At 71.6% G+C, this 56,759-nt stretch carries 51 protein-coding genes, 1 pseudogene and 1 riboswitch (2 of these 53 only partly in view); of the genes and pseudogenes, 37 read left to right on the top strand and 15 right to left on the bottom strand.

Features of this window, described 5'->3' with window-relative positions; all coding sequences use genetic code 11:
* Positions 1 to 355: the 5' end (the start) of a DNA-3-methyladenine glycosylase 2 family protein gene (locus tag QRX60_RS19200; RefSeq protein WP_286002142.1), read on the bottom strand. It extends 1,049 nt beyond the left edge of the window; only the first 355 of its 1,404 coding nucleotides appear in the window; it begins with the start codon at positions 353 to 355; the stop codon falls past the left edge of the window.
* 102 nt (positions 356 to 457) lie between these two features.
* On the opposite strand from QRX60_RS19200, the pseudogene ychF reads away from it, so the two are divergent.
* From ychF to QRX60_RS19215, 3 genes and pseudogenes are all read left to right on the top strand, one after another.
* Positions 458 to 1,539: pseudogene (ychF, locus tag QRX60_RS19205) on the top strand (redox-regulated ATPase YchF).
* Positions 1,536 to 1,868 (top strand): hypothetical protein, encoded by a 333-nt coding sequence (locus tag QRX60_RS19210; protein ID WP_286002143.1) that lies wholly within the window; start codon positions 1,536 to 1,538, stop codon positions 1,866 to 1,868. The pseudogene ychF and the gene QRX60_RS19210 overlap by 4 nt, the downstream one beginning before the upstream one ends.
* A gap of 46 nt (positions 1,869 to 1,914) precedes the next feature.
* The gene (locus tag QRX60_RS19215) at positions 1,915 to 2,316 is read left to right on the top strand and encodes a DUF1330 domain-containing protein (RefSeq protein ID WP_286002144.1); all 402 of its coding nucleotides are present in this window, start codon (positions 1,915 to 1,917) and stop codon (positions 2,314 to 2,316) included.
* 263 nt (positions 2,317 to 2,579) lie between these two features.
* On the opposite strand, the gene QRX60_RS19220 is transcribed toward QRX60_RS19215, so the two are convergent.
* A complete protein-coding gene (locus QRX60_RS19220; protein WP_286002145.1) occupies positions 2,580 to 2,864 on the bottom strand; it encodes a 4a-hydroxytetrahydrobiopterin dehydratase in 285 nt (94 codons plus the stop codon).
* A 32-nt stretch (positions 2,865 to 2,896) separates the two neighbouring features.
* A riboswitch (TPP riboswitch) is annotated at positions 2,897 to 3,005 on the top strand.
* Between the two features lie 23 nt (positions 3,006 to 3,028).
* On the opposite strand from QRX60_RS19220, the gene QRX60_RS19225 reads away from it, so the two are divergent.
* The 3 genes from QRX60_RS19225 (at position 3,029) to QRX60_RS19235 (ending at position 6,749) form a co-directional block, all read left to right on the top strand.
* On the top strand, positions 3,029 to 4,078 hold the full coding sequence (locus QRX60_RS19225) for a thiamine ABC transporter substrate-binding protein (protein ID WP_286002146.1): 1,050 nt from the start codon (positions 3,029 to 3,031) through the stop codon (positions 4,076 to 4,078).
* Between the two features lie 95 nt (positions 4,079 to 4,173).
* Positions 4,174 to 5,730, top strand: a complete 1,557-nt coding sequence (locus tag QRX60_RS19230; protein WP_286003640.1) for an ABC transporter permease — start codon at positions 4,174 to 4,176, stop codon at positions 5,728 to 5,730.
* A complete protein-coding gene (locus tag QRX60_RS19235; RefSeq protein WP_286002147.1) occupies positions 5,730 to 6,749 on the top strand; it encodes an ABC transporter ATP-binding protein in 1,020 nt (339 codons plus the stop codon). The genes QRX60_RS19230 and QRX60_RS19235 overlap by 1 nt, the downstream gene beginning before the upstream one ends.
* A gap of 53 nt (positions 6,750 to 6,802) precedes the next feature.
* On the opposite strand, the gene QRX60_RS19240 is transcribed toward QRX60_RS19235, so the two are convergent.
* The 3 genes from QRX60_RS19240 to QRX60_RS19250 are packed head-to-tail and all read right to left on the bottom strand — an operon-like array spanning position 6,803 to position 9,749.
* Positions 6,803 to 7,681, bottom strand: a complete 879-nt coding sequence (locus tag QRX60_RS19240; protein WP_286002148.1) for an ABC transporter permease — start codon at positions 7,679 to 7,681, stop codon at positions 6,803 to 6,805.
* Complete coding sequence (locus QRX60_RS19245) at positions 7,678 to 8,664, bottom strand: ABC transporter ATP-binding protein (RefSeq protein WP_286002149.1); 987 nt, start codon at positions 8,662 to 8,664, stop codon at positions 7,678 to 7,680. Before QRX60_RS19245 ends, QRX60_RS19240 begins: the two co-directional genes overlap by 4 nt.
* Entirely contained in the window at positions 8,661 to 9,749 is a 1,089-nt protein-coding gene (locus QRX60_RS19250; RefSeq protein ID WP_286002150.1) for a LolA family protein, read from the bottom strand. Before QRX60_RS19250 ends, QRX60_RS19245 begins: the two co-directional genes overlap by 4 nt.
* 148 nt (positions 9,750 to 9,897) lie before the next feature.
* Between QRX60_RS19250 and QRX60_RS19255 the strand changes: the two genes are divergently transcribed.
* The 3 genes from QRX60_RS19255 (at position 9,898) to QRX60_RS19265 (ending at position 12,493) form a co-directional block, all read left to right on the top strand.
* Positions 9,898 to 10,614 carry a response regulator transcription factor gene (locus QRX60_RS19255; RefSeq protein ID WP_286002151.1) on the top strand — a complete coding sequence of 239 codons (717 nt, stop codon included), beginning with the start codon at positions 9,898 to 9,900 and terminating at the stop codon, positions 10,612 to 10,614.
* The gene (locus tag QRX60_RS19260; protein ID WP_286002152.1) at positions 10,611 to 11,930 is read left to right on the top strand and encodes a sensor histidine kinase; all 1,320 of its coding nucleotides are present in this window, start codon (positions 10,611 to 10,613) and stop codon (positions 11,928 to 11,930) included. The genes QRX60_RS19255 and QRX60_RS19260 overlap by 4 nt, the downstream gene beginning before the upstream one ends.
* A gap of 164 nt (positions 11,931 to 12,094) precedes the next feature.
* Positions 12,095 to 12,493: a (deoxy)nucleoside triphosphate pyrophosphohydrolase gene (locus QRX60_RS19265; RefSeq protein WP_286002153.1), complete on the top strand. Its 399-nt coding sequence runs from the start codon at positions 12,095 to 12,097 to the stop codon at positions 12,491 to 12,493.
* A gap of 49 nt (positions 12,494 to 12,542) precedes the next feature.
* On the opposite strand, the gene trpS is transcribed toward QRX60_RS19265, so the two are convergent.
* On the bottom strand, positions 12,543 to 13,508 hold the full coding sequence (gene trpS, locus QRX60_RS19270; RefSeq protein ID WP_286002154.1) for a tryptophan--tRNA ligase: 966 nt from the start codon (positions 13,506 to 13,508) through the stop codon (positions 12,543 to 12,545).
* A gap of 254 nt (positions 13,509 to 13,762) precedes the next feature.
* Here trpS and QRX60_RS19275 point away from each other — a divergent pair, with 254 nt between their 5' ends.
* Entirely contained in the window at positions 13,763 to 14,062 is a 300-nt protein-coding gene (locus QRX60_RS19275; protein ID WP_286002155.1) for a YciI family protein, read from the top strand.
* 3 nt (positions 14,063 to 14,065) lie between these two features.
* On the opposite strand, the gene QRX60_RS19280 is transcribed toward QRX60_RS19275, so the two are convergent.
* Positions 14,066 to 14,215: a hypothetical protein gene (locus QRX60_RS19280; protein ID WP_286002156.1), complete on the bottom strand. Its 150-nt coding sequence runs from the start codon at positions 14,213 to 14,215 to the stop codon at positions 14,066 to 14,068.
* 192 nt (positions 14,216 to 14,407) lie between these two features.
* On the opposite strand from QRX60_RS19280, the gene typA reads away from it, so the two are divergent.
* From typA to QRX60_RS19310, 6 genes are all read left to right on the top strand, one after another.
* Entirely contained in the window at positions 14,408 to 16,333 is a 1,926-nt protein-coding gene (typA, locus tag QRX60_RS19285; protein ID WP_286002157.1) for a translational GTPase TypA, read from the top strand.
* A gap of 384 nt (positions 16,334 to 16,717) precedes the next feature.
* Positions 16,718 to 18,454 carry an ABC transporter family substrate-binding protein gene (locus tag QRX60_RS19290; RefSeq protein ID WP_286002158.1) on the top strand — a complete coding sequence of 579 codons (1,737 nt, stop codon included), beginning with the start codon at positions 16,718 to 16,720 and terminating at the stop codon, positions 18,452 to 18,454.
* A 285-nt stretch (positions 18,455 to 18,739) separates the two neighbouring features.
* Positions 18,740 to 20,548, top strand: coding sequence for an ABC transporter family substrate-binding protein (locus tag QRX60_RS19295; RefSeq protein WP_286002159.1), 1,809 nt, complete (start codon positions 18,740 to 18,742; stop codon positions 20,546 to 20,548).
* 191 nt (positions 20,549 to 20,739) lie between these two features.
* Entirely contained in the window at positions 20,740 to 21,756 is a 1,017-nt protein-coding gene (locus QRX60_RS19300; protein ID WP_286002160.1) for an ABC transporter permease, read from the top strand.
* Positions 21,749 to 22,678 carry an ABC transporter permease gene (locus QRX60_RS19305; RefSeq protein WP_408630240.1) on the top strand — a complete coding sequence of 310 codons (930 nt, stop codon included), beginning with the start codon at positions 21,749 to 21,751 and terminating at the stop codon, positions 22,676 to 22,678. The genes QRX60_RS19300 and QRX60_RS19305 overlap by 8 nt, the downstream gene beginning before the upstream one ends.
* A gap of 80 nt (positions 22,679 to 22,758) precedes the next feature.
* Complete coding sequence (locus QRX60_RS19310; RefSeq protein ID WP_286002161.1) at positions 22,759 to 23,775, top strand: ABC transporter permease; 1,017 nt, start codon at positions 22,759 to 22,761, stop codon at positions 23,773 to 23,775.
* Between the two features lie 219 nt (positions 23,776 to 23,994).
* On the opposite strand, the gene QRX60_RS19315 is transcribed toward QRX60_RS19310, so the two are convergent.
* Positions 23,995 to 25,776, bottom strand: a complete 1,782-nt coding sequence (locus QRX60_RS19315; RefSeq protein ID WP_286002162.1) for an ABC transporter ATP-binding protein — start codon at positions 25,774 to 25,776, stop codon at positions 23,995 to 23,997.
* A 113-nt stretch (positions 25,777 to 25,889) separates the two neighbouring features.
* Between QRX60_RS19315 and mshB the strand changes: the two genes are divergently transcribed.
* The 3 genes from mshB to QRX60_RS19330 are packed head-to-tail and all read left to right on the top strand — an operon-like array spanning position 25,890 to position 27,893.
* Positions 25,890 to 26,732 (top strand): N-acetyl-1-D-myo-inositol-2-amino-2-deoxy-alpha-D-glucopyranoside deacetylase, encoded by an 843-nt coding sequence (gene mshB, locus QRX60_RS19320; RefSeq protein WP_286002163.1) that lies wholly within the window; start codon positions 25,890 to 25,892, stop codon positions 26,730 to 26,732.
* Positions 26,729 to 27,121: a hypothetical protein gene (locus QRX60_RS19325; RefSeq protein ID WP_286002164.1), complete on the top strand. Its 393-nt coding sequence runs from the start codon at positions 26,729 to 26,731 to the stop codon at positions 27,119 to 27,121. Before mshB ends, QRX60_RS19325 begins: the two co-directional genes overlap by 4 nt.
* A complete protein-coding gene (locus QRX60_RS19330) occupies positions 27,114 to 27,893 on the top strand; it encodes a hypothetical protein (RefSeq protein ID WP_286002165.1) in 780 nt (259 codons plus the stop codon). Before QRX60_RS19325 ends, QRX60_RS19330 begins: the two co-directional genes overlap by 8 nt.
* Positions 27,894 to 27,990: 97 nt before the next feature.
* Here the strand turns inward: QRX60_RS19330 and QRX60_RS19335 are convergent, their stop codons facing one another.
* Entirely contained in the window at positions 27,991 to 28,752 is a 762-nt protein-coding gene (locus QRX60_RS19335) for a site-2 protease family protein (protein WP_286003642.1), read from the bottom strand.
* A 261-nt stretch (positions 28,753 to 29,013) separates the two neighbouring features.
* Here QRX60_RS19335 and QRX60_RS19340 point away from each other — a divergent pair, with 261 nt between their 5' ends.
* Both QRX60_RS19340 and QRX60_RS19345 read left to right on the top strand, forming a co-directional pair.
* Complete coding sequence (locus tag QRX60_RS19340) at positions 29,014 to 29,301, top strand: WhiB family transcriptional regulator (RefSeq protein ID WP_230862597.1); 288 nt, start codon at positions 29,014 to 29,016, stop codon at positions 29,299 to 29,301.
* 133 nt (positions 29,302 to 29,434) lie between these two features.
* Positions 29,435 to 32,707, top strand: coding sequence for a glycosyltransferase family 2 protein (locus QRX60_RS19345; RefSeq protein WP_286002166.1), 3,273 nt, complete (start codon positions 29,435 to 29,437; stop codon positions 32,705 to 32,707).
* A gap of 107 nt (positions 32,708 to 32,814) precedes the next feature.
* Here the strand turns inward: QRX60_RS19345 and QRX60_RS19350 are convergent, their stop codons facing one another.
* The gene (locus tag QRX60_RS19350) at positions 32,815 to 33,279 is read right to left on the bottom strand and encodes a metallopeptidase family protein (RefSeq protein WP_167379605.1); all 465 of its coding nucleotides are present in this window, start codon (positions 33,277 to 33,279) and stop codon (positions 32,815 to 32,817) included.
* Positions 33,280 to 33,358: 79 nt separating this feature from the next.
* On the opposite strand from QRX60_RS19350, the gene QRX60_RS19355 reads away from it, so the two are divergent.
* The 6 genes from QRX60_RS19355 to QRX60_RS19380 all read left to right on the top strand — a co-directional run bounded on the left by QRX60_RS19355 (position 33,359) and on the right by QRX60_RS19380 (position 38,472).
* A complete protein-coding gene (locus tag QRX60_RS19355; RefSeq protein ID WP_026468546.1) occupies positions 33,359 to 33,712 on the top strand; it encodes a DUF3499 domain-containing protein in 354 nt (117 codons plus the stop codon).
* An 80-nt stretch (positions 33,713 to 33,792) separates the two neighbouring features.
* The gene (locus QRX60_RS19360; RefSeq protein ID WP_286002167.1) at positions 33,793 to 35,148 is read left to right on the top strand and encodes a phosphomannomutase/phosphoglucomutase; all 1,356 of its coding nucleotides are present in this window, start codon (positions 33,793 to 33,795) and stop codon (positions 35,146 to 35,148) included.
* An 89-nt stretch (positions 35,149 to 35,237) separates the two neighbouring features.
* Entirely contained in the window at positions 35,238 to 35,459 is a 222-nt protein-coding gene (locus QRX60_RS19365; RefSeq protein ID WP_284747611.1) for a Trm112 family protein, read from the top strand.
* Positions 35,443 to 36,537 carry a hypothetical protein gene (locus QRX60_RS19370; RefSeq protein WP_286002168.1) on the top strand — a complete coding sequence of 365 codons (1,095 nt, stop codon included), beginning with the start codon at positions 35,443 to 35,445 and terminating at the stop codon, positions 36,535 to 36,537. Before QRX60_RS19365 ends, QRX60_RS19370 begins: the two co-directional genes overlap by 17 nt.
* A 54-nt stretch (positions 36,538 to 36,591) precedes the next feature.
* Positions 36,592 to 37,821, top strand: a complete 1,230-nt coding sequence (gene manA, locus QRX60_RS19375; RefSeq protein WP_286003643.1) for a mannose-6-phosphate isomerase, class I — start codon at positions 36,592 to 36,594, stop codon at positions 37,819 to 37,821.
* 99 nt (positions 37,822 to 37,920) lie between these two features.
* Complete coding sequence (locus QRX60_RS19380) at positions 37,921 to 38,472, top strand: hypothetical protein (protein WP_286002169.1); 552 nt, start codon at positions 37,921 to 37,923, stop codon at positions 38,470 to 38,472.
* Between the two features lie 390 nt (positions 38,473 to 38,862).
* On the opposite strand, the gene QRX60_RS19385 is transcribed toward QRX60_RS19380, so the two are convergent.
* Positions 38,863 to 41,784 (bottom strand): AfsR/SARP family transcriptional regulator, encoded by a 2,922-nt coding sequence (locus QRX60_RS19385; protein WP_286003644.1) that lies wholly within the window; start codon positions 41,782 to 41,784, stop codon positions 38,863 to 38,865.
* 170 nt (positions 41,785 to 41,954) lie between these two features.
* Here QRX60_RS19385 and QRX60_RS19390 point away from each other — a divergent pair, with 170 nt between their 5' ends.
* From QRX60_RS19390 to QRX60_RS19400, 3 genes are all read left to right on the top strand, one after another.
* Entirely contained in the window at positions 41,955 to 42,872 is a 918-nt protein-coding gene (locus QRX60_RS19390) for a cation diffusion facilitator family transporter (RefSeq protein ID WP_286002170.1), read from the top strand.
* 87 nt (positions 42,873 to 42,959) lie between these two features.
* Positions 42,960 to 44,486 (top strand): amino acid permease, encoded by a 1,527-nt coding sequence (locus QRX60_RS19395; protein ID WP_286002171.1) that lies wholly within the window; start codon positions 42,960 to 42,962, stop codon positions 44,484 to 44,486.
* A 260-nt stretch (positions 44,487 to 44,746) separates the two neighbouring features.
* On the top strand, positions 44,747 to 45,436 hold the full coding sequence (locus QRX60_RS19400; protein ID WP_286002172.1) for an LPXTG cell wall anchor domain-containing protein: 690 nt from the start codon (positions 44,747 to 44,749) through the stop codon (positions 45,434 to 45,436).
* A 60-nt stretch (positions 45,437 to 45,496) separates the two neighbouring features.
* On the opposite strand, the gene QRX60_RS19405 is transcribed toward QRX60_RS19400, so the two are convergent.
* A complete protein-coding gene (locus tag QRX60_RS19405) occupies positions 45,497 to 47,752 on the bottom strand; it encodes a hypothetical protein (RefSeq protein WP_286003645.1) in 2,256 nt (751 codons plus the stop codon).
* 93 nt (positions 47,753 to 47,845) lie between these two features.
* Here QRX60_RS19405 and ahcY point away from each other — a divergent pair, with 93 nt between their 5' ends.
* The 4 genes from ahcY (at position 47,846) to QRX60_RS19425 (ending at position 50,501) form a co-directional block, all read left to right on the top strand.
* Positions 47,846 to 49,318: an adenosylhomocysteinase gene (gene ahcY / locus QRX60_RS19410; protein ID WP_286002173.1), complete on the top strand. Its 1,473-nt coding sequence runs from the start codon at positions 47,846 to 47,848 to the stop codon at positions 49,316 to 49,318.
* 89 nt (positions 49,319 to 49,407) lie between these two features.
* Positions 49,408 to 49,587, top strand: coding sequence for a hypothetical protein (locus QRX60_RS19415; protein ID WP_286002174.1), 180 nt, complete (start codon positions 49,408 to 49,410; stop codon positions 49,585 to 49,587).
* Positions 49,588 to 49,632: 45 nt separating this feature from the next.
* Complete coding sequence (locus QRX60_RS19420) at positions 49,633 to 49,974, top strand: VOC family protein (protein ID WP_286002175.1); 342 nt, start codon at positions 49,633 to 49,635, stop codon at positions 49,972 to 49,974.
* A gap of 128 nt (positions 49,975 to 50,102) precedes the next feature.
* Entirely contained in the window at positions 50,103 to 50,501 is a 399-nt protein-coding gene (locus tag QRX60_RS19425) for a YjdF family protein (protein ID WP_286002176.1), read from the top strand.
* A 255-nt stretch (positions 50,502 to 50,756) separates the two neighbouring features.
* On the opposite strand, the gene QRX60_RS19430 is transcribed toward QRX60_RS19425, so the two are convergent.
* Positions 50,757 to 51,755, bottom strand: coding sequence for a hypothetical protein (locus tag QRX60_RS19430; RefSeq protein ID WP_003085563.1), 999 nt, complete (start codon positions 51,753 to 51,755; stop codon positions 50,757 to 50,759).
* Positions 51,756 to 52,002: 247 nt separating this feature from the next.
* Here QRX60_RS19430 and QRX60_RS19435 point away from each other — a divergent pair, with 247 nt between their 5' ends.
* From QRX60_RS19435 to QRX60_RS19445, 3 genes are all read left to right on the top strand, one after another.
* Entirely contained in the window at positions 52,003 to 52,578 is a 576-nt protein-coding gene (locus QRX60_RS19435) for a papain-like cysteine protease family protein (protein WP_286002177.1), read from the top strand.
* Complete coding sequence (locus tag QRX60_RS19440; RefSeq protein WP_286002178.1) at positions 52,575 to 53,333, top strand: hypothetical protein; 759 nt, start codon at positions 52,575 to 52,577, stop codon at positions 53,331 to 53,333. The genes QRX60_RS19435 and QRX60_RS19440 overlap by 4 nt, the downstream gene beginning before the upstream one ends.
* Positions 53,334 to 53,397: 64 nt before the next feature.
* Positions 53,398 to 54,051, top strand: coding sequence for a dTMP kinase (locus QRX60_RS19445; protein WP_286002179.1), 654 nt, complete (start codon positions 53,398 to 53,400; stop codon positions 54,049 to 54,051).
* Here QRX60_RS19445 and solA read toward each other — a convergent pair.
* Positions 54,040 to 55,170: an N-methyl-L-tryptophan oxidase gene (gene solA / locus QRX60_RS19450; RefSeq protein WP_286002180.1), complete on the bottom strand. Its 1,131-nt coding sequence runs from the start codon at positions 55,168 to 55,170 to the stop codon at positions 54,040 to 54,042. The two genes, QRX60_RS19445 and solA, sit on opposite strands and share 12 nt — an antisense overlap.
* On the bottom strand, positions 55,167 to 56,759 hold the 3' portion of the coding sequence (locus QRX60_RS19455) for an FAD-dependent oxidoreductase (RefSeq protein WP_286002181.1). It continues 468 nt past the right edge of the window; 1,593 of the gene's 2,061 nt are visible here — the last part of the coding sequence; its start codon lies off the right edge, out of view; the stop codon is at positions 55,167 to 55,169. Before QRX60_RS19455 ends, solA begins: the two co-directional genes overlap by 4 nt.

A 56,759-nucleotide genomic window follows, 5' to 3' on the forward strand; every position in this document is an offset into this window, starting at 1 on the left:
AGCCGAGCCGCCGCGCGAGACCCGGGACGCCTTCGCGCTCCACGGTCCCGTCGGAGATCAGGCGCATCGCCCGCGCGGCGAGGTCGGCGCGCACGTTCCAGTCCGGCGAGCCCGGCACGGCGTCGGGCAGGCAGCGGCGGCAGGCGCGGAAGCCGTTGGCCTGCGCGGCCGCCGACGTCGGGAAGAAGCGGACGTTCTTCACCTTCGGCGTCGACGCCGGGCACGACGGACGGCAGTAGATGCCGGTGGTGCGCACGGCCATGATGAACTGGCCGTCGAAGCGCGAGTCGCGGGCGGTGACCACGCGGTAGCAGCGCTCGGCGTCCCGCCAGAGTGCGAGCGTTTCGGTGACCATGGATCCGAGCATGCCAGCAGGTCAGCGCCGTCGCTGGCGGAAATCCGACGCGGCGTTGGGCGCGTGGGCCGCGGTCGGGCGAGACACGTAGACTGCGGGGTCGTGAGCCTCACCCTCGGTATCGTCGGCCTGCCCAACGTCGGCAAGTCCACCCTGTTCAACGCGCTGACCCGCAACGACGTGCTCGCCGCGAACTACCCGTTCGCGACGATCGAGCCGAACGTCGGCGTCGTGCCGCTGCCGGACCCGCGGCTGGAGAAGCTGGCCGAGCTGCACAAGTCGGAGAAGATCGTGCCGGCTGTGGTGTCCTTTGTGGACATCGCGGGCATCGTGAAGGGCGCGTCCGAGGGTGCCGGGCTGGGCAACAAGTTCCTCGCGAACATCCGTGAGGCCAACGCGATCTGCCAGGTCATCCGCGTGTTCGACGACCCTGACGTGGTGCACGTCGACGGCCGGATCGACCCGTCGAGCGACATCGAGACGATCAACACCGAGCTGATCCTCGCCGACCTGCAGACGCTGGACAAGGCGCTGCCGCGGCTGGAGAAGGAAGCGCGGACGAAGAAGGAGAACAAGCCCGCGCTGGACAACGCGCAGAAGGCGAAGGAGATCCTCGACGCCGGGCGCACGCTCTTCCAGGCGCAGAAGGAGGTCGACTTCGACGCCCTCCGCGAACTGAGCCTGCTCACCACGAAGCCGTTCCTCTACGTCTTCAACGCCGACGAGTCGGTGCTCACCGACGAAGCCCGCCGCGAGGAGCTGACCAAGCTGGTCGCCCCGGCGGACGCGGTGTTCCTCGACGCGAAGGTCGAGGCGGAGCTGCTGGAGCTGGACGACGAGGAGTCGGTGCGCGAGCTGCTCGAGTCGGTCGGCCAGCCGGAGCCGGGCCTGTACTCCCTGGCTCGCGCGGGTTTTCACACGCTCGGCCTGCAGACGTACCTGACGGCGGGCCCGAAGGAGTCCCGCGCGTGGACGATCCCCAGGGCGCGACGGCCCCGCAGGCGGCGGGCGTGATCCACACGGACTTCGAGCGCGGCTTCATCAAGGCGGAGATCGTCTCGTTCGACGACCTGATGGCGGCCGGCTCGATGGCGGCGGCCCGGGCGGCGGGCAAGGTCCGCATGGAGGGCAAGGACTACATCATGGCCGACGGCGACGTGGTCGAGTTCCGCTTCAACGTGTGAGCCGTCCGCTGACGCCGGCCGAGCGGGAGGCGCTGACCTTCCTGCTCGACGGCGACTTCCCGGGCGCGGTCGAGCTTCGCGCCCAAGCGGGCACGGCGCGGGTCACCGGCCGGTGCGGCTGCGGGTGTCCGACGATCGACCTCGCCGTCGACGACGACCTGCCGGCGGCCCGGCTCGCCGGGCGAGTGGTCGTGGAGGCCGGTGCGCCGGACGGCGGGCTCATCGTGTTCGCCGATGACGGACGCTTGTCCGGGCTCGAATACTGGACCGTGAGCGACGAGGTGCCGGCCGGGTTCCCGCCGCCGGACCGGATCGAGCGGGCCGGGTAGCGAGAGCACCAGGCTCCGCACGAGCTGCTCTGTCACGCTCGAAGCCGTGACTGCCTATGTGATCTCCGAGGTCGAAATCCTCGACGAAGCCCAGGCTCAGCGCTACCGCGAACTCGCTCAAGCCTCGATCGAAGCCCACGGAGGCCGCTACCTCGCGAGAGGCGCGACACCGACCGTGCTCGAAGGAAGCTCCGAGCGGAAAGTGATCATCGTCGAGTTCCCGGACCGGGAGACCGCCGAACGCTGGTACCGCTCCGACGACTACGCCGCCGCGCTGAAGATCAGGGCGACGGCGCTCGAGCGGCGGCTACTGCTGGTCGATGGGGTCGGCTCAGCCGAGGAGACCCAGCAACGCGATCGCGATCAGCACCACCGCGGGGGCGAGGGTGTTGATCCAGGCGCGCTGGGCGGGGGTGAGGGTGGTGGTGCTGTTCATGGCGTTTCCTAGGGCCGAAACCGATGCTTCCGCCCTGCTCAGCGCGCTGATCATGGTCTTCGTTAGCGGCTGTGATCGAACTCACCGGCGGGGCTCAGCCGTCCGGGTGACGGCGCGAGCGGACCGTGAACCAGAGCACGCCCCCGGCCGCCGCCACCATCGTCGCGAATGCCGCCGTGCCCACCACGATCGCCTGGGTCATCTCGTCTCTCCTCCGTGAGTCGTTTACCGAGAGACGCCCAAACCGTGATTTCGTGCACTGTGAGTAGCCGGGGTCACAGTCCCGCGAGCACCGAGTCGATCTGCCCGGCCAGGTCGAAGTCCTTCGCCGTCAAACCGCCCGCCGAGTGCGTCGAAAGCCGGAACGTCAGCGTGCGCCAGCGGATGTCGATGTCCGGGTGGTGGTCGGCGGCCTCGGCCAGCACCGCGACGCGGTCCACCACCTCGATCGCCTGCGGGAAGCTCGCCAGCTCCACCTCGCGGGAGATCACCGCTCCGGAACGCGTCCAGCCCGTGCCCAGTCGTGCGTCGGCCTCGGAGTCGCTCAAGATTTCCGTCATGCCTCCATCGTCCTGCGTCCTGGACTACGCTGCACGGTTGCCACGGGAGTCCGGTCGAGCCGGGCTGAGAGGCGGGGTCACCCGCGACCGTTCGCACCTGACCGGATCATGCCGGCGAAGGGAGGGCTTCACCCTCCTCGTCCGGCGAAGTGCAGGAGGGGTAGATGAAAAGCAGGGCTGTGCGCGCCGCGACGGCCATCGCCGTCGTCAGCGCCGTCGCCGCGGGGTGCTCGCTGTCGAACGGTGACGGTGGCCCGCAGCAGACGCCCACCGTCACCCTCGTGACGCACGACTCCTTCCTGGCGCCGCAGGAGGTGCTCGACGCCTTCCAGAAGCAGTCGGGCATCAAGGTCTCCGTGCTCAAGCAGGGCGACGCCGGTTCGCTGACCAACAAGCTGGTGCTGACGAAGGCCAACCCGATCGGCGACGTCGCGTACGGCGTCGACTCGACCTTCGCCTCCCGCGCGCTCGCCGAGGGCGTCTTCGAGCCCTACACCAGCCCCGAGGCCGACCGCGGGCCGCAGCGCTACGCCGTCGACCCCGAGCACCGGCTCTCCGCGGTCGACGTCGGTGACGTCTGCGTCAACGTCGACACGAACTACTTCACGGCGAAGGGCATCCCGGCGCCGTCGTCGTACGAGGACCTCGCCGACCCGAAGTACAAGGACCTGCTGGTCGCCGAGGACCCGGCGACGGCGTCGCCCGGCCTGGCGTTCCTCCTCGGCACCATCGCGAAGTACGGCGAGGCCGGCTGGAAGGACTACTGGGCGAAGCTGAAGGCCAACGGGCTCAAGGTGGTCAGTGGCTGGGAAGAGGCCTACACCAAGGACTTCTCCGGCTCGTCCGGCAAGGGGCCGCGGCCGATCGTCGTCTCGTACGCGTCTTCGCCGGCCGCCGAGGTGGGCGACGACGGCAAGCCGCGCACCAAGGCGCTGCTCGACACCTGCTACCGGCAGGTCGAGTACGCCGGCGTGCTGGCGAACGGCAAGCAGGCCGAGAGTGCGCGCAAGGTCGTCGACTTCCTGCTCTCGCAGCAGTTCCAGGCGACGGTGGCGGCCAACATGTACGTCTACCCGGCGCGCCAGGGCGTCGACCTGCCCGCCGGCTGGGCCCAGGTCGCGCCGCTGCCGCAGAAGCCGCAGACGCTGCCCGCGGACCAGGTCCAGGCCGGACGCGAGAAGTGGATCGGCGAATGGCGCACGCTCGTGCAGTGACGTCCGGGACCCCGCCCCGGGCCGGGAGCCCTCGAAAAGCGCCGGTCCTGACCCCGCCGCGGACCGCTCGCGGGCTCGGCCTGGCGCTGCTCGGGCTGGCCCCGATCGGGTTCCTGGTGGTGTTCTTCGCCTGGCCGGTGCTGGCGATCGTCGGCCGCGGGTTCGCCGCGGGCGGGCTCGACACGGTCCTCGGCGACGCGCGGACCTGGCAGCTGGCCGGGTTCACGGTGGCGAGCGCGGCCGCGTCGACGCTGGTGGCGGTGGTCGCCGGGGTGCCGGTGGCGTTCCTGCTGGCCCGGGTGAAGCTGCCCGGCGTCGGCCTCGCGCGGACGCTGGTGCTCGTGCCGTTCGTGCTGCCGACCGTCGTCGTCGGGCTGGCGTTCCGGGCGCTCTGGCCGGACGGCGGCGTGCTGCCGATCGTGCTGGCCAACGCGTTCTTCAACGTCGCCGTCGTCGCGCGGACCGTCGCCGGGCTGTGGGCGCGGCTGGATTCGCGCACGACCGACGCCGCCCGCGCGCTGGGCGCGTCGCCGTGGCGGGCGTTCCGCTCGGTGACGCTGCCGGCGCTGGCGCCCGCGATCGCTTCCGCCGCGGCCGTCGTGTTCCTGTTCTGCGCCACCAGTTTCGGGGTCGTGCTGATCCTCGGCGGGGCCCGGTACCGGACCCTGGAGACCGAGATCTACCTGCGGACCGTCGACCTGCTCGACCTCTCCGGTGCGGCGGCACTCTCGCTGATCCAGTTCGCGGCCGTGGTCGCCGCGCTGGTGCTCGGCGGGCTGGCGCGGCGGCGCAAGGACGGCGCGCGGATCGGGTCCGGCAGTGCGCGGCGTCCCCGCGGCGGCGAGTGGTGGGTTGCCGGTGCGGCAGGTGTCGTGCTGGCCTTGCTGCTGACGCCGATCGTCGCGCTGCTCGCCGAATCGGTGTCCGCTCCGGATGGCTGGAGCTTCGCTGGTTATCGAGCGTTGACGGGCACCGGTGAGAGGGGCGCGCTGCAGGTCTCGGGCTGGGACGCCGCGCTCAACTCGCTGAAGGTCGCCGTCGACGCGACGCTGCTCGCGATGGTCGTCGGCGTGCTCGCGTCCGTGGTGCTGGTGGCGCTGCGGCGCTCGCCCGCGAAGTCCGCGCGCGGGCTCGGCGAGACGATGGACGCCGTGCTGATGCTGCCGCTCGGGGTGTCCGCGGTGACCGTCGGGTTCGGCTACCTGGTGACGCTCGACGCGCTGCCCGGCGACCTCCGGACGTCGCCGTACCTGGTGCCGCTGGCCCAGGCGCTGGTGATCATCCCGCTCATCGTCCGGATGGTGCTGCCGGTGCTGCGCTCGGTCGACGTCCGGCTGCGGCAGGCCGCGTCGACGCTCGGCGCGAGCCCGCTGCGGGTGTGGCGGGAGATCGACCTGCCGCTGACGCTGCGGCCGCTGGTGGCGGCCGCCGGGTTCGGGTTCGTCGTGGCGCTCGGCGAGTTCGGCGCGACGAGCTTCCTCGCCCGGCCGACGGCGCCCACGCTGCCGGTGGCGGTCGCGACGCTGATGGGGCGCCCGGGGGAGCTGAACAACCAGATGGCGTACGCCGCGTGCGCGCTGCTGATGCTCGTGACGGTGCTGGCGGTCGCGCTGATCGACCGGCTCGGACGCGGCCGGGTGGGGGAGTTCTGATGGCGTTGTCGGTGCGGGACCTGACCGTCCACTACGGATCGTTCGCGGCGGTGCGCGACGTCCGCCTGGACATCGCCGACGGCGAGGTGCTGGCGCTGCTCGGCCCGTCGGGGTCGGGGAAGTCGACGCTGCTGCGCGCGATCACCGGCCTCGAGCCGTCGGCGCGCGGGTCGGTGAGCTGGGACGGCGACGACCTCGGTGCGGTGCCGGTGCACCGGCGCGGGTTCGGGCTGGTGTTCCAGGACGGCCAGCTGTTCGGCCACCGCGACGTCGCCGCGAACATCGCGTTCGGCCTGCGCATGCACGGCGTGCCGCGGTCTTCTTGGGCACCCCGGGTCGCCGAGCTGCTGGCGCTGGTGGGTCTCACCGGCTTCGAAAAGCGCCGGGTGACGGAGTTGTCGGGCGGCCAGGCCCAGCGGGTGGCGCTGGCCCGTGCGCTGGCGCCGAAGCCGCGGCTGCTGCTGCTCGACGAGCCACTGTCCGGTTTGGACGCCGGGTTGCGCGAGCAGCTGGCGATCGACCTGGCGGACCTGTTGCGGCGCAGCAAGATCACGGCACTGCTGGTGACGCACGACCAGGAGGAGGCGTTCACGCTGGCCGACCGGGTCGCGGTGCTCGACGCTGGCGAGGTCCGCCAGGAGGGTGCGGTCCGGCGCGTGTGGCGCAACCCGGCGGACGACGACGTGGCCCGCTTCCTCGGCGTGACGACGTTCGTGGACGGCGTCGTGGCGGGCGGAGTGGTGCACACGGCGCTGGGTGACGTCGCGCTCCCGGACGCCGACGACGGCCCGGTGCGGCTCGGCCTGCGCCCGCACGCGCTGCGGGTGGCGGACTCCGGAGCGAGTGGGGAAGTGGTGGCGGCGGTCCACCGCCGCGAGCACGTCCGGCTCGTGGTCAAGCTGGCGGAGTCCACTGTGGACGCGGTCGCCCCGGCGGCCTCGGACCTGCGGGCGGGCGACTCCGTGCGACTGGAACTGGACCCGGACGGCGTCGCGCTGGTCGGCCCCGCAAGTCCGTGAATGTCGCATTGAGGGACTTCAAGTCCCTCAATGCGACATTCACGGACTTGGTCTCAGCCGTCGCGGGTGGACAGCCGGGCGTAGGCCAGCGAGAGGCCGATCACGATGTAGCACGCCGCCCGCAGGGCGCCTTCGCCCAGCATCTGGCCGCCCATCGGGTCCTGCAGCACCTCAGCCGGGGCTACCGACCAGTTCTGCGTCAGCAGGAACGGGTGCAGCCAGTCCAGCGAGGTCAGGAACCCGAGGATCGTGAACACGATGTCGGCCGCCAGGACCGACGCCACCACCAGCATCGGGTGCTCGGTCCAGCTGGAGATCGCCAGCGCCACCGCGCCGACCGCCCACAGCTGGAGCACCACCCAGCCCGCCATCAGCAGGATCCGGGCCAGCGCGCCGCCCAGCGACAGCGTCGTGCCCGAGAGCGTGAACAGCGAGTCCGTGCCGTTGATGATCAGCCCGGTCACCACGCCGGTCACGCACATCGCCAGCACCGAGACCACCGACACCGTCGCGACGCCGAACGCCTTGACCGCCAGCAGGCGGCCCCGCCCGACCGGCGCGATCAGCCAGCCGCGCAGCGTGCCGTGTGCCGTCTCGCCCGCGATCGCGTCCGCGCCGGCCATGGCCGAGGCCAGCGGCAGGAGCAGCGCCAGCGACATCACGACCGCCGCGATCGGCAGGACGAACGCGTTGTTCACCGCGGACGCCAGCAGCGCACCGCCGCCGTTGTCCGGGCCGCCGCCACCCGCCGGGCTTTCGGACACCAGCGTCAGGCCGATGCCGATGACGATCGGGATCAGCGCCAGGAGCCCGAGCACGGCCAGGGTGCGCGGCCGGCGGAAGATCCAGCGCAGCTCCGCGGCCAGCAGCCGGGTCAGCGGCACCGTGTCGTGGCCCGTGCGGGCCGCCGGTGCTTCGAGGACGGCGGTCATCCCGATCCCTCCACAGTGGACTCCGTCAGCCGGGCGAACAGGTCTTCCAGCCCGGTGCGGGCCCGCGTCGCCTCGTGGACCGCGACCCCCGCGCCCACCAGGACCTGCAGCACCCGCGGCGCTTCCGTCGCCGTGAGGTCGGCGCGGACGCCGTCCGGCGTGAGCCGGGCGCCGATCCGGTTCTCCCGCAGCACCTCCACCGCCCGTTCCGCGTCCGGCGTGCGGACCAGCAGGGCCGCGTTCCCGGACTCCAGCAGCTCGGCCAGCTCGCCCTGCGCGACGACGTTCCCGGCCTGCAGCACGGCGACGTGCGTGCACGTCGCCTCCACCTCGGCCAGCAGGTGCGACGACACGAGCACGGTGACCCCGGCGGCGTGCAGCTCGGCCACGATCCTGCGGATCTCCCTGGTACCCGCAGGATCGAGGCCGTTGGTCGGCTCGTCGAGCACCACCATCTTCCGCGGCACGAGCAACGCTGAAGCGAGCCCGAGCCGCTGCTTCATGCCGAGCGAATAACCCTTGTACCGCCGGCGCGCGGCGACGGTCAGCCCGACGCGCTCGAGCGCCGAGTCGACGGCTCCCGGGATCCCGGCCGACGTCAGCTGCGGTTCAGCCGCGGCGAAGCGCAGCAGGTTGTCGCGGCCGGACAGGAACGGGTGGAAGCCCGGTCCCTCGACCAGCGCGCCGACGTCCGGCAGCGCGTGCGCGGCGGCGTCCGGCATCGGGCGGCCGAGCAGCTCGACCTCACCCTCGGTCGGCCGGACCAGGCCGAGCAGCATCCGGATGGTGGTCGTCTTGCCCGAGCCGTTCGGCCCGAGCATCCCCACGACCGCGCCCTCCGGGATGTCGAGGTCGACGTGGTCCACCGCGACGGTGCTGCCGTAGACCTTGCGCAGCCCCCGGGTGCGCGCGGCCAGGGGAACCGCCGGAGCGGACGCCTCCGAAGAGACGTCCGCTCCGGACTCGACTGCAGTGCTGGTCACTTCTGGCCCAGCGCTTCGTAGAGGACCTGCTCCGGCACCGCACCGGCGGCGAACCGCCCGTCGTCGGTCAGCACCGCGGTGCCCACCTTCGTGGTGACGAGGTAGCCGCTGCCCCAGGCGCCGCTGACCTTCTTGGCGAACCGCTCGAGCAGCGCCTTCGGGTCGGCGTTGGCCTTGCGGTCACCGGAGGCCTTGGGCGCCGCGTTCAGCGCATCCGCCGGCACCTTGCCGGTGACGACGGTGTCCCAGCCGTCGCCGACGATCTTGGTGTCCTGCTTCGCCTGCTCGGCGAGCGCCTTGTCCTTCTGGTCGACCGCCGGCGTCTTCTCCTGCACCTTGGCGCCCTTCGGCGGGGTGAAGGTGAAGAGGTCGGCCGGCTGCTGGGTGAACTCGATCTCGCTGAACGCGACCTCGAGCGCCGGCGTCGACGTGCCGTTGCTGAGCACCGACACCCGCAGCGGCATCCGCGTCTGCGAGTCGACCGCGACGCGGATCTCGCGCAGCAGAGTCCGCTCGCTCGGCTTCGGCGTCAGGACCAGCTCGTAGGCCGGGCGGTCGGCGACGGTCGCGGTGCCGTCGACCGACACCGTGCTGCTCTCGCGGACCTTCGCCAGCAGCTCGGTGCTCGCGGCGACCGGGTCGGGCGTCTTCTCACTGCCCGCGCCCTTCTGCTTGGCCACGTCGGCCGGGATGGTCACCTTCGTCGCGGTGTTCGTCTTGGAGCTGTAGTCCCAGACGGTCGTGCCGTCGTGGACGACGGTCTCCTGGCTGGCGCCCTGCGTGGCGGCCAGGCGGCTCTTGCCGGCGCCGTCGCTGAAGATGTGCGCCGAGTCGATGTTCAGCGCCGACGCCCCCGGCAGCGCGTTGCCCACCGAGGGCAGCCCCAGGTCGTTGCTGATCTTGACCGTGCCGTCGAACGCGCCCGGCTTCGCCTTCAGCACCGACTGCACCAGGTCCTCGGCGCTCACCTGCGGCAGCGCCGGCTTGTCGTCGGCGCTGGCCGGCATCGCGATGAACGCGAGCCCGCCCGCACCGAGCGCGGTGCCGACGACCGCGGCGGTGATGCCCTTCGTCTTCGGTTTCATGCAGCTCTCCCTGTGGTGTTCCCGGACTCGAGTGTGCCCGGCTCCCTGACACCGACGCTTCCCTCTCGAGGCTGAGATACCCCTGAAGGTTCTCCCTCTCCGGCTGAGATCGCGCTGAGAGCTGACGCGCGACCTGCGCAAACCGGCCATGATGAACCTCGTGAAACCTCGGGTGCTGGTGGTCGACGACGAACCGGGCGTGCGGAAGGCGCTGCAACGCGGGCTGCGCGCGGAGGGGATGGACGTGGTCACCGCCGCGGACGGCCCCACCGGGCTGCAGCTGGCGAGCACCGGCTCGTTCGACGTCGTGCTGCTCGACATCATGCTGCCGGGCCTGTCCGGCTACCGCGTGCTGGAGCGGCTGCGCAAGGACGGCGTCGCGACGCCGGTGCTGCTCGTCTCGGCCAAGGACGGCGAGATCGACCAGGCCGACGGCCTCGACCTCGGGGCCGACGGCTACCTCGTCAAGCCGTTCTCCTTCGTCGTGCTGGTCGCGCAGGTCCGCGCGACCCTGCGCCGCGCCGGGCCGGAGGCCGGCCGGGGGACGCTGCGCCTCGGCGCGCTGGAGGTCGACCGCGGGCTGCGGCAGGTGCACTGGAACGGCGAGGAGGTCGCGCTGAGCCCGCGCGAGTTCGCGCTGCTCGAGGTGCTCGTCGGCCGGGCCGGCACGGTCGTCACGAAGGACGAGCTGCTGCGCGCGGTCTGGGGCGAGGAGCAGGCCGTGACGCGCAACCTCGTCGAGGTGTACGTCGGGTACGTGCGGCGCAAGCTCGACGCAGTCGGCGCCGGCGCGTTGCTGCGGACCGTGCGCGGGCACGGCTACCTGGCCTCCGACGCGCAGCTCGACGAGGTCATCACCCCGTGATCTCGTGGTGGCGGGGCCGCTCCCTGCAGGTCCGGATCACCGTCCTGGCCGTGACGATCACCCTGGCCTGCCTGCTCGGGCTGGCCGCGCTGGCGGCGGCGAAGCTGTCGCCGCTGCTCATCGACTCGGTCGACCGAGAGCTGTCCGGTGCCCTCGGCCCGGCGGGCGCCGAGGTGAGCGCCGGGCGGCCGCTGTCCGGCGCGGCGCCGGTGACGCTGCGCGTGCTCGACATCGCCGGCATGCCGCTGGACGGGGGCCCGCCCGCCGGGCTCTCTCCTGCGGACGTTTCGACGCTCAAGGCCGGGCAGCCGGTCCAGCGCGACGGCGCGCGGTACCTGGGCACGGTCGTCAGCGCGCCGGACGGGTCGCAGCGGCTGGTCGTCGCCGGGGCCGGCCTGGTCGGGTTCTCCGCCGCGGTGCACTACGGCGGCGTGTGGCTGGTGGTCGTCGCGTCGGTCGGGGCGCTGGTGGCGGGGCTGGCGACGTGGCTGGTGGTGCGGCTGTCCCTGCGGCCGGTGGCGCGCATGCGGGGCTCGGTGCGCGCGCTGCCGCCGGGGGCGCGGCTCGCGCTGCCGGACTCGCACGACGAGCTGCGCGCGCTGGCGGAGGAGTTCAACGCGCTGCTGGAGCGGCAGGAGCAGGCCAGCGACCGGCTCCGGCGCTTCACCGGCGACGCGGCCCACGAGCTGCGGTCGCCGGTCGCGTCCATCCGGGTGCAGGCCGAGGTCGCGGTGACGAACCCGGATCCGGAGCTGGCCCAGGAGACGCTGTCGGACATCTTGACGGAGGCCGAGCGGCTGTCGTCGCTGCTGGACGGGCTGCTGTCGCTGGCCCGGTCGGACGCGGGGGAAGTGCCGCCCGCCGCGCCGGTCGAGCTGGTCAGCGAGGTGCGCGCGGCGGTGGCGAGGCTCCCGGCGGGGGCGCCGGAGACGCGGGTGAGCAACGCGGTCCCGCAGGCCTGGGCGTCGGCCGCGCACGCCGAGGTGGAGCTGGTGCTGGACAACCTGCTGCGCAACGCGTGCCGCTACGCGCACGGCGAGATCGTGGTGTCGGTGCTGGCGTCGCGGTCGTCGGTCCGGGTGGTGGTCGACGACGACGGCCCGGGCATCGCGCCGGAGCACCGCGAGAAGGTGTTCGACCGGTTCTACCGGATCGCGGACGACCGGGCGCGGTCGTCGGGCGGGACGGGGCTGGGGCTGGCGATGGTGGCGGAGACGGTCCGGCGCCGCGGGGGCCGGGTCCAGGTGGGCGAGTCCCCGGACGGCGGCGCGCGGTTCGTGGTGGTCTGGCGCGCGGCCGCGGGAGAGGCCGGTTGAGGGCTTGCACCGGGCCGGGGAAAGCGCCCCAAGGTGGCCTTGGTTGCGTTCAACGCACCGAAGGCCGCCTTGGGTGCGTCGAGCGCACCGAAGGCCACATTGGGGCGCTTGCCGAAGCTGCGTGGTGCGGCCGCCGGAGGGGCTTCCGGGTAGATTCCGGGGCTGTGAACGGTGTGATCGTGGGTGCCGCCCTCGTGCGCGACGGCAAGTTGCTCGCCCAGCAGCGGGCCTGGCCGCCGGGGCACGCGGGGCAGTGGGAGCTGCCGGGAGGGCGGGTCGAGGAAGGCGAGTCCGAGGCCTTCGCCCTGGCCCGCGAGTGCAGCGAAGAGCTCGACGTCGTCATCGAGGTCGGGGCGCGCGTCGGGGAAGACGTCCCGCTGCCCGGCGACAAGGTCCTGCGCATCTACGCCGCGAAGCTCGTTTCGCCCGGTGAAGAACCGCGCGCGGTGGAGCACCTCGCGGTCCGATGGCTCGGGCCCGACGACCTCGACGACGTCGACTGGCTGCCCGCCGACCGCCTGCTGCTGCCCGCCTTCCGCGACCTCCTCGACCAAGAGCCGTGAATGTCGCATTGAGGGACTTCAAGTCCCTCAATGCGACATTCACGGCTCTTCAACAGGCGCCGATCATCCGCAACGCCGCGTCGAGCCGGTGCGAGCCGCGCTCCCGCGCGCGTTCCGCACCCGCCTTGCGGACCCGGTTGAGCTCCGCGACGTCGTCGAGCAGCGTCGACGCGCGTTCGCGCAGCGGGCGCAGCTCCTCGATCACGGCGTCGGCGACGGCGTCCTTCACCGCTCCGTACGAGGAGAACTCCTCCGCCAGGTCGGCCGGCGCGCCACCCCGGCAGGCGGCCAGGATCTCCAGCAGGTTCGCCATCCCCGGGCGGGTGTCCGGGGCGTGCACCGGCACCGTCCCGCCGTCGGTGACCGCGCGGCGGATCTTGCGGCGGATCTGGTCGGGCTCGTCGAGCGCGAACACCACGCCCACCGCGTCGCGCGCCGACTTCGACATCTTGCGCGTCGGGTCGGCGAGGTCCTTGACGCGTGCTCCCGCCGGCGGGAGCACCGCCCGCGGGATGGTGAACACGTCGCCGTAGGTGCCGTTGAACCGCTTGGCCAGCGTGCGCGTCAGCTCGACGTGCTGGCGCTGGTCCTCGCCGACCGGCACCTCGTCCGCGCCCTGCAGCAGGATGTCCGCGGCCATCAGCGCCGGGTAGGTCAGCAGCGACAGCCGCACCCCGGCCTGGCCCTTGGACTTCTCCTTGAACTGGATCATCCGCGCCGCCTCGCCGTAGTTGCAGGTGCACTCCAGGACCCAGGTCAGCGCGCCCAGCTCGCGGGCCAGGTCGGACTGGACGAACACCCGCTCGGGATCGATCCCGGCGGCGATCAGCACGGCGAGCTGCTCGCTCGCCAAGGATCGGAGTTTCGCCGGGTTGTGCGGGGTCGTCATGCCGTGCAGGTCGGCGACGAAGTAGAGGTCCTCCGCGCCACCTTCACGAGCCCAGCGGCGCACGGCACCGAGGTAGTTGCCGAGGTGGACGTGACCCGACGGCGTGATCCCGGACAGCTTGCTCATGTGTCTTCCTTCCGAGGGGGACCACCCCGGAGAAGGCACGAAAAAGGCCGCCCGTCCGGGGCGGCCGCTGGTTTCAGCGCAGGTTCGAAGGGCCGCCGGAGGGCGGCCACCACTGTGCTGTCTGCGCGTGCATACGGCGACTATAGCGGACCGCACGCGGCCGGAGCGGGGGTTTCGCCCGATCCGTCACCTCTTCGCATCGACGCGCCGTGCGAGGGGTGTGGTGGCCGCCCGGCGGAGTTACCTTCATAACCATGTATGTCGTCCTGCTGAACTACACGGCCCCCATCGAGGAGATCGACTACGCCCTCCCCGACCACGTCGAATGGCTGACCAAGCAGTACGAGCACGGTTACTTCCTGGCGTCCGGGCGGCGGAAACCGCGGGTCGGCGGGGTCATCATCACGCGGCCGATGAACCGCGGGAAGCTGGACGCCATCCTGGCGTCGGACCCGTTCTCGGTGAAGCACCTCGCGCAGTACGAGGTGATCGAGTTCTCGCCGACGAAGACCGCGCCGGAGCTGCGGGAGCTCAACGAGGCGGTGGCGCGCTGAGAGCTAGGCGGCGAGGTCCAGCTTCGCCTTCTTGAGGGCCAGCACCGGGCACTTCTTGCAGCGTGGTTTCGACCGGCAGCACTTCTTCTTGACCTTGCCGGCCTTCATCAGCTTGCGCACGACCTTCCTCGGGTCGGCCGGCTTCTTGCCCACGCGCACGCTCCTCGGATCGGCGACCTTCACCGGGTTTCCACGTTAGGTCAGCCTAACCGTCATGGGGGCGTGGGGCCGCTCACAATGGGGTGGCAGGTATCCTGGGTGAGGTCCGCGTGTGACCAGAGCCGGTCACAGGATGCCTGACGGGCTTACGCGGCCACCCACCCTTTGAAGTTCAGGAGTCTTCGCGTGCCCGCAGCCAGCGCTACCGTCGAAACCGGCCGGCCGACCGGTAAGACCCGGCCCGACCTGCGCAACGTCGCGATCGTCGCCCACGTCGACCACGGCAAGACGACCCTCGTCGACGCGATGCTGCGCCAGTCCGGCGCCTTCGCCGAGCGGGCCGAGCTCGTGGACCGGGTGATGGACTCGGGCGAGCTCGAGCGCGAAAAGGGCATCACGATCCTGGCGAAGAACACCTCGATCCACCGCCAGACGCCCGAGGGGTCCGTGACGATCAACGTCATCGACACCCCCGGCCACGCCGACTTCGGCGGCGAGGTCGAGCGCGGCCTGGCCATGGTCGACGGCGTCGTCCTGCTGGTCGACGCCAGCGAGGGCCCGCTCCCGCAGACCCGCTTCGTGCTGCGCAAGACCCTCGAAGCCGGCCTGCCGGTGATCCTGCTGGTCAACAAGACCGACCGCCCCGACGCCCGGATCGCCGAGGTCGTCGAGGAGACCCACGACCTGCTGCTCGAGCTGGCCAGCGACATCGAGGACGCCGACCACGACGCGATCCTCGACCTGCCGGTCGTCTACGCCTCCGCGCGTGCCGGCAAGGCGAGCCTGGAGCAGCCCGCCGATGGGGAGATCCCCGAGAGCGAGAACCTCGACCCGCTGTTCGACACCCTGCTCCGGCACGTGCCGCCGCCCGCCGCCGACCTCGACGCCCCGCTGCAGGCGCTGGTCACCAACCTCGACGCGTCGAACTTCCTCGGCCGCATCGCGCTGATCCGCATCCACGCCGGCCGGCTGCGCAAGGGCCAGACCGTGGCCTGGATGCGCGAAGACGGCACGGTGCAGAACGTCCGCATCTCCGAGCTGCTGGTCACCGAGGCGCTGACCCGCGTCCCGGCGACCGAGGCCAGCGCCGGCGAGCTCGTCGCCATCGCGGGCATCCCGGACATCACGATCGGCGACACCCTCGCCGACTCCGAGAACCCGGTGGCGCTGCCCCGGATCACCGTCGACGAGCCCGCGATCTCGATGACCATCGGCGTCAACACCTCGCCGCTGGCCGGGCGCAACGGCGGCGACAAGGTCACCGCGCGGCTGGTCAAGGCCCGCCTCGACCAGGAGCTGATCGGCAACGTCTCGATCCGCGTGCTGCCGACCGAGCGCCCCGACACCTGGGAGGTCCAGGGTCGTGGCGAGCTGGCGCTGGCGATCCTCGTCGAGCAGATGCGGCGCGAGGGCTTCGAGCTGACCGTCGGCAAGCCGCAGGTGGTGCTGCGCACGATCGACGGCAAGCTGCACGAGCCGTTCGAGCGCCTCTACATCGACTCGCCGGAGGAGCACCTCGGCGCGATCACCCAGCTCCTGGCCGCCCGCAAGGGCCGCATGGAGGACATGAGCGGCAACGGCACCGGCCGGATCAAGCTGGAGTACGTGCTCCCGTCGCGCGGCCTGATCAGCTTCCGCACGGACTTCCTCACCGAGACCCGCGGCACCGGCATCGCGAACCACGTGTTCGAGGGCTACTTCCCCTGGGCGGGTGAGATCCGCACCCGGCACAGCGGCTCCTTGGTCGCCGACCGCACCGGCCCGGTCACCGCGTACGCGATGATCCAGCTGGCCGACCGCGGCACCTTCTTCGTCGAGCCGGGCGCCGAGGTGTACGAGGGCATGGTCGTGGGCGAGAACCCGCGCTTCGAGGACCTCGACATCAACATCACCAAGGAGAAGAAGCTGACCAACATGCGTCAGTCCTCCGCCGACGTGATGGAGACGCTGGCCCGCCCGCGCAAGATGGGCCTGGAAGAGGCGCTGGAGTTCTGCTCGGTCGACGAGTGCGTCGAGGTCGCGCCCGAGGTCGTCCGGGTCCGCAAGGTCACGCTGGACGTCAACACCCGCGCGAAGGAGCGTTCGCGCGCGAAGAGCCGCGACAACAGCTGAATCAGTCGAATATCGCGTAAAAACCTCCCGGTGTATCCCGCCGGGAGGTTTTTGCATTGCCGGCCGGTCACCCTGGGTGGATAATAGACCGACACGAAGTCACGAATTCCGGTGTTCTTCTCCTTATATCTTTATAGGGGCTTTCGCGGAATCGACGCCTGGTGTTCACCACCGGGTCGACCCCGTCCCGTGTCCCGGGCGTGTTCGTTCCGCCGTTCCGGAACGGTCCGGGAACCCGGACGGTCCTCCGCGCGTCTTTTCGACAGCGCCCACCTCGGGGCGCCGGGCCCGGCCGATCCGGGTACGGGAATCCCGGTTCCGGCCGCGGACGCGGTCGTGGGAGCATGGCTGACCCGATCGGGGAGAATCTGGGAGGAACGGGGCGTGCGGGTGAATCGCAAGGCGGTGCCGGTGCTGGCGCTCGCGACCGTGCTGGTCACCGCCTGCTCGAACACCCCGCCACCGCCGGTGGTGTCCTCGTCGGTCCCGCCGGCGTCGACCACCGGGAAGACGCCGTCGCAGATCGTCGTCGGGGTCGACGACGTGCTCGGCGGGTACAACCCGCACAACCTGGCCGACTCCTCGCAGGTGACCTCCGCGCTGTCGCAGCTGCTGCTGCCCTCGGTGTTCCGCCAGAAGGACGACGGCAGCACCCAGCTCGACGAGAACCTGATGAAGTCCGCGCAGGTGGTCTCCCAGCAGCCGTTCGTGGTCGCCTACGAGATCCGGCCGGACGCGTCCTGGTCCGACGGCGCGCCCATCGCCGCCGAGGACTTCGACTACCTGCGCACCCAGATGCGCGACCAGCCGGGCGTCATCGGGCCCGCCGGCTACCGGCAGATCACCGACCTGCAGTCCCGCGAAGGCGGCAAGCGCGTCGAGGTCACCTTCGCCAAGCCGTACCCCGGCTGGCAGACGCTGTTCTCGGACCTGCTGCCCGCCCACCTGCTCAAGGACGCACCCGACGGCTGGCGCGGGGCCCTGGCCTCGAACTTCCCGGCCATCGCCGGCCCGTTCTCGATCAAGAGCCTGGACACCGCCCGCGGCGAGGTGATCCTCGAGCGCAACGAGCGCTACTGGGAGAAGCCCGCGGCGATCGACCGGATCGTGCTGCGCCGCTCGGACCAGAACACCCTGCTGGCGGCGCTGCGCAGCGGCAACGACCAGTTCGCCCTGGCCAGGACCACCGGCGACGAGCTCAAGCTGCTCGGCGAGCTCGGCCCGGCCGTGCAGCTGCACACCGTGGCCCGGCCCCTGGTGGCCGATGTGCTGCTGCGGCCGGTCAGCGCGACGCTCCACGACACGCAGGTCCGCGCCGGGGTGGCCGCGCTGATCGACCGGTCCAAGCTGATCACCGAAGGCGTCAACGGCGGCCCGTCGTCGCAGCTGCACGCCGACGCGCAGGTCAAGGCGCCGTCGGTGACCGGGTACACCGCGACCATCCCGCCCGGCCCGCCGACAGCGCCCGACGTCGCCAAGGCCGAGGAGTCGCTGAAGGCGGCCGGCTACGCCAAGACCGCGGGCACCTGGCGCAAGAACGGCAAGGCGCTTTCGCTGGTCATCGCCTCGCCCGGCACCCAGGAGCCGTACGCGACGATCGCCAAGGAGCTCACCAGCCAGCTCGTCGCGCAGGGCGTCGAGGTCAACGCGATCACGCCGCAGCCGCGCGACCTGTTCAGCGGCCTGCTCGCGATGCCGGTGGCCGGCGGGGTCCAGCAGCCGACCGGGGACTCGGCGGGCAGCGTCGGGGTCGACATCGCGGTCGTGCCCCAGGCGGTCGGCGGCGACACGGCGTCGGTGCTCGCGTCGACCTTCGGCTGCCGCCCGGAGCAGACGGCGTCGGGGACGGACACGACGAAACCCGTCGTTCCGGGCAATTCGGCGGGCTTCTGCGATCCGTCGCTGCAGTCGTCGATCGACGCGGCGCTGTCCGGGGCGACGCCGATCGCCGAGGCCCTGACCACCCTGGAGCCTGAACTTTGGCGCCAGAACGTGGTGCTCCCGCTGTTCCAGCTGGCTGACACCCTGGCGATCGGTTCGGGCATCTCGGGCGTCACGCCGGGTCCTCCGATGGTGGGCCCTTTCGGGTCCGCCGTGAACTGGACTCGCGGCCCGAAGTAATCGCTCGGCTACGCATTCAGTACTACCGGGTGATCTTGACGCACGCCTTCGAGTGGGAGTCCGTGAATCCGTGAGGTAACCGTCGTATTTCTGGATGTCGGCTGGAAGTCACCCTTTGGTCACGATCGACCCTGAACTGGTGACTGTCGGTGCTTTTCCTTTCTAGCGTGCACCCGCAGTGCGCCAGTTGAGTGTCGCTTGGCGTGTCGTAGGCTCCGGCACCAAACCGGAGCGGTGTGGGTCCTTGTCACAATTCAAGGGCTCAGTGCTAGGAGGGCACACTTCATGAGGAGAACCAAAGCAGTCTCCGCCTTGTCGCTCGTCGCAGGCGCCTCGCTGCTGCTGAGCGCCTGCAGCGGTGGCGACTCGGGCTCGGGCAGCACCGACCAGAACGGATCGTCGACCGACGTCAAGTCGATGGCGGTCGGCAAGGCCGAGCAGGGTGACACGTTCAAGCTCGCGGACGTCAAGGGCTGGGACGGCACGGTCACGGTCGGGATCGACGACGGGTACTCCGGGTACAACAACAACACCCCGGACACCAACAGCTCGTACAACACCTACATCTTGACCACCGTCCTCGAAGACGCCTTCGTCCTCGACGGCAACAACAAGGTGCTGCTCAACAACGACATCCTCGACTCGGTCGACGTGACGTCCAAGGACCCGCAGGTCGTCACGTACAAGATCAAGCCGAACCTCAAGTGGTCGGACGACGCTCCCTTCGACTGCAAGGACTTCTACCTGACCTGGCTGGCGAACAGCGGGCTGGCCAAGGGCTCGGACGGCAAGACCCCGTTCAACGCGGCCTCGACCACCGGCTACGACAAGATCAAGACGGCCACCTGCAAGGACAACCTGACCTTCGAGACGGACTACAGCGAGCCGTACCTCGACTACAAGGGCCTGTTCAGCGGCGTCGCGATCCTGCCGGCGCACGTCCTCGAGAAGCAGACCGGCATCGCGGACATCACCAAGCTCGCGCCGACCGGTGACCCGGCCCAGCTGTCCAAGGCCGGCGACTTCTGGACGAACGGCTGGAAGGGCTTCAAGAAGGACATCATGCCGGCTTCCGGGCCGTACATGATCACCGGCTTCGACGCCAACCAGAAGTCCGTCACGCTCGAGAAGAACCCGAAGTGGGCGGGCGGCAAGGGCGGTCCGGCCAAGATCGTCGTCCGGGCCATGGAAGACACCAAGGCCATGGCGACCGCGCTGCAGAACGGTGAGATCGACGTCGCGGCGTCGACCCAGCCGGACGCCACCGCGGCGGCCACGATGAAGAGCCTCGCCCCGCAGGGCGTGACCTACGGCTCGGCGCCGCAGCTCACCTACGAGCACCTTGACCTGCAGTTCAACCGCATTTTCAAGGACGACGCCATCCGCAAGGCGTTCTTCGAGTCGATCGACCGCAAGGCGATCGTCGACAAGCTGCTCAAGGAAGTCCAGGCGGACGCGGCCCCGCTGAACTCGATCGTGTTCTTCCAGGGTGAAGAGGGCTACACCGACCTCTACGGCAGCAAGGCCGGCCTGGGTGCCGAAGCGGCGGCCAAGACCCTGACCGACGCGGGCTGGACGAAGGGTGCCGACGGCATCTTCGCCAAGGGCGGCCAGCGGGCTTCGTTCAAGATCACGCACAACCAGAACGCCCGCCGCAGCCAGACCGTCGAGATCATCATCTCGCAGGCCAAGGCGGCCGGCATCGAGGTCAAGGACGAGACCGACGCCAACTTCCTCAAGGGTGGCCGCGTCTCGACCGGTGACTACGACGTCGCGCTGTTCGGCTGGTCCTCGGCGCCGTTCAAGTCGCAGTCGCGCTCGATCTACGTCTGCCCGAACGACGGTGGTGACCAGAACTACCAGAACCTCTGCGACACGAAGATCGACGAGGCGTTCAACGCCGCGGTGAAGGCGACTGACGAGACCGTCAAGACCCAGAGCTACCAGGCGGCCGACAAGGCGATCGCGGACAAGTACGCCACGGTCCCGCTGTGGCAGACCCCGTCGATGTGGGCGTTCAAGGGAATCGACCGCGTGTACATGCAGTCGTACAACGGTGCCCTGTGGAACGCCGGCGAGTGGGAGAAGAAGTAAGCAGGGCCTAGCCCCGCAGCTTCTTTCCCCTCGTTCCAGATGACCTGGGAGGTACCGGGGCCCGGCCACGAGCCGGGCCCCGGTACCCACCGGAAGTAGCTGTTGACCGTAGGGTTACCCCCATTACGGTAGACAACCGGGTAGCGGTCCAGCGCACTTCTGACGACCAGGCCCGGATGAGGAGCAGTTCGTTGAACCTGGTGATCTACATCCTTCGCCGTCTGGCGATATCGATTCCCGTCCTCCTGGTCGGGACCTTTTTGTCGTTCGTGATGGTCGCCGCCACCGGTGACCCGCTCGGCGAGCTTCGCCACAACCCGCAGCTGAGCAAGGAAGCGATCGACGCGCTGTCCCACAAGCTGGGCCTGGACCAGGGCATCGTGCCGCGGTACTTCAGCTGGCTCGGCGACTTCCTGTCGGGTGACTGGGGCACGTCGATCGCGCAGGGCAACGCGCTCCAGCCGGTCGCGCCGAAGGTGATGGCCGCGTTCGGCGTCACGTTCAAGCTGGTCGTCGGGGCCGAGATCCTCGCGCTGATCATCGGCATCATCGTCGGCGTGCTCGCCGCGGTGAAGCAGTACTCGATCATCGACTACCTCGCCACGACGCTGGCCTTCCTGCTGTTCTCGATGCCCATCTTCTGCATCGCGATCGTGCTGAAGAACTACGCGATCGAGATCAACGGCTGGGTGCGCGACCTCGGCCTGCAGGACGTCCTCGGCAATCCATGGCTGCGCACCACCAGCCCGGAACAGCTGAAAACGGACGGCGTCGGGGACTTCATAACCAGCACGATCGGTGCCTACCTGCTCCCGACGCTGTCGATCATGGCCATCAGCTTCGCCGCGTACAGCCGGTTCCAGCGGGCCTCGATGCTCGAGGTGATGGGCTCGGACTACGTGCGCACCGCGCGGGCCAAGGGCCTCGCGAACGGCCGGGTCATCTTCCGGCACGCGTTCCGCAACGCCCTGATCCCCGTGACGACCCTGTTCTCGGTGAACTTCGGCTCGGTGCTCGCCGGCGCGATCATCACCGAAACGGTGTTCAACTGGCACGGTATGGGCACATTGCTGGTGGAAGCCGTCAACAAGAACGACACTCAGGTGATGATGGGCTGGCTCGTGGTCATCGCCACCAGCGTGATCATCGCCAACCTGATCGCCGACCTGGTGTACGGCATCCTGGACCCGAGGATTCGCGTTGGCTGACTTGAACTCCCTTCTCGCGAGCGAGACCGCGACCAAGGACGGAACGCTCCCGCCGGACGCGCTGCCCGAACCCCGGAGCCAGGGCAAGCTGGTGCTCCGGAAGTTCCTGCACCACAAGCTGGCCATGGCGTCGACCTGCGTGCTGGTGCTGATCATCCTGCTCAGCATCATCCTGCCGCTCTTCTGGAAGCACAGCTACGAGGACAGCTCCTTCCCGTCCTTCGCCAAGCCGAGCGGCGACTTCCCGCTGGGCACGACGCAGGTCGGCAAGGACATGGTGTCGCAGATCCTGCGCGGCACCCAGTTCTCGCTGCTGATCGCCCTCACGGTGTCGATCCTGTCGACGGTCGTCGGTGTCGTGCTCGGCGCGATGGCGGGCTACCTGCGCCGGTTCACCGACTCGGCAGTCTCGCGGGTGACGGACCTGTTCCTGATCATCCCGCAGATCGCCGCGGCGGCCATCCTGGCGAAGGTGTTCGGGAGCGGCTCCTGGTACATCGTCGCGCTGGTGCTGGCGGCGTTCGGCTGGATGCAGATCGCCCGGATCACCCGCGCCGAAGCGATGTCGCTGTCCCAGCGCGAGTTCGTCGACGCGGCTCGCGCTTCGGGTGCCGGCACGTTCCGGATCATCTTCAAGCACCTCGTCCCGAACATGGTCGGCAGCATCACGGTCAACGCGACCCTCGCGGTCGCGCAGGCCGTGCTGGCGGAAGCCGCGCTGTCGTTCATCGGCCTCGGTGTCCAGCTGCCGGACACCTCGCTCGGCCGCGTCATCCTGGAGAACTACGCCCAGCTGCAGACGCGGCCGGCGCTGTTCTTCGGCCCGTTCATCGTGCTCGTGCTGATTTCACTGACGATCAACTTCATCGGTGACGGTCTTCGCGACGCCTTCGACCCGCGTCAGCGGAGAATGAAGGCCTGAACGCGTGACGCGGGGGTGACCGGTTCCGGTCACCCCCGCGTCCGTTTTCGCGCGAGGATCGCCGGACCTGGGGGTTTCGGATGAATCTCGTGCTCTACGTGCTCCGCAGGCTGGCCGTCTCCGTCCCGGTCCTGCTGATCGGCACCTTCCTCTGCTTCGTCATGGTGGCCAACACGGGCGACCCGCTCGGGGAGCTGCGGAGCAAACCCGGGATCAATCCCCAGGCCATCGCCGACACCGAGCACAAGCTGGGCCTGGACCAGAGCGTCTTCGCGCGGTACTTCACCTGGCTCGGCCACTTCCTGAGCGGCGACTGGGGCATCTCCATCGCGCAGGGCAACGCGTTCCAGCCGGTGGCGCCGAAGGTGATGGCGGCGTTCCGCGTGACGCTCGAACTGGTGCTGGCGGCGTCGGTGCTGGCCCTGTTCTTCGGCGTGCTGGTCGGGGTCCTCGCGGCGGTCAAGCAGTACTCGATCTGGGACTACGTCGCGACGACGCTGGCGTTCCTGATGTTCTCGATGCCGATCTTCTGCATCGCCATCGTCCTCAAGGGCTACGCGATCCGCTTCAACGGCTGGGTGCGGCAGCTGGGCCTGGCCGACGTCCTCGGCGACCCGTGGCTGCGCACGACGAGCCCGGAGAGCCTCTCGGCGACCGGCGTCGGCGACGCGCTCGCGAAGTACGTCGGCGCGTTCCTGCTGCCGACCCTGTCGATCATGGCCATCACGTTCGCCGCGTACAGCCGGTTCCAGCGGGCGTCGATGCTGGAGGTCCTGGGCGCCGACTACGTCCGCACGGCGCGCGCCAAGGGCGTCTCGAACAGCCGCGTGATCTGGCGGCACGCGTTCCGCAACGCGCTGATCCCGGTGATGACGCTGTTCTCGGTCAACTTCGGCGCCACGGTGACGGGCGCGATCATCACGGAGACGGTCTTCAACTGGCACGGCATGGGCACGCTGCTGGTGGAGGCCGTCAACAAGAACGACCCCCAGGTGCTGATGGGCTGGCTGGTGGTGATCGCGGCGAGCGTGGTGGTGGCGAACCTGGTGGCCGACCTGATGTACGGCATCCTCGACCCCCGCATCCGCGTGGGTTGAGCCTCAAACGCCCCAATGTGGCCTTGGTTGCGTTCAACGCACCGAAGGCCGCCTTGGGTGCGTTGAACGCACCGAACGCCACATTGGGTGCGTGGGGCGCACCGAACGCCGCATTGGGTGCGTGGGGCGCACCCAACGCCACATTGGGGCGCTCGGAGCCCGGGAACGCGGAAGGGCCCCACCCGGCAGTTCGGGTGGGGCCCTTCGCGTCGGAGAAGCTCAGTCGGCCACGGGGGCCAGCCTGCCGGCCTCCCAGGCCGCGCGGCGCTCGGCCTGCAGCACCGGGTCCGCGACCGGCGCCGCCGACAGCAGGCGGCGCGTGTAGTCCTGCTGCGGCGAGTGCAGCACCTGGTCGCGCGTGCCGACCTCGACCAGCTTGCCGTACTGCATCACCGCGACGCGGTCGGCGAGCAGGTCGACCACCGCGAGGTCGTGGCTGATGAACAGGCACGCGAACTGCAGCGACTGCTGCAGGTCGAGGAACAGGTCCAGCACGCGGGCCTGCACCGAGACGTCCAGCGCCGACGTCGGCTCGTCCGCGATGAGCAGCGCCGGGTCCAGGGACAGCGCCCGGGCGATCGCCACGCGCTGGCGCTGGCCGCCGGAGAGCTCGTGCGGGTAGCGGTTCATGTAGTGCCCGCCCAGCTCGACCTTGTCGAGCAGCGACCGCACGCGGGCCGACAGCTCCTTGCCGGACAGCACCTTGTGCAGCACCATCGGCTCGGCGATCGACTCGCCGATCGTCATCTTCGGGTCCAGAGTGGACGCCGGGTCCTGGAACACGATCGAGAAGTACCGGCGAAGCGGGCGAAGCTCCTTCGCCGACATCTTCGTGATGTCCTTGCCGGCGATCGCGATCGTGCCCTCGGTCGCCCGCAGCAGGCCGACGGCACAGCGGCCGACGGTCGTCTTGCCCGAGCCGGACTCGCCCACCAGGCCGACGATCTCGCCCTTGGCGATGGTCAGCGAGACGTCGTCCACCGCGCGGTTCTTGCCCTGACCGCGGCGGCCGGGGTACTCGAGCACCAGGTTCTTGATCTCGAGGGCCGGCGCGGCCTCCTCGATCACGGCCTCGAGCTCCGCGTCGGCCAGCCGGATCTCCTCGGCGATCTTGGCCGCCTCGGTGCTGTCGGTGGCGATCCCGGCGTCGTCGAGCAGGCGACGGCCCTCCGGACGCTGGCCGAGCACCGGCACCGCGGCGAGCAGCCGCCGGGTGTAGTCCTCCTTCGGCGACGCGAACAGCTCGCGCACCGGCGCCTCTTCGACGATCTCGCCCTGGTACATGACGATGACGCGGTCGGCCATGTCGGCGACGACGCCCATGTCGTGGGTGATCAGCACGATCGCCGTGTCGAGGGTGTCGCGCAGCTTGCGCAGCAGGCCCAGGATCTCCGCCTGCACCGTGACGTCGAGCGCGGTGGTCGGCTCGTCGGCGATGATGACCTTCGGGTCGCAGGCGATCGCCATGGCGATGACGACGCGCTGGCGCAGGCCGCCGGAGAGCTGGTGCGGGTACTGCTTGAACCGCAGCTCCGGGTTCGGGATGCCGACCAGGTCGATCAGCTCGACCGCGCGCTTGTCCGCGGCGGCCTTGGAGATGTCCAGGTGCGAGCGCAGGGCCTCGCGCAGCTGCCAGCCGACGGTGTAGACCGGGTTCAGCGCGGTCATCGGCTCCTGGAAGATCATCGCGACCTGGTTGCCGCGGATCTTCTGCATTTCCTTCTCTTTGAGGTCCGCCAGGTTGCGCTCGCCGAGGCGCAGCTCGCCGGCGATCCGGCTGGTCTTGGGCAGCAGGCCCAGCACCGACATCGACGTGACGGACTTGCCGGACCCGGACTCCCCGACGACCGCGACGATCTCGCCGGGCTGCACGTCGAAACCGATGCCCTTGACGGCGTCCACGACGCCGTCCTCGGTCTGGAACGACACGCTCAGGTCGGAGATCGACAGAACGGATCCGGACACGCCGGCGACGTCCGCCGAAGTTGCTTCAGTGCTCACCAAGATGCCCTTCGTGGGGGTACAGACGATCGCGACGCGGCGGTCGCGACTCGCGCGAGAATAACCGAGGGTGTCCCCGACGAAGGTCGGAGCACGGGAATTACGCTCAACCCGTGATCTCCCCGGTACCGCGCAGGCTGCTGCTCGTCCACGCCCATCCCGACGACGAGAGCATCACCACCGGCGCCACGATCGCACGATACGCCGCCGAAGGCGCCGAGGTGACCGTCGTGACCTGCACGCTGGGCGAAGAGGGCGAGATCATGGCGGGCCTGCCCGAGCTGGCGGGGCTGGGCGCCTGGGCGGCCGACCAGCTGGGCGGCTACCGCGTCGCCGAGCTGAAGGCCGCGTGCGCCGCGCTGGGGGTGTCACGACATCGTTATCTGGGCGGGATCGGCCGGTGGCGCGATTCGGGCATGGCGGGCACGCCGTCGGCGTCGCACCCCCGCGCGTTCACCGGGGGGAGCGCCGACGAGCAGGCCGCGCAGCTGGCGGAGATCCTCGACGAGGTGCGGCCCCAGGTCGTCGTCACCTACGACTCCTTCGGCGGCTACGGCCACCCCGACCACGTCCGCGCGCACGAGATCACGATGGTGGCGGCGCCGCGCGCGGAGTCGGTCGAGCGGGTGTTCCACACGGTCGCGTCGAGCGACGCGGTGCGCACCGGGCTGGCCGCGCTGCGTGCCAGCGAGCCCGCGTACCGCGTCCCGCCCGACGACGAGCTGCCGGTGACGCCGGACGAGGAGATCGCGACGAAGCTCGACGTCGCCGCGTACGTCCCGGCGAAGCTGGCGGCCCTGCGCGCGCACGCGACGCAGCTGGCCGTGGTCGACGGTGACGTCCCGTACTTCGCGCTGACGAACGAGCTCGCCCAGCCGATCCCGGCGCACGACTCCTTCGTCCTGGCGCACGGCCCGGCCGAGGGCGCGGCGGACGACCTGTTCGGCGGGCTGTGACCGTGCCGGAGCCCTTGACCTGGGACCAACGGCTGTTCCTGCTGCTGCTCGCCGTGGACACGGTGCTGCTGGCCGTGCTGGAGCTGTTCTTCCTGCCGCTGCGGATCGGCGTCGTGCCGCTGCCGGTGACGGTCCTCGTCGGCGCCGTCACCACACCGTGGCTGGTGTCGACGACGGCGAAGCTGGTGCGGCCCGGGCTTTCGTGGGTACCCCTGGCGGTGTGGGTGGTCGTCGTGTTCGGGTTCGGCCTGCTGGGCCCGGGCGGCGATCTGGTGCTGATCCAGGACTGGCGCGCGCTGGTGCTGCTCGGTGCGAGCGCGCTGCCGGGCGCGCTGGTGCTCGGCGGCGGGCTGGGCCAAGCGAGGGGAAGGAAACCGGGACGTGGCTGAGGCGATCTCCGACAAGCAGGTCGTGGCGGTGCTGCGGCCGTTCGTGCGGGCGTGCGGGCCGATGCTCGACGCGCTGCGCGAGTCCGACCCGTTCGGCCTGCAGGCGCGTGCGTCGGACGACTTGGCCGAGGTCGAGTCCGGGCTGAAGGCGAAGCTGATCCACGGCGTGACGTCGGTGAAGGTGCCCGGCACGGCGGCGTGGGCGCGGATGACGGGCTACGACCGGTCGAGCTGGTGGATGAACCGCGTCGGTCGGTTCACGGCGCTGCTGACGTCGATCCCGGGCCTGGGTGGCGCGCTGGCCGACCGGCTGCCGGTGCAGGACACGCTGGGAGCGGCGTCGCAGGGGCTGCTGCTGTGCGCGATCGCGGGCGAGTACGGCGTGACGGACGTGGGCACGCGGGTGCGGCTGATCGCGTCGGTGCTGTTCGAGCGCGAGATCGACGCCGACCTCGCGGCGGGCAAGCACCCGGAGCACGACGAAGCCGCGGAGGCGGACGAAACGGCGAAGCTGACCGAAGAGCTGAGGGCGTCGGAGAAGAAGCACGGCAAGGCGACGGTGAAGGCGGCGGCCGGCACGCTGTGGCGGCTCGGGCGCGGGCTCCTCGGGATCACGGGGGAGCTGGAGAAGCGGCCGCGCGGGAACTTCCTGCACCGGGCGATCGGGATGCTGCCGGTGGTGGGCGCGGCGGGGGACTACTTCGGCGAGCGGTCGGGGCTGCGGGAGGTCTGGAAGCGCGCGCACGTGTGGCTGACCGAGCACCGCACCTGACCTTCGAACGCCCCAATGTGGCCTTGGTTGCGCTCAACGCACCCAAGGGGCCCTTCGGTGCGTTGAACGCACCGAAGGCCACCTTGGGGCGCTTGGGTCAGTTCCAGAACCGGAAGACGCTGAACCCGATCTGGGCACCGTCCACATAGCCGCCGAAGGCGCCGAAGATCGCGTACGAGCCTTGCCACAGGGCCGTGTTCGCCGGGCGGAAGAACCACAGGATCGCGAACAGGATGATCGGCGCCCACGGGCGCACCTTGGCGCCGAACTCGCGCGCCCGCGGCGGGAGGTACGGCTCGATCGCGCCCCAGCCGTCGAGGCCGGGGATCGGGAGGATGTTCAAGATGAACGTCACGATCTGCAGCAACGCCAGGTAGGACATCGCGATCACCAGGCCGCCCGCCATCGGGACCAGCGAGACCACCAGGGCCAGAGCCGCGCCGACCGCGAGGTTGCTCAGCGGCCCGGCCAACGACACCCACGACGACGTCCCGCGGCTGCGCAGCGCGCCGCGGTTGATCCAGACCGCGCCGCCCGGGAGCGGGATGCCACCGATGATCAGGAAGATCAGCGGGAGGATGATCGACAGGACCGGGTCGGTGTACTTCCGCACGTCGAGGGTCAGGTAACCCTTGTGGGCGACGCTGTAGTCACCGCCGCGGTAGGCGACCATCGCGTGGCCGAACTCGTGCAGCGACAACGACGCCACCCAGCCGGCGGCGACGAAGATCACGACGCCGGCGATGAGCAGCGGGTCGCGGTCGCGGACGAAAACGCTGTTGATGTCGCCGAACGCGGCCATCGCACCGCCGGCGACGGTGAGCGCGAGGATGCCGAGGAAGACCGGGCTGGGGCGCACTGCTGACTTCTGCACGCTTCCAGTCTTCCGTATGCCCGGTGTGAAGTTACCGGCGTGTCCCCTTGCGCGATCGGGCCCGAACGTCCCCCGAACTCGCTACTCCGCTTGACCTGACCGCACTACACGGGTGTAATCACAGTGATGTCATTCGCCGTCGAGGGGACGGCGAGTGTCGTTTCACCACCGCCAGCCTGGGGAGTGCTAGGGAGCGAGGAGGCGGACGTGCGGTTGGAAGCCGATGGTAAGGAATGGGGGCACGTCATGGGTTGGGGCGAGATCCCGGAGCAGGCTCTGGGAGATCTCACCGAGCTCATCGATGCCACCGAAGAAGAGCAGGATTGGCAGGAACGCGCTCTGTGCGCGCAGACGGACCCGGAGGCGTTCTTCCCCGAGAAGGGCGGCTCCACCCGTGAAGCCAAGCGGATCTGCCTGGGCTGCGAGGTCAAGGACGAGTGCCTTGAGTACGCGCTGGCCAAGGACGAGCGCTTCGGCATCTGGGGCGGTCTGTCCGAGCGGGAGCGCCGCAAGCTGAAGAAACGAGCAGTCTGAGGGGAGATCACCGGTGATGCGTGGCGTCACCGGTGATTCCACGTGATGAACACTCGGCGTGGGTTCACCACCGGGTGACGGACCGGGGCCGTAGGGTGGCCGCACCGATCCGCCGCCTGATCTGGAGCGTTCGTTGCCCCGCACCGCCGCGCCGCCCGTCCTGCGCACCGCGCCCGTTCTGGCCATTGTGGTCTGTCACAACGGGGAGAACTGGCTGCCGCTGGCGCTTTCTTCGTTGCGCCGCAGCACAGTCCGGCCCCGGCACGTGCTCGCCGTGGACACCGGTTCCACCGACGCGACCCCGCGGCTGCTCGCCGAGGCGGCCGCCGATCCCGGCCCGGATTCCGCGCCCGTCCTGTCCGGCGTCATCACGCTACCGGGTGACACCGGGTTCGCTGCCGCCGTCGCCGAAGCCGTCGAGCACGCCACCGAGCGCTGGGGCGACCCCGGTTCGTGGCTGTGGCTGCTGCACGACGACTGCGCGCCCGAGCCCGACTGCCTCGACGAACTGCTGCGCGTCGCGACCAAGACGCCGTCGGCGACCGTGCTCGGCTCGCTGGGGCTCGACTGGACCGACCCGCGGCTGATCGTCGAAGCGGGCCTGTCCACCGACGCCTCCGGGCACCGCCAGCAGGTCGCCGCGCTCGGCGAAGAGCCGGCCGAGGTGCTCGCCGTGCCCAGTGCGGGCTCGCTCGTGCGCCGCGACGCCTGGGACGACCTGGGCGGCTTCGACCCCGATTTCCCGTTGCTGCGCGAGGATCTCGACTTCGGCTGGCGTGCGAACGCCGCCGGCGGGCTGGTCCTCTCCGTGCCGACCGCGCGGGTGCGGCACGCGCGCGCCGTCACCACCGGGCAGCGCCCGGCGGACGCGGTCGCCGGCCCGCTCGCGGCCGCGAACCGCGCGCACGGGGTGCGGGTGTTCCTCGTGAACTGCTCGCCGTTTTCCTTCTGGCTGGGGATGATCCGGCTCCCGCTGCTCTCCCTCCTGCGCGCGCTGGCGTTCGTCCTGCTGCGCCGCACCGGGGAAGCGCGGGCCGAATTCGCCGCCGTGACGTACCTCCTCAGTGGACGCGGCGGATTGCGTGCCGCACGGGCCCGGCGGCGGCGGAATCCGCGGCCGGGCACGATTCGCGGGCTCTTCACCGGACGCGCGACGCGGTTGCGCAACGCCGTCCGCGCCGGCGTCGTCGGGTTGGTCCGCCGCGGCGTCGAGGAAGACGTCGCGCTCGGGCGCGTGCCCGAGACCGTCGAGACCGAGTCGGCGTGGGTGACGCCCGAGGCGCTCGACGCGCGCGAGACCCGTCCGGTCGGGCCGGACGCACTGCCCGCGGGCGCGCTGCGGGGGCTCAGCTCGCGCGGGAACGGGCTGCGCAAGCCGGGCACGCTCGTCGCCGTCACCCTGCCGGAAACCCCGGCGCCCGAACCGGTCTCCGCCACCGAAGACACCGAGGCCGTCGCCGAAGAGCCGGAGCTCGTCTTCGTCGAGGTGAACCGCCGACGGGTGCTCGCGGCGACGGTCTTCGCGCCACCGGTGGTGCTGCTCGTCGTGATGACCGCGCTGGGACTGGTCGTCAACCGCGCCCGGCTCGGCCTCGACCTCTTCGGCGGCAAGCTGCTGCCGGTCGGCGGGCTCGGCGAACTCTGGTCGTCGTACCTGACGCCGTGGCACGCGGTCGCCGGCGGCACCGGCGCCCCCGCGTCGGCGACGCTGCCGGTGCTCGGCACGCTCGGCGCGGTGTTCGCGCCGATCGGCGGCCCGGCCGCGCTCGTGGCGATCCTGCTCCTCGGCGACATCCCGCTGGCCGCGCTGAGCGCGTACGCGGCGACGCGGCGGCTTCGCGTGCGCCGGTGGGTCCGCGCGGTCGTCGCCGCGACCTACGCCCTGCTGCCCGCCGCGACCGCCGGGGTGGCGCAGGGCCGGCTCGACGTCGTCGTGGTGCACCTGGTGCTGCCGCTCGTGGCCGCGGGCATCGCCGGGCTGCTGGTCCGGGCGGACACCCGCTGGCTGCACGTGTCCGCGCTCTCGGCGTTCGGGGTGGCACTGCTCGGCGCCTTCTCGCCGCTGGCGCACGGGCTCGCGCTCGCCGGGCTGCTGATCGGGTTCGTGGTGCTGCCCGCGCCGACCGGGCTGGCGCGGCGGATCGCGTCCGTCGGCATCGTGGTGCTGCTGCCGCTGGCGTTGCTGCTGCCGTGGCCGACGGTGCTGCTGCGGCACCCGGAGCTGCTGGTGCAGGGCCTCGGCGGCGCGGCTTCGGCGGTGTCCGGCACCGACCTGGCCGGGCTCGACCCGGGCGGGCCGGGCGCGTGGCCGATCGGTGTCGCGGTGATCGCGGCGGCGCTGGTGGCACTCGTCGTCCGCCCGACGAAGCTCGCGGCGGGCGGGCTCGCCCTGGCCGCACTGGGCGCGGGCGGGCTGGTCCTCGTCCGGCCGGTCACGGCGACGCCGATGCAGGGTGGATCACCCGCCCACGGCTACGCGGGCGTGCCGCTGCTGATCGTCGGCGCCGGGCTGCTGTGGGTCGTGCTCGGCTCGTGGCAGCGCGGCGGCTCGGCCGGGGTGCCGTCGCCGTGGCTGCCGAAGGTGTTCGCGGTCGCCGGGGTCGTGGTGTTCCTCGCGTCGGCGGCCGGCGCGGTGCTCGTCGGCGGCCAGGGGCCACTTCGCGCGGGCGACCGGCCTTCGCTCGCCCCCGAGGTGTCCGCGGAGTTGTCGGCGTCCGGCCGGTCGGTGCTCGACCTCGCGACGGATGCGACCCGCCAGATCGGCGGCCGCCTGCCGCACTACGGCGACGACGAACTGGCCCCGACGCCCGGCACCCCGGCCCGGCTGGCGGCGTGGCGCCGCGACCTCGGCCAGGGCGACGCGGCGGCGGTCCAGCGCGCGTTCGCCGCCGCGGCCGCCGCGGGGGTGCAGTTCGTGGTGCTGCCGCCGGGGGTGGACCCGCAGGCGTACTTGCCGTTGGCGAAGGACCTGGTCTCGGTGGGCGCGCCGACGTCCGACGGCCGCGGCGTGCTGCGCCTGCTCCCGCCGGCCGGACAGGTGATCTTGATCTCGCCGGAGCAGGCGAAGGCGGCGGTGACGGGCGGCGGCGCGCCCGGGAACGCGCCGGGCGTGGCGCCGGTCCAGGCGGGGCTGCCGGACGTGCGGGTCCGCGTTTCGGACGGGCCGACCGGGCGGCTCCTGGTCCTCTCGGCGGAGCAGGAAGCGGGCTGGAAGGCGTCGGTGGGCGGCAAGAGCGTCCCGATCGTGCCGGCGTGGGGGCACCAGGTGGCGGTGTCGGTGCCGCCGGCGTCGTCCGAGGTGACGGTCGAGTTCCCGGGGACGGAACGCAACCTGCTGCTGCTGGCCCAGCTGGCGGCGGTGCTGTTCACGCTGCTGACGGCGGTCCCGGCCCGGCGCCGCCCCTGACCGGAGCGCCCCAATGTGGCGTTGGTTGCGTCAGACGCACCGAACGCCACATTGGGTGCGTGGGGCGCACCGAACGCCACATTGGGGCGCTCGGGACCCTGCCCCCGCTACTCGCCTTCGATGACGTCCGGCTCCACGCCGAGGTAGCCGGCCACCTGCTCGACCAGCACGTCGTGCACCAGGTCGGCCAGCTCCGACGGATCCTTCGCCCGCGCCTCCAGCGGCCGCCGGTACAGCACGATCCGCGCGCGCGTCGGCATCCCGGTCCGGTCCACCCCCGCCGGCACCAGCCTCGACAGCGGCACCGCGCCGTCGTGCAGCACGCCGTCGGACGGCGCCCGGCCGTTCTCCCGCACCTCGGGCACGTCGTCGACCGCGACGTCGAGCTTCGTCAGCTCGTGGCGCCACCGGGCTTCGATCGGTTCCAGCGCGTCGAGCACCAGCGCGTCGAACCGCTCCGCGCGGCTCGCGGCGGCGGGCAGGGTCGCCGGGTACAGCGTCCCGCGCAGGCCCCGGCCGTGCCGGTCCCGTCGCGAGCGCCGCCGCTGTCGGTAGTCACGAGCCGTCGCCACTCCGGAAGTCTATGCGGTCGGCGGGTCGCAGCGCGTGTCGCTCCTACTAGCTTGCGGCGACGCGCTATCGTTTCCGACCGTGCGGAGCGTACGGAAGTGTTCGCGTACCGGCTGTCTCGAGCCGGCTGTGGCCACGCTGACGTATGCCTACAGCGACTCCACCGCCGTCGTCGGCCCCCTGGCCACCGCTTCCGAGCCGCATTCGTACGACCTCTGCGAGGCCCACGCGCTGCGGCTGACCGTCCCCAAGGGCTGGGAAGTCGTCCGGCACGAAGGCGCCTTCGCCGCGCCGGACCCGTCGGCCGACGAGCTGACGGCGCTGGCCGAGGCCGTGCGCGAGGCCGGCCGCCCCGGCAAGCCGGCCCCCGCGCCCGAGCCGGAAGGCCCCTCCGGGCGCCGCGGCCACCTCCGGGTCCTGCCCGGCCGCGCCTGAACGCGTAACCCACCACCGCCGCCGGTAGGCTTTCCGCGCGGCGCAGCGGGCGCCGGGACGACTATTCGCGGGGAGACGGCGTGCCAGACCTTTCGGGCATCGTGAAGGCCTACGACATTCGCGGCGTGGTCGGCGAGCAGCTCGACGCGGCGCTCGTCCGCGACTTCGGCGCCGCGTTCGCCCTGCTCATCAAGCCGGAGGCGCCGGCGGTGGTGATCGGGCACGACATGCGCGACTCGTCGCCGGGCCTGGCGGCGGCCTTCGCCGACGGCGTGACCTCGCAGGGCCTCGACGTCGTGAGCATCGGGCTGGCCAGCACCGACCAGCTCTACTTCGCCTCGGGTTCGCTGAACCTGCCGGGCGCGATGTTCACCGCGAGCCACAACCCGGCCAAGTACAACGGCATCAAGATGTGCCGCGCCGGCGCCTCGCCGGTCGGCCAGGACACCGGGCTCGCCGAGATCCGCGACACCGTCGAGCAGGGCGTGCCGGAGTTCGAAGGCCAGCGGGGCACCACGAGCGAGCGGGACGTGCTCGCCGACTACGCGGCCTACCTGCGCAACCTCGTCGACCTGTCCGGCAGCCGGCCGCTGAAGATCGTCGTCGACGCCGGCAACGGCATGGGCGGGCACACCGTCCCCACCGTCTTCGACGGGCTGCCCATCGAGGTCGTCCCGATGTACTTCGAGCTCGACGGCAGCTTCCCGAACCACGAGGCCAACCCGCTGGACCCGGCGAACATCGTCGACCTGCAGGCGAAGGTGCGCGAGGTCGGCGCGGACGCGGGCGTGGCCTTCGACGGCGACGCCGACCGCTGCTTCATCGTCGACGAGCGCGGCGAGCCGGTTTCGCCGAGCGCGATCACCGCGCTGGTCGCCGTCCGCGAGCTGGCGAAGGACCCGGGCGGCACGATCATCCACAACCTGATCACGTCCAAGGGCGTGCCGGAGATCGTCGCCGAGCACGGCGGCAAGCCGGTCCGCACCCGCGTCGGGCACTCGTTCATCAAGGCCGAGATGGCCCGCACCGGTGCCATCTTCGGCGGCGAGCACTCCGCGCACTACTACTTCCGCGACTTCTGGCGGGCCGACACCGGCATGCTGGCGGCGCTGCACGTGCTCGCCGCCCTCGGTGAGCAGAACGGGCCGCTGTCCGAGCTGACCAGCGCGTACTCGCGCTACGCGGCCTCGGGCGAGATCAACTCGACCGTGGACGACCAGGTCGCGAAGATGATGGCCGTCAAGGACAGCTTCGGCACCCGCTCCGGCGTCGAGCTCGACGAGCTCGACGGCCTGACCGTGCAGCTGCCGGGCGGCGCGTGGTTCAACCTGCGCCCGTCGAACACCGAACCGCTGCTCCGGCTGAACGTCGAAGCCGCGAACGCCGAGGCCGTGCAAGGGCTGGTGGACGAAGTACTCGCGATCATCCGCAGCTGACCTCGCCCACGGTGGAGGGCGGGCTTCCGGGCCCAACTGTGTCCGGAAGGTGCCCTTCACCACACCTCACCGCGTGGTATGGAGGAACCATGGCCATCACGCTCGACGCCCAGCTCCTCGAGATCCTGGCGTGCCCGTCGCCCGATCACGCCCCGTTGCGCCCCGGGGCACCGGACGACCCCGAGGCCGACGCACTGACGTGTACCGAGTGCGGCCGGGTGTACCCGGTCCGTGACGGGATCCCGGTGCTGCTCCTCGACGAAGCCCGGATTCCCGGCGACAGCGGAAATTCCGATGCCGACAGTGCTTGACGACTCGCTGCTCGACGACCCCGCGCGGCTGGCCGAGGCCGACAGCGCGGGGCTGCTCCGGGCCGCCGCGATGGCCGGCGCCCAGGTGCGCGCGACCGCCGAGAGCGCCGCCGAGCTCGAGCTGGCCGAGCGGCTCGACGTGGGCCGCCCGCGCGCCGTCGTGCTGATCGACCGGCCGGGCGTGAGCCGGACGCTCACCCGGCTGCTCGCGGCGCTGCTGGCGCCGTCGTGCCCGGTGCCGGTCGTCGTGGCCGAGGTGGTGCCGAGCTGGATCGGCGCGCTCGACGTCGTCTTCGCGCACACCGACGACCCCGGCGACCGCGAGCTGGCTGCGTCGCTGGAGCGTGCCGCGCGCTTCGGCGCTTCGGTGGTGCTCTCCGCGCCGGCCGAAGGCCCGGTCGCGGCCGCTGTGGCGGGCAAGGGCGTGCTGCTGACGCCGCGCATCCCGGTGCCGCCGGAACTGGCGTTCCCGCGCGGCCTGGCCGCGGGGCTGCTCACCGCGAACGCGCTGGGCCTGCTGATCTCCGACGTCCAGGTGCTGGCCGACCAGCTCGACCTGGAGGCCGAGAAGGACTACCTGGCCCGGGATTCGTTCGCGAACCCGGCCAAGGCGCTCGCCCTGCGGGTCGCCGACCGCGTGCCGCTGCTGTGGGGGCTGGACCCCGTCGCGGTCGCCGTCGGCGAGCACGCTGCGCACGCGTTCGCCGCCCATGCGGCTACTGTGTGCGACGTCGAAGACTTTCGTCAGGCACTGGCGCGCCCCGCATTGCGGCGGGCGGCGCAATCAAGTGGCGCGGAGCGTGACATCTTCGCCGATCCGGACGATCCATCAGGTGACATCCCCACCCGGGTGCTGCTCCTCTCGGTGCGGACCGGTCCGGCCACGGACGCGGCGCGCTACCAAGCCGAGGATCTGCTGCCCGGGGCGGACGTCATCGCCCCGGCCGAGGAGATCGAGGCCGACGAAATCGTGCGGGCCGCGGTGCTGGCGCTGCGGTTCGAACTGGCGGCGGTCTATCTCGGGCTGGCGGCGGGCAGCATCGGCGGCGCGGGCCGCTTCGAGCCCGTGACGGCGTGAGACCCGCCGAGCGCTGGCCCCGGCCGGCGCCGAAGGAGTGGAGTTGAGGTGACAGTGGAGCTGCTGCGCAACGCGGTGCGGCCCTACGCCTGGGGATCGCGGACGGCGATCCCCGAGCTGCTGGGCCGTCCGGTACCCGCGCCGCACCCCGAGGCCGAACTGTGGATGGGGGCCCACCCGGGTGACCCGTCGCACGTCATCGGCCCCGACGGGACCGAGCGGAGCCTGCTCGAGCTGGTCGACACCGACCCGGTGCGGCAGCTCGGCGAGCGGTGCGCGAAGCGGTGGGGCGGGCGGCTGCCGTTCCTGCTGAAGATCCTCGCGGCGGAGGAGCCGCTGTCGATGCAGGCGCACCCGTCGGCGGCCCAGGCCGCGGAGGGGCACGCCCGCGAGGAGCGGCTGGGCATCCCGCGGGACGCGGCGAACCGCAACTACCCGGACCCGACGGCGAAGCCGGAGCTGGTCTGCGCGCTGACGGAGTTCCACGCGCTGGCCGGGTTCCGCGAGCCGGGCCGCACGGTGAAGCTGCTTAAGGCGATCGAGACGCCCGGGCTGGCGAAGTACACCGGGCTGCTGGAGGTCCAGCCGGACCCGTCCGGGCTGCGGGCGCTGTTCACGACGTGGATCACGTTGCCGCAGCCGTCGCTCGACTCGCTTCTGCCGGAGGTGCTGGACGCCTGCGTCCGGCACGTCCAGGAGCACGGCGAGTTCGCGGTCGAGTGCCGGACGATCCTGGAGCTCGGCGAAACGCACCCGCGGGACGCGGGCGTGCTGGCGGCGCTGCTGCTGAACCGGCTGACGCTGCGCGCGGGCGAGGCGATCTACCTGCCGGCCGGCAACCTGCACCTGTACCTGCACGGCACGGCCGTGGAGATCCTGGCGAACTCGGACAACATCCTGCGGTGCGGCCTGACACCGAAGCACGTGGATGTCCCGGAGCTGCTGCGCGTGGTCGACTTCGCGTGCGGCGAAATGCCGGTCCAGTGCGGCGACACCGGTGGCCGGGTGGCGGTGTACCGGACCGACGCGCCGGAGTTCGAGCTTTCGCGCGTCGAGTGGGCTTCGGGCCAGGACGACGAGATCTCGGTCGACAGCGTGGGCCCGCAGATCCTGCTGTGCACGGCAGGCGACCTGCTCGTGACGGCCGACGACGGCGAGAAGGTCGAGCTGCGGCGGGGTCAGTCGGTGTGGTTGCCGGCGGCGGACCCGCCGGTGCACGTGCGTCCACTGGACGGCGCGCGGACCCAGCTGTTCCGGGCGACCGTGGGAACCTGCGAGGACTGACGCACTTCTGTGTGCGTTCCGTGTGGTGCCGTTCTCCACTATCGCTCGTAGGGGTGGTTGTTACGCCCCTTCGTGTCGATTTTCGAGGAGAACGAGCTTGTGACTTCCTATCCCGATGCCGCGACCGGGCTTCCCCAGCCTGCCCCGGTCGCGGTGCCGTCCCGGCCCGGAGCGCTGCTGGCGCTGGTGGGGGTGGCCGTGGTGTCGGCGCTGGCCGCGATCGTCGACGGGGTGCTGTACTTCGTCGGCGGCCGGGACATGGCGCTGGACGTCGCGGCGGAGACGATCGCGACGATCACCGGCGCTTCGGCGGACTCGGTGAAGGCCGACGGCGGCGCGCTGCTGGACGCGGCCCTGGACGAGGTACAGAGCACGCTCCAGGTGCGCGGAGCGGTGGCCGTCTTCTTCGGTGTGGTGCTGCTGCTGTGGGGGCTGCTGGCCTTGCGCGGCGCGGTCTGGGTGCGCGTGCTGCTGACGCTGGCGGCGCTGGCCAACGCGAGCGTGGGGTTGAGGCTGGCGACCGACATCGAGGGTGGCACCGCCGCGATCCGCGGGGTGGCTTGGCTCACGGTGGTGACCGGCCTGGTGGTCGTGGCGCTGACGTGGCTGCCGGTGATCAACCGGTACGCGCGGGCTCGCAAGGGCCGATAGCTCCCTGGGGGTGACGCCGGTCGGTCGCGCCCGGCGTCCGTGGGCTGGGGTGGTGCCGTGAGGGGGCGGCACCACCCCGTTTCGCTGTGAGAGGGGAACTGCGCGGGGCGGGGGACAACCGGGTCGGGGGGCGCCGGTTGTCGGGCCAGGGCGGGGGCTCGCCGGAGGGGTGCCGTCGGTGGTGCTGGCAGAGGGCCGTACGGCCGGGTGGTCAGGCAGGTTCGGTGAGGGTGGAGGGCGATCACCGAAGGCTCGTGCCGGTTCGCCCGGCGCGGCCTGGGCTGGTGCTTTGCCAGGTGGGGACGAGGGGTGCCCACCTGGCAAAGCGGCCGGTTGTCGGACCGAGTCGGTGAGGGCGGTCACCTGCTCGTCAGAGGGCGTTCCCGGCGGTCAGGCCGGCTCCGTGAGCGCGAGCAGCGCTCGACGCAGGGCTGCCGCACTCGCGTCGCGCGAGTCGGCCATGCTCGCCGCTTCGGCCGCCGCCTGCGAGGCCGCCTCCTCGTCGCCCACCGCTTCGCATGCCTTGCTCAGGACGAGCCACGTCAAGCCCGTTGCCGATTTTCCGCCCATCTCGCGGAACTCGTCGAGGCACGCTCGGAGCACCGGGATCGCCTGCTGTGCGCGACCCTCGCCGACCCAGCTCGCCGCCAGGGCGCGGGTGCAGGACAGCTCTCGGGGCCGCTCGTCCAGGTCGCGGGCGAGGTCGCGGGCCTCCTCGAACGCCGCCGTCGCGCGGTCGCGTGAGCCCGTCGCCGCCGAGATCGCGCCCAGGGTGCGCAACGACTTCGCCAGCGCCGAGCGGGCCATCGTGTCGCGGAGCAGCTCCACCGACTCCGTGATCGCCGTCACCGCCTCCGCGCCGTCGCCCGTCAGCAGCGACGACCACGCGAACCCGTGCAGCGCCGTGCCGATCCGGCGCGGATCTCCCGTGGCCCGGGCCGATGCCAGGGCGAGCCGGTCGACCTCGCGGGCGTCCGCCACCCGGCCCAGCCGCAGCAACGCCGCCGACTCCGCCTCCCGGACCAGGAGCGCCTCCGGCTGGTCGTCCACAGTAGACAGTGAGCGCGCGGTCTGCAGCGCCTCCTCGGCGCGGCCCAGTCCGATCAGGCAGTGCGCCAGGTTCGCCGAAACCCACGCGTGCGTGCGGCGGTCGCCGTGGGCTTCGAGCTCCTTCGCGCATTCGCGGTACGCGGACGCGGCCTCCTCGTACTGCCCGCGCGCGTGCCGCAGCAGCGCCAGGTTCGCTTCGGCGATCGCCGCCAGCCGGCGGTCCTCCGTCGCCGCCAGGACCGTTTCGTACGCCGCGCGCATGTCGGCGTAGTGCCCGTGCAGGTACAGGTACACGCTCAGCTTGTCCAGCAGCAGCAACGCTTCCCGCGCGCGCAGCGACCCGATGAGCCGCACGAGGTTCGCGCGCTCGGCGGCGAACCACTCGTCCGGGCGCTCGAGCAGCCGCGCCACCAGCGCGCCCGGCAGCGGCTGCGGGAACGGCTCGTGGGCCACCGCCGGCATCGGCACCGTGCGCGGCAGGCGGGCCGCGGCCGCGTCGGCCAGCGCGAGGGTCGCCGCGAGCACCGTCGACGTGCCGCCCTCCTCAGGCGGCCTCTCCGCCGCGTACAGCCGGACGAGGTCGTGCATCCGGTAGCGGCCCTCGCCGGTCGGGTCCGGTCCGCGCGCCTCCAGCAGGCTCGCTTCGACGAGCTCTTCGACGGCCTCGTCCGCGTCCGGCGTGCCGATGAGCGTCGTGACCGCCCACGCCGGCAGGTCGACGAGCCGGCACCGCCCGAGCAGCCGGAACGCGCGCCGCGCCGGTGGCCGGAGACCTTCGTGGCTCAGCGCGATGCTGCTGCGCACGGCCAGGTCGCTGACGGTCAGCTCGTCGAGCCGGCGGACCTCGTCCTCCAGCCGGTCGGCCAGCTCGCCGAGCCGCAGGTGCGGGCGGATGGCCAGCCGGCTGCCCGCGATGCGCAGGGCCAGTGGCAGCCGCGCGCACGCCGCGATGATCCGGACGGCGTCGGCGCGCTCCCGGGCCACCCGCGCCCCGGCGAGCCGGTTCAGCAGCTCGGTGGCTTCGGCGTCGGACAGCGGCCCGAGCGCCAGCCGGTGCGCGCCGGCCAGCCCGCTCAGGCGCTGCCGGCTCGTCACCAGCACCGCGCAGCCCGGCGTGCCCGGCAGCAGGGCGCGGACGTGCTCGGGGTCGCCGGCGTCGTCGAGCACCACCAGCACCCGCCGGTCGGTCAGCCGGCCGCGGAACACCGCCGCGCGGGCGCGGACGTCGTCCGGCACCGCCGGGCCGGGTACGCCGAGCGCGCGCAGCAGGTCGGCCAGCACCTCGCCGATGTCGCGCCCGCCCAGCGGCACGTACAGCTGGCCGTCCGGGAACCGCGCCCGCAGCCGGTGCGCGGCGCGCACGGCCAGGGTGCTCTTGCCCGCGCCCGGCTCGCCGCTGAGCACGGCGACCGGGACGCCGGCGCCGCGGCCCAGCACGGCGGTCAGCTCGGCGAGTTCGGCGTCGCGGCCGGTGAAGTCCGCGATGTCCGGCGGCAGCTGGCACACGGGCCAGACCGGCGCCGGCATGCGCGGCACCGGGTCCTCACCGCGCAGGACGGCGGCGTGCACCCGGCGCACCTCGGCGCCCGGTTCGACGCCGAGCTCCTCGATCAGCGTGGTCCGCAGCCGCCGGTAGATCTCCAGCGAGTCGCCCTGCCGCCCGGCTCGGTGCAGCGCGATCATCAGCTGCGCGGCCAGCCGTTCCCGCAGCGGGTGCTCGGTGATCATGGCCTGCAGCTCGCCGGTCAGCTCCCCGTGGCGGCCGGCGGTGAGCTCCGCGTCGACGCAGTCCTCGAACACGGCGAGCCGTTCGGACTCCAGCCGCGCGACGTCGGCGTCGAGCCGCGGGACGTGCAGCCCGGCCAGCACCGGCCCCCGCCACTGCGCGAGCGCCCGCCGGTAGTGCCCGGACGCGGCGACGGCGTCCCCGGCCCGCTGCCCCTCGGTGACGGCCGACCGGAAGACGAGCAGGTCGAGCTCGTCCGGCTCGGCGCACAGCCGGTAGCCGAGCGGCCCGTGCTCGACGCGCAGACCGTCGATCCGCTCGCGCAGCCGCGAGAGGTAGGTGTGCAGGTTCGAGGCGTAGGACTTCGGCGGCCGCTCCGGCCACAGCGCTTCGACCAGCACGTCGACGTGGACGTGCTGGTCGGCGTTGAGCAGCAGCACGGCCAGCAGGGTGCGCTGCCGCTCGCCGCGCAACGCGACCCAGTGCCCGGGCGGGCTCTCGACGGCGAGCGGCCCGAGCACGCCGAAGTGCGCCATGTCCACCTTCCCCAGTGTCCGAGCGGCCCACCGTAGCGAAGGGGTCCGACAGAAACCGGCGGTTCGCCGAAGCCCGCCGGTCCACCCGGTTAGCCCGGGCGGGGACCGTCGCGGGCCCGCCGCCCTATTAGGCTCCACCCGGACATTCGGGACCAACCAGGGGAGCGGTCGTGTCAGCTGGAGGCGGAACCAAGGCGATCATCGCCGCGCTCGGGGCGAACGCCGGGATCGCGGCCGCGAAGTTCGTCGGCTTCCTCGTCACCGGGTCGTCGTCGATGCTGGCCGAGTCCGTGCACTCGCTGGCCGACACCACGAACCAGGGCCTGTTGCTGCTCGGCCAGAAGACGTCGAAGCGCGCGGCCGACCAGGAACACCCCTTCGGCTACGGCCGCGACCGGTACTTCTACTCCTTCATCGTCGCGCTGATGCTCTTCAGCCTCGGGTCGGCGTTCGCGATCTACGAAGGCGTCCACAAGGTCGGCCACCCGGAGCCGCTCGAGTCGCCGATCGTCGCCGTGATCATCCTGCTCGTCGCGGTCGGCCTGGAGGGCTACAGCTTCTACACCGCCATCGGCGAGTCCAAGAAGATCAAGGGCGACGCGACCTGGTGGGGCTTCATCCGCCAGGCCAAGGAGCCCGAGCTCCCCGTCGTCCTCCTGGAGGACGCCGGCGCGCTGCTCGGCCTGGTCCTCGCGCTGCTGGGCGTCGGCCTTTCGGTCGTCACCGGCAACCCGGTCTGGGACGGCGTCGGCACCCTCGCGATCGGCGCGCTGCTGGGTGTCATCGCGATCATCCTGATCGTCGAGATGAAGAGCCTCCTCATCGGCGAAGGCGTCACCGAGGCCGTCCTCGCGACGATCGTCGACGAGCTCGCGGCGGGCAAGGTCGAGCGGGTCATCCACATCCGCACCCAGTACCTGGGCCCGGACGAGCTGCTCGTCGCCGCGAAGCTGGCGATGGTGCCGGGCCTCGACACCGCCGAGCTGGCCATGGCCATCGACGACGCCGAGGCCCGCGTCCGCGCCAAGGTGCCGGTCGCGAAGCTGATCTACCTCGAGCCGGACCTCGACCGCAGTCTCGCGAAGTAGGGGCCGAGCGCTCGGCGAGCCGTCACGCGTCTGACCCGATAGGGTGACCTACCGCGATACATGCAGGCCAGCGGCAGGAGGTCAACGGTGCCCGGAACGGGATTGTGGCGCACTAAATCCATCGAGCAGTCCATTTCGGACACCGACGAACCGGACACCAAGCTCCGGCGAAACCTGAGCGCGTGGGACCTCACGGTCTTCGGGGTCGCGGTCGTCATCGGTGCCGGTATCTTCACGCTGACCGCGCGGACGGCCGGTGACTACGCCGGCCCGTCGGTCTCGCTGGCCTTCGTCTTCGCCGCGATCGCCTGTGCGCTGGCGGCGCTGTGCTACGCCGAGTTCGCCTCGACCGTGCCGGTCGCGGGCAGCGCGTACACGTTCTCCTACGCCACGTTCGGCGAGTTCATGGCGTGGATCATCGGCTGGGACCTGATCCTGGAGCTCGCCGTCGGCGCGGCCGCCGTCTCCAAGGGCTGGTCGGTCTACCTCGAGACGGTGCTCGGCTACCTCTTCGGCAAGGGCACCAAGACGACGTTCGACATCGGGAGCGTCACCGTCGACTGGGGCGCCCTGTTCGTCGTGGCGGTCCTGACGACGCTGCTGGCCGTCGGCACCAAGCTGTCGTCGCGGGTTTCGATGGTGATCACCGGCATCAAGGTCGCCGTGGTGCTGTTCGTGATCATCCTCGGCATCTTCTACATCAAGGGCGCCAACTACTCGCCGTACATCCCGCCGGGCTCGACCGGCGGCTCGGGCGAGACCGGTGTCGACCAGTCGCTGTTCTCGCTGATCGCGGGCGGCGCGAGCAGTTCGTTCGGCGTCTTCGGCCTGCTGGCCGGTGCCTCGCTGGTGTTCTTCGCGTTCATCGGCTTCGACATCGTCGCGACCACCGCCGAGGAGACGAAGAACCCGCAGAAGGCCGTTCCGCGCGGGATCATGGGGTCGCTGGCGATCGTCACCGTGCTGTACGTCGCGGTCTCGCTGGTGGTCGTGGGCATGACGTCGTACAAGGACCTGGCCACCTCAGCCGGCGACGGCAGCCACAAGACCCTCGCCACGGCGTTCTCCGCGAACGGCGTCGACTGGGCGGCCAACCTCATCTCCTTCGGCGCGCTGGCCGGCCTGACCACCGTCGTCATGGTGCTGATGCTGGGCCAGGTCCGGATCATCTACGCGATGTCGCGCGACGGCCTGATGCCGCGCGGGCTGGCGAAGACGGGTGAGCAGGGCACGCCCCAGCGCGCGACGCTGATCGTCGGCGGCCTGGTCGCGCTCGCGGCGGGCTTCTTCCCGGCGGACAAGCTCGAAGAGATGGTCAACGTCGGCACGCTGTTCGCGTTCGTGCTCGTCTCGGCGGGCGTGCTGGTCCTGCGCCGGACGCGGCCCGACCTGCCCCGCGCGTTCAAGGTGCCGCTGGTGCCGCTGATCCCGATCCTGGCGATCCTCGCCTGCCTGTGGCTGATGCTGAACCTGACGGTGCTGACCTGGCTGCGGTTCGTCGCCTGGATGGTGGTCGGCGTGCTGATCTACTTCGGCTACAGCCGGCGGCACTCGCTGCTCGGCAAGCGGCAGGCCGAAGGTCTCGCCGAGCCCGTCAAGGCCCCGGAGTCCTGATCGGCGTCACTCGTTCGTGAAGCCCCGCCGATCCGCGTTCGCGCAGGTCGGCGGGGCTTTTTCGCGGGACTTTACATCGGACGATCTTGCGTATCGTGCCTAAAAGGGGACCCGGTGTAGCCGGTCGAGTGACGTGCGATACCTTTCGATCCTTCGTGTGCCACTGACGGGTGAATTACAGCAGCGTGATTCACACGCTCGGTGGCTTCGCGACCCCAGATTTCGCAAGTGCTCTCTCCCCGCCGGTACAGGAGTTCTGAATGCGCAGACGTACCTTCCGCGGCGCCGTCGCGATCATGGCGCTGACCACCGCCGCCCTCATCGGCACCGCCGGCTCCGCGCTGGCCTGCTACACCGATGACAACCGGCCGAACCCGATCCCGGACCGGGGTCACGCCGCGTGCGCGAAGGGCAAGGACCTCAACCAGAGCGATGTCGACTTCACCGGTGGTGTGGGCGAGAGCCGCCTGACCATCACCAAGGTCCACGAGGGTGTGACCGTCACCCGCATCGTCGTCATCGGCGGTGACGACGGTTTCAACGAGTACATCCCCGGCAAGGCCGGCAAGGGTGGCGAGGTGTTCCCGGCGACGGCGCCGTGGAAGGACCTCCAGGCGACCAAGACCTTCAAGGGACGCCAGCCGAACATCGACAAGTGGTTCCTCTGCGGCACCAAGACCACCAAGCCGACCGAGACCAAGACGCCGCCGACGAGCAAGCCGACCGAGACGAGGCCCAGCGCTCCGGCCTCCTCCGAGACCGTGAAGCCGACCAGCACCAGCACGACCGCTCCGGCCGTCGTCCCGGCGGGCAACGAGTCCGGCACCGGTGGCGGCCTGGCCAACACCGGTTTCGACAACATGTGGCTGGTCTGGATCGCGGGCCTGCTGATCCTCGGCGGTGGCGGCCTGCTCGCGCTGCTGAAGTTCCGTCGCAAGGCTTCCGAGTAAGCCTGACCTGAAGTTCCGTGAAGGCCCCCTTACCGGCTCAAGACGCCGGGAAGGGGGCCTTCACGGCTTTCCGGGGAAGTCCCCGAAGAGCAGGCCCTGCTCACCGCCGGACGGCTTGCCGAGGCCGGCGGCCATCGCGACGGCGTGGTCCCACTCCGCGTCGACGACGTAGTCCTGGTGCTTGAGCACCCCCGGCGCCCAGCGGTGCCGCCCCGTCGGGCCGCGCAGCGGGTCCGGCAGCCAGTGGTCGCCGCCGAGGATGAGGACGCCGTTCTCGTCGGCCTTCGCCTTCAGCGGCCCGGAGCCGCCTTCGGGCTGGTAGCCGACGCCGTAGAGGCAGCGGTCGGAGACTTCGTGCCGCCAGGTCGTCACGCCGCCGCCGAAGATGTCGGTGCCGCGGCACAGAGCGCGCCAGCGGCCCTTCAGGTCGGCGAAGAGCCGTTCGAGCGCTTCCTGGGGCAGCAACGCCGGGAAGGCGCGCTGGTAGCCCCACTGCAGCGGGGAGCCCGCGGTGAGCACGCCGACGCGTTCGAGGTCGGCCTCCGGCAGTTCGGCCGCCAGCCGGGCGGCGGCCATCACCGTGAGCAGGCTGCCGATGTTGTAGCCGGAGAGCACTACGCGCGTCCCCGGTTCGGCGAGGTGCTCGCGCGCCCGGGCGGCCAGTTCCGGGACGACCTTCAGCGCGTAGCACGGCGGCACGGTCGGGTGCGCCGCCCGCGGCCAGAAGCAGACGAGGTCGGCCAGCGCCCCGAGGTGCCGGCTCCGCTGCGGGGTCCGCGCGGCCGTGTAGACGACGCGCAGCAGGCCCGCGGCGAGCGCGCCGAGTGCGCCGACGCCGATCGCGGACAGCGGCCCGAACCAGCCGGGGACCAGCCCGAACCCGAACCGCAGCACCAGGAGCGCCGCGCCGCCCGCGGACATCGCCGACGCCACGGTGAGGGCCAGGTGGTGCAGGTGCCGCCGCTCCCAGGCCGAGCGCGCCCAGGCCGCCGCGGCCTGGGCCTCCTGCCGCTCGTCGTGCTCCATCAGTTCGACGATCTCCGGGACGCCCCGCCGCAGCCGCCGCAGCGGGACAGCGACGGCGAAGCCCAGCACGGCGAGGACTGCCGCCAACGCCAGCCCGGCGCCCCACAGGACCGTGACCAGCAGGTACGTGTCGGGCACGTGCAGCAGTTCCGCGCCGGAAAGCCGGCGGAGCGCTTCGGCGAGACCGGCGCCGAACCCGCCGCCGAGCAGCCCGGCCAGCGCGAGCACCGGCGCGGCCGCCCAGCCGCCCAGCCACGGCCGCAGCCGGCGCGGCTTGTGCACCCAGCCGGGCCGGGCCACCAGTGCGGCCGGCGCCAGGAACAGCGCGAACAGCACCGTGACGGCGACCAGGGCCGCGCCGAGCCCTTCGACGACGCCGTTGGTCCCCGGCAGCGGACCCGGGCCGGGCCGCAGCCGCACCGCGGCCAGGACGACGAGCAGCGCGGCCAGCGCGATCACCCCGGGGCGGGCGAACCGGCCGGTGTCGACGCCGATCGCGGCCGCGACGACCGTCGCGAGGACCAGCGCCAGCGTGACGATCCAGACCACCAGGTCGAAGACGTTGCCGGGCACCCGGAACGGCCCGCCGAGCAGCAGCAGCGCGACCGAGACCAGCGCCGCGACGGTGTGCAGGCAGCGCAGTGCCGGCGTCTCCGGGTCGGCGCGCATCCGCAACGGTCCCTGGGTGAGGTCGCCGTCGGCGTGCACCGCCCACGTCGCCGACGAGATCCGGTGCAGCACGAAGATCACGACCAGCAGGGGCAGCACGCCGACCGCGATCCGCGCCGGCACCGAGCGGAGGACGTCGGGGACCACGGGCAGGCAGCCGGAGCCCGGCGCGAGGCACTGCGCGGCGAACAGGTCGAGCGCGATCGCCGCGAGCTGGCCCATCAGCAGCATGGTCAGCAGCAGGGCGCCGACGCGCAGCAGGCCGCGGCACACCGCGCCGAGCACGCGCGGGAGGCGGCCCGGCGGCGTCGGCGGCAGCATCCAGAACGCGACGTTGGCCAGGGAGAACGGGAAGAGCAGCGCCCAGGTCGCCTTGGCTGCCCCGCCGGAGGTCATGCCGTGCCACAGGTAGCCTTCGAGGGTCCGCGGGATCGACCGGCCCAGCGCCGGCAGCACGGGCCCGGGCGCCGGCCGCCGCAGCCGGTCCGCCGGGCGGATCACGCGGCCCAGCCCGTCGCCGGCGACGTCGACGGTGGAAACCGCGTCGAGCAGGGTCTCGCCGCTGGTGCCCACGAGCCCGGCGACGCGGATTTCGACGACGCGGGTGTCCGGGCCGGGCATGGGCACGGTGAAAGCCTCCTACGCGATCCTAGGGAAGGTCGAGCGGACAACGGTAGTGTTCGGATGTCATCGAGTCTTGGAGGAATCGCCACTATGACCCCCGAAAGCGTTGCCAAGCGGCACCAGAACCGCAACGGCATCGAATTCGCCGTCGCCGACCTCGAGGCCGCCGAATTCGGCCGCAAGGAGATCCGCCTCGCCGAGCACGAGATGCCGGGACTGATGGCGCTGCGGCGCGAATACGCGGAGGTCTTCCCGCTGCGCGGCGCGCGGGTCTCCGGCTCGCTGCACATGACCGTGCAGACGGCCGTCCTGATCGAGACGCTGGTCGCGCTGGGTGCCGAGGTGCGCTGGGCGTCCTGCAACATCTTCTCGACGCAGGACCACGCGGCCGCGGCGGTCGTCATCGGCCCGCACGGCACGCCCGAGGAGCCGAAGGGCGTCCCGGTCTTCGCGTGGAAGGGCGAGTCGCTCGAGGAGTACTGGTGGTGCACCGAGCGGATGCTCACCTGGGACGGCGAGGGCCCGAACATGATCCTCGACGACGGCGGTGACGCCACCATGCTGGTGCACAAGGGCACCGAGTTCGAGAAGTCGGGCGTCGTGCCGACCCCGGACGAGAACACCTCGGACGAGTTCCGCGTGTTCCTCGAGCTGCTGCGCGACTCGGTCGCGGCCGACACCGGCAAGTGGACCAAGATCGGCGAGGGCATCCGCGGCGTCACCGAGGAGACCACCACCGGCGTCCTCCGGCTCTATCAGCTCGCCGCGGCCGGTGAGCTGCTGTTCCCGGCGATCAACGTCAACGACGCGGTGACGAAGTCGAAGTTCGACAACCGCTACGGCATCCGCCACTCGCTGATCGACGGCATCAACCGCGGCACCGACGTGCTGATCGGCGGCAAGGTCGCGGTCGTCTGCGGCTACGGCGACGTCGGCAAGGGCGCGGCGGAGTCGCTGCGCGGCCAGGGCGCCCGCGTGGTCGTCACCGAGATCGACCCGATCTGCGCGCTGCAGGCGGCGATGGACGGCTACCAGGTCCGCACGCTGGAGAACGCGCTGCCGGAGGCCGACATCGTCATCACGACGACCGGCAACAAGGACGTCGTGCTGGTCGAGCACATGGCGAAGATGAAGCACCAGGCGATCCTGGGCAACATCGGCCACTTCGACAACGAGCTCGACATGGCGGGCCTGGCGCGCTACCCGGGCATCCGCCGCATCAACATCAAGCCGCAGGTCGACGAGTGGATCTTCCCGAACGGCAACACGATCATCGTGCTGTCCGAGGGCCGGCTGCTCAACCTGGGCAACGCGACCGGGCACCCGTCGTTCGTGATGTCGAACAGCTTCTCCAACCAGGTGATCGCGCAGATCGAGCTGTTCACCAAGCACGAGGAGTACGACAAGGAGGTCTTCCGCCTCCCCAAGAAGCTGGACGAGAAGGTCGCGAAGATCCACCTGGACGCTCTCGGTGGCGAGCTGACGAAGCTGACCAAGGAGCAGGCCGAGTACATCGACGTGGACGTCGAGGGCCCGTTCAAGCCGGAGCACTACCGGTACTGAGGTAACCGGGTTTCAGCAGGTCAGGGCCGCCCCGAACGTGTTCGGGGCGGCCCCTCCGTTTTGTCCGTGCGACAGCCGATGAGGGAAGAGTGGACGACGATGTGGTCACTGAAGCCCTCGCTCGGCGAGACCGCCTTGTCGCCGAAGGCAAGCTGCTGACCTTCAGGCCGGAGGGTCCGGTGCCGGGCCTCGACGAGATCGAAGAGTTGTCCCGTGGCTGGGGCACCGCCGTCAGCGAGGCGCTCGACTGGACCCGGGGCGAGTGGTGAGGTAGGCAAGGCGGGACCTGCCGAAGCCAACGGATTCGAGGTGCTGTGACCGTCGACCTCTTCGCCGGGATCGCCGTCCGCGACTTCGCCGGCGCGCTCGCCTGGTACGAACGCCTCTTCGGCTCCCCGCCGACCTTCGTCGTGCACGACACCGAGGTGCTCTGGCAGGTCGCGGAACACGGCTCGGTCTACGTCGTGGAGCGGCCCGAGCGTGCGGGCCTGGCCATGCACACCCTCTTCGTCGACGACCTCGACGAGCGCGTCGCCGGGATCTCCGCCCGCGGCATCGAGCCCGCCGACCGGGAAACCTACGGCGACGGCGTCCGCAAGATCATCTACCGCGACCCCGAGGGAAATGAGCTCGGCATCGGCGGCCCGCCCGCGTAACCTCGAGACGTTCTTGGCTTCACGAACCTCACGGCCCGGTAGGTAGTCCGGGCGGTCCGCAAGGGCTCGTTGTCCCGCAAGGGAAACCGGTGGCGCCAGGCTGATCCGTCACGCCTGGAGGTTTCCCGATGAGCGGGGTGTTCACGCTGTACCACGACGGCCGGTTCTGGGTCGGCGTCTACGAAATCCACGAAGACGGCCTGGTCCGGGCCGCTCGGCACATCTTCGGCGCCGAGCCGAACAACGCCGAACTGGCGGCCTTCGCGGCCGGCCGCGACTTCGTGCGTCTCGCCGATCAAGCACGCGAAGCCCCGCCTGTTCCGGAGAGCGAGCGTCCTAAGCGGCCCGCGAAGCAAGCGAAGGCGCAAGAGGGCATCGGCACCGCGGCTCAGCGCGCGCTGAAGGAAGCGGTGGCCGAGCGCGTGGTCGAGAACAAGGCGGCCCGCAAACGCCGGGCGGCCGCCGAAGCGACTCGGCGGCGCGAGCTGGCGAGGGCGAAAGCCCGCGCCAAACACCGTGGTCGCTAGGCGCGCCGCGCGCGATCCCCCAGTCGACGAGTGCGGCGGCCACCAGCACCAGCGCGACCGTCACGACGGCGGCAGCGGTGGCGGCCCAGCGTGCCCAGGCGCCGGCGCCCTCGTGCACGAGGGCGCCGGCGACGCCACGGCGCCGGTGCAGACCGCGAGCCGGCTCATCGACCGAGGCGACCCGGACCGCACTCCGGCGACCACCGCGAGCGCCTGGAGCGGCTGTTCACCGCCCGGCGGGACGGAGTGGTGTGATCAGTTCCACTCGACGGCGACCCCGGCCAGCCCCGGCCCGGCGTCGCTGAAGAACGCGCTGCTCACCCCGCCCATGTCGCACGCCAGCTCCTCCGCGACCACCGGCAGGGCGTCGTCGCGCGCCCGGACCTGACGCGTGCAGCGGGCCGGCAGCGCGTTGCGGTCGAAACGCAGCTGCACCAGGTAGCTGGCGCACCGGTCGCGCAGCATCCGGTAGTAGCCCGGTGACGCCGAGCCCGAGTCGTCACGGACCTCGAAGCAGAACACGTGGATGTCGCCCTCGGCGAGCTTGCGGTCGAAGAGCAGCTCCGTCGCCATCGTGTCCGCGTCCGGGTTGCGGCGCATCCGCCCGACCCGGCAGCCCTCGTCCGTGATCAGCTCGACGTCGTCGATCCGGCAGCCCGGATCGCCGTTGTAGACGGTCAGGTAGCGGTCGGGACCGTGCCGGCGGGCGCGCGTCACCAGCCGCGTGCGCAGGCTGACCTGACGGTGCTCGGCGTCGAACGTGATCGTGTCGTGCACCGACAGCAGCTCGAGGTCGGCGTTGTAGTGGTTCGACGACGGGTACGCGCCGAGCTCGGCGAGCAGGTCCTCGACGATCGACCCCATGTCACCGGAACGCAGGTCGTGGAACGACGCCGCCGGCTGGTGGCCGCGGCGGACCAGTCGCGGGCCGATCAGCACCACCAGGGCGTCCGCGGGCAGCTGGAGGACCGATTCCAGGGCCCGGACCGCCGGGAGCGCCTTGGGCACCTCGGGCTGGCGCAGCCCGCGTTGCCAGTAACTCAACGTCGACTGTCCGATTTGGACCCCGCGCAGGGCGAGGTGCGCGCGCAGCCGGGCGAGCGAGAGGCCGCGGTAGGCGATCGCCAGTCTCAAGGCATGGTGGAACTCGCCGGTGCGGAGCGCCTCGGTCAGCTCTTTCGGCAGCTCGGCGACCGATGCCCGGGTCGTGCGGGCGCCATCGATGATCAGTGGGAGGTTCCCGTCTTGTGCCACCGCTCGTCCCTTCACCCGACCAGTGTGTGCGCTGGGCGTGAACACCGCGGAACGTTCACGTTAGCAGCGTAGAGTGGCAGTGCCGACCCCCGTTCAGGGTGGTTGGCCACGTGATGGTGACTGTTCCGCGTTCCGGCTATCACCCGGAACGGTCCGTTCATCCAGATGGCGTTCTTGCTCCTTGTGACCGCGTTGTTCACCGTTGTGACCACCGCTGGTTCGCCCACGTTCGAGCAGGAGGCCGTCCGTGCTGGTGAAGTCGAGCCGGGTACCCGCCACCTTGGCTGTGTGCCTGATGTTGTGCCTGGTCGCGCCGGCCGCTGCCGGCGCCGCGCCCGGAGTGCCGCCGACCTACCGGAGCCAGATCGTGCTGCAGGCCCAGCAGAAGAACCAGTGGTGCTGGGCGGGCTCCGGCGCCACCATCGCGGCCTTCCACGGCGCCGCGGTGAGCCAGACGCGGTTCTGCCAGCTCGCGCACGGCGAGACCGGAAAGGACTGCGCGAACCTCCCCGGCACCCTCGCCGACCCGCAGCGGGCCTTCGCGAAGCTCGGGTTCGCCTCGCCGGGCCGCTACCTCGACCACCGCATCTCCTACGCCGACATCCGGACGCAGACGGCGGCGGACCAGCCGGTCGAGACCCGGGTCGGGTACCGCTCGGGCGGCGGCCACACCCACGTCCTCTACGGCTCCGACTCCAGCGGGGACTGGGTCCACTGGGGAGACCCGGGGCCGGCCAAGCGCTACAACTGGTCGACCTACGGCTACTACACGCACAACTCGTCGTTCACCTGGACGCACACGCTCACCGGGATCTCCCGATGAGCAGGCGGGCGCTCGTGCTCGCCGTGCTTACCGGCGCGGCGCTGCTGATGACGGCACCGGTGTCAGGCGCGGCCCAGTCCGCCGGCATCAGCAGCGCCGACGCTGTGGCCGCGCACGCCGCGGCGGCGGACCTCCAGGACGTCCTGGTCCGGTTCTTCGCCGAGGCGCCGGACGCGCGCGGCCCGGTCTCGGTGCAGATCGCGCCGGACGCCTACCCGGTTTACGAGCTCTCGCCGGACTTCGTCGGGGGCAAGCCGGGCGCGGCGCCCGGCGACTTCGCCTACTTCGCGGTGCCCGCGCGGGCCTCCGACGGCCGGACCGCGACGCTCTGGTCGGTCCGCGGGGGCGACGGCGCGTGGCAGATCGGCAACATCGCCTCGGGCGACGTCGAGACGGCGTTCGCCCGCACCCTGCCCGCGGGCGCCCAGCTGCTGCACGAACCGCAGGTCGACGCCTGGTACGCGGTCCGCGACGGCCGCGTCACGCCGCTTTCCGGGACCACGGCGGCGGTCACCGTCGCCGACTACCAGCGCACGGTTTCGGCGCGGTACGCGGACAAGCTCCCCGGCTCGGCCTACGCCCGCGAAGGCGAGGCAGGCGGCTACGACGCGACGTCGCAGGTGATGCCCCGCGGCGACGGCGGCCCGGCGCCGTCCGGCCACGACACCGGCTGGGTGCCGCTGCTGATCCTCGTCGGCGTGCTGGCCGTCAGCGGCGCCGGGTACGTGCTGCACCTGAGGCGGATCTCCGCCTGAAGACGAACCGGCGGGCTCGGCGTCGATCCCCTTCCACCGAGCCCGCCGGTCCACCACCGTTACTGTGACGCCCGTGGGTCGACTGGTGGTCATCGAAGGGCTCGACGGCGCGGGCAAGCGCACGCTCGCCGACGGGCTGACGGACGCGCTGAGCGCGAAGGGCGCGAGCGTCGCGAAGCTGGCGTTCCCGCGCTACGGCAAGAGCGTGCACGCCGATCTCGTGAAGGAGGCGCTGCACCGCGGGCACGGTGACCTCGCCGATTCGGTGTACGGCATGGCCGTGCTCTACGCGCTCGACCGCCGCGGCGCCGCGGAAGACATCCGCGCCCTGCGGGACACGCACGACGTCGTCCTGCTCGACCGCTACGTCGCGTCCAACGCCGCGTACGCGGCCGCGCGCCTGCGGCAGGATGCGTCCGGCGAAGTCGTGAAGTGGGTGTGGGAGCTGGAGGTCGCGCGGTTCGGCCTGCCTCGCCCCGACGCGCACCTGCTGCTGCGGGTCGCGCCCGCGGTGGCGGCCGAACGCGCCGAACGGCGCGCGGAGGCCGAAACCGACCGCGAGCGCGACGCGTTCGAGACCGACGACGGACTCCAGCGACGTTGCGCGGCGGTGTACGACGAGCTGGCGGCGTCGGGCTGGCTGGCGCCGTGGTACGTCCTGGACGGCGTCGCGGGCGTCGACCTCGAAGCGCTCGCGAAGACGCTGCTAGGCCAGTAGCCGCGCCGGGTCGAACCGCGCGATCGGGTGGGCCGTCGCGCCGTCGATCACCAGGTCCGCGACGATCTCGCCGATCACCGGGGCGAACTTGAAGCCGTGGCCCGAAAACCCGCACGCGAGCACCACCCGCTCCTCGTCCGGGTGCGGCGCCACGACGAAGCTCTCGTCGGCCGTGTCGGTGTACATGCACGTCGCCGCGCGGAGGAACGCGCCGGGCAGCGTCGGGAGGTGCCGTTCGACGACGGTGGCGATCTCGTGGACCTCTTCGGCCGACACCGTCCGGTCGATGCCGTCCGGGGTGCACGCGCGGCCCCCGGTGTGGAACGCGACCTTCACGCCGTCCGCGGGCGCGTTGTGCGCCGGGAAGCCGTAGAACGTGTAGCCGTCGCCTTCCCAGAGGTACACCGGGTGCTGCCGGAACCCGGCGACCCCGCCCGACGGTGCGAACCAGTACTGCACCTGCCGCCGGACCGTGAACTCCACGCCGAAATCGCGCAGCAGCTCACCGGCCCACGCACCGGGGCACAGGACGAGCCGGTCGGCCGTGTAGTAGCTGTGCGACGTCCCGACGCGCACCCCGCCGACCATCGTGCTCCAGGTGAACACCTTCTCCTCGTGGTGCAGTTCGGCGCCGCACCGCGCGGCGAGCTGCAGGTGCGCGGCGACGCTGCCCTCGGGCGACACCAGCCCGGCGCCCGGCTCGTACAGCGCGACTTCGTCCGCCGAAGGCGCCAAAGTCGGGAACCGGCGGCGGATCTCAGCGGCGTCCAGCAGCTCGTGCGGGATGCCGAAGGCGCGCGCCGACGCCACACTGCCGGTGATCGTGCGCGAGCCCGCCGTACCGACCATGATGCCGCCGCAGCGGGTGAACAGCCGCCGTCCGCTGTCGCGCTCGAGGTCCGCCCACAGTTCGTGGGCGCGCAGCAGGAGCGGCACGTACTCGGGGCCTTCGAGGTAGGCCTGGCGCGTGATCCGCGAACCGCCGTGGCTCGACCCGCGGTTGTGCACCGGCGCGAACTGGTCGACGCCGAGCACCCGCTGCCCGCGTCGCGCCAGCCGGTAGGCCGCGGCGCTGCCCATCCCGCCGAGACCGAGCACGATCACGTCGTAGTGCGTCATCCGACCCTCCCCGGCACGCGCTCGCCGAAGTGCCCGATCTCGACCGGGGTCCCGGGTCCGCTGTACTCCACCGGGAGCCAGGCGTACGCGATGGCCCGGCCCAGGGTGTAGCCGTACCCGGCGCTGGTGACGTACCCGGCCGCGCGGCCTTCGACGTACACGGGTTCCTTGCCCAGCACGACGGTTCCGGTCGTCAGGCGGGTCAGCCGGCGGCTCACGGTCTCCGCGGACCGGCCCGCCAGCGCGTCGCGGCCGAGGAAGTAGCCCTTGTCCCGGCGGACGGCGTCCCCGAGTCCGGCCTCGTAGGGATCGTGCTCGGTGGTGAAGTCGACGCCGGGGGTGCGGCCGCCGGCCTCCAGCCGCAGGGCGGCGAAGGCCTGGTGACCCGCGACGGCGACGCCGTGGCTCCGCAGCGTGTCCCACAGCCGGCGGCCCAGATCGGCCGTGGTGTGCAGCTCCCAGCCGGGCTCGCCCACAGTGGACAGTCGCAGCGCGACGACCGGCACGTCGCCGACATGGGTCTCCTCGGCGGAGAGGTCCGTTGTGGACAGTTCCGGGAGGACGGCGCCGGCCAGCGGTCCCCACAGGCCGATGCAGCACGTGCCGGGGGTGGTGTCGTGGATCTGCACGGTGCCGTCGCCGGGCAGGTGCCGGCGCAGCCAGTCGAAGTCCAGGCGCCCACCCGCGCCGACGTGGAAGCGATCGGCGCCGAGCCGGGCCACGGTCAGGCACCCGCGCACCCCGCCGTCTTCGCCGAGCAGCAGCGTTTCCGTCACCGTGCCCGGCGCCTTCGCGTGATCTCCGGTCGTCATGGCCTGCAGGAACGGCAGCGCGCCCGGGCCGGTGACCGCCAGCCGCGGCACGGACGTCAGGTCGAACATCGCGACTCGTTCGCGGGTGACGAGCGCCTCCGCGGCAGCCTCGGACGGGTACCGCTCCGGCCGCGCCCAGCCGTCCACCGAACCGAAGTGCGCGCCCAGTTCGACCTGCCGCTCGTGGAAGGGGCTGGTCCGCACCGGATCCGCGGTGAACCGGGACGACGGCGCGAACCGGGCGAGGTCGCAGCCGTGCAGGGCGAGCGACGGCTGCCCGTCGACGAGCCAGCGCGCCAGCTCGCGCGCGACCCCCGCGGAGTGCTCGGCCCGGACGGCTTCGGCCACCCAGAAGCCGTCGAGCCCGGGGTGCTCGCCGAGCAGCGGCCGCCCGTCCGGGGTGCCGGCGAGCGTGACCGTCGTGGTGGTTTCGAAGCCGGCGTCGCGGAGAGCCGGCACCAGCCCGGCGGCCACGGCCACGCCGACGCCGAGCCGGTCGACGTGCTCGCGGACGTACATCCCGGTGTCGAGGTGGCGCAGCACGGGCTTGCCCGCCTGCACGTGTTCGTCGTTGTCGCCGGCCAGCTGCGGCAGCGGTGCGGTGATCGTGTACTCGTGGGCCAGCGGCACCCGCGGCAGGGTCAGGCCGACGAGCTCTCCCGCACCGGCGCACGACACGACGACATCGGCGCGGAAGCGCCCGGTCGCGGTGACCACGCCGGTCACCCGCCCGCCCGACCGGTCGATCGCCACGACGTCCTCGGTGGCGAACCGGGC

Origin of the sequence: Amycolatopsis mongoliensis (assembly GCF_030285665.1) — a bacterium.
In the GTDB taxonomy this organism is placed as follows: domain Bacteria; phylum Actinomycetota; class Actinomycetes; order Mycobacteriales; family Pseudonocardiaceae; genus Amycolatopsis; species Amycolatopsis mongoliensis.

Bases quoted from the DNA above. Each gene is read 5' to 3' on its own strand.
- QRX60_RS19220 (WP_286002145.1), bottom strand. From the start codon at position 2,864: ATGACGGAAATCTTGAGCGACTCCGAGGCCGACGCACGACTGGGCACG.
- QRX60_RS19225 (WP_286002146.1), top strand. From the start codon at position 3,029: ATGAAAAGCAGGGCTGTGCGCGCCGCGACGGCCATCGCCGTCGTCAGC.
- QRX60_RS19235 (WP_286002147.1), top strand. From the start codon at position 5,730: ATGGCGTTGTCGGTGCGGGACCTGACCGTCCACTACGGATCGTTCGCG.
- QRX60_RS19240 (WP_286002148.1), bottom strand. From the start codon at position 7,681: ATGACCGCCGTCCTCGAAGCACCGGCGGCCCGCACGGGCCACGACACG.
- QRX60_RS19250 (WP_286002150.1), bottom strand. From the start codon at position 9,749: ATGAAACCGAAGACGAAGGGCATCACCGCCGCGGTCGTCGGCACCGCG.
- QRX60_RS19255 (WP_286002151.1), top strand. From the start codon at position 9,898: ATGATGAACCTCGTGAAACCTCGGGTGCTGGTGGTCGACGACGAACCG.
- trpS (WP_286002154.1), bottom strand. From the start codon at position 13,508: ATGAGCAAGCTGTCCGGGATCACGCCGTCGGGTCACGTCCACCTCGGC.
- QRX60_RS19275 (WP_286002155.1), top strand. From the start codon at position 13,763: ATGTATGTCGTCCTGCTGAACTACACGGCCCCCATCGAGGAGATCGAC.
- QRX60_RS19295 (WP_286002159.1), top strand. From the start codon at position 18,740: ATGAGGAGAACCAAAGCAGTCTCCGCCTTGTCGCTCGTCGCAGGCGCC.
- QRX60_RS19310 (WP_286002161.1), top strand. From the start codon at position 22,759: ATGAATCTCGTGCTCTACGTGCTCCGCAGGCTGGCCGTCTCCGTCCCG.
- QRX60_RS19340 (WP_230862597.1), top strand. From the start codon at position 29,014: ATGGGTTGGGGCGAGATCCCGGAGCAGGCTCTGGGAGATCTCACCGAG.
- QRX60_RS19365 (WP_284747611.1), top strand. From the start codon at position 35,238: ATGGCCATCACGCTCGACGCCCAGCTCCTCGAGATCCTGGCGTGCCCG.
- QRX60_RS19370 (WP_286002168.1), top strand. From the start codon at position 35,443: ATGCCGACAGTGCTTGACGACTCGCTGCTCGACGACCCCGCGCGGCTG.
- QRX60_RS19385 (WP_286003644.1), bottom strand. From the start codon at position 41,784: ATGGCGCACTTCGGCGTGCTCGGGCCGCTCGCCGTCGAGAGCCCGCCC.
- QRX60_RS19400 (WP_286002172.1), top strand. From the start codon at position 44,747: ATGCGCAGACGTACCTTCCGCGGCGCCGTCGCGATCATGGCGCTGACC.
- QRX60_RS19405 (WP_286003645.1), bottom strand. From the start codon at position 47,752: ATGCCCGGCCCGGACACCCGCGTCGTCGAAATCCGCGTCGCCGGGCTC.
- ahcY (WP_286002173.1), top strand. From the start codon at position 47,846: ATGACCCCCGAAAGCGTTGCCAAGCGGCACCAGAACCGCAACGGCATC.
- QRX60_RS19425 (WP_286002176.1), top strand. From the start codon at position 50,103: ATGAGCGGGGTGTTCACGCTGTACCACGACGGCCGGTTCTGGGTCGGC.
- QRX60_RS19440 (WP_286002178.1), top strand. From the start codon at position 52,575: ATGAGCAGGCGGGCGCTCGTGCTCGCCGTGCTTACCGGCGCGGCGCTG.
- solA (WP_286002180.1), bottom strand. From the start codon at position 55,170: ATGACGCACTACGACGTGATCGTGCTCGGTCTCGGCGGGATGGGCAGC.